Consider the following 57671-nt stretch of genomic DNA (forward strand, 5'->3'; position numbering starts at 1 on the left):
CACGGGGACTGCCGGGGTCACCATGTTGGACATTGCGGAGAAGGCGCTGGTGCCGATGGCGTTCTCCGCCTGCACCTGGAACCGGAACGCCTGACCATTGGCCAGACCTGTCACCACCAGGCTGGTGGCGTCGGCGTCGGCGGTGCGGAGTGCACCCACCTGCGCTCCTGCGGCATCGACGACCCGGACGTTGAAGCCCGTGACCGCCCCTGCCGCCGGGGTGAAGTTCACCGTTGCCTGGGTGTTGCCGGCGGTTGCCGCGCCAATGACGGGCGCTGCCGGAGCAACACTGTCGGAGAAGAGGAGGCGTTCGACGTTCCGCAGGGTGTCGGTGCCGTCGGTGCCGCCGTTGTGGACCACGGTGGTGACCGAGCCCGGCGAGCCGAGCTGGCCGTTGCCGCCGGTGGTGGTCACGGTGTAGTTGGCTTCGACGTCAGAGAACACCGCCGAGTCCGTTCCGCCAGTGCCCGTGAGGATCTCGCGGACCGCCACGATGTTGCCCGGGTTCACGGTTCCTGCGAAGACAGCCTCCTGGAGCGTCGGTCCCGTGAGGTTGCCGTTGGCGTCCTTCTGGTACCGGCTGGTCATCGCGCTCTGGCCCGGTGCGTCGGCAGCAGCGCTGCCGATCTCGGTGGCCGGATCATTGGGGTTGGTGCGGACACTGAGCCGGACCGAGAGGTACCGGTCACCGTCAATGATGTCGTCAGCCCCGCGTCCCTCCAGGACGTCAGAGCCACCGCCGCCGAGGAGGATGTTGCCACCGCCCCAGACGTTCGAACCGGGAGTCAGGAGCGGGCAGTCCTTCGACGCCGATGCTCCAATGACCGTGTCCGCCGGGGTGCTGAGCGTCGGCACCAGATCGTCCAAGCCAGCAATGCGGTCAAGGCCCTCCTGGTTCAGCACGTTGCAGCCGATGAAGCCGCCACCGCCAACGCCACTGGGAACTACGTCGTCTCCGCGGATCTTGTCATCGAATTTCCAGCCTGAGGCCGCCTCAACTTCGTTGAACTTGTCACGGACATCAGCAGTAAGGATGTCAAGCGGAACAAGCGGCAGGTCAAGATCCAGGTTCTGCGGCTGGGGGTCCCCAAGGCCGATCTCCCAGTCGTAGCCGGACGCTCCAGCAACCTTTTCGATGCCGGGGCCGCCGAGGCCGATGTCGTCGCCGCCCTCCATGTCGTAATCGTCGTCACCGCCCTGGCCGATCAGGATGTCGTGTCCGGGCTTCTGAGAGTCGTCCAGGAAGAACAGGTTGCCGCTGTCCCCCTGCATGAGGTCCGGCTGGTCGCCGCCTTCTTCCCAGTCATCGCCACTGTCGCCGAATGCGGCGTCAAGGCTTTGACCAAGCATGACGAAGTCGTCACCGGCTCCGGCGAAGGTCTCGTTGGCGTTGGCTCCGCCGTTAGTGAAGTCCTTGCCATCGCCGCCCATGACGATGTCCAGGCCGGGGCCGGCGTCGATCGCGTCATTGCCCGGGCCGCCCTTCGGGACGTCGTCACCGGCGAGGTCAGTGATGATGTCGTCACCGTCACCGCCGAGTGCGACGTCGGCGCCGTCACCACCTTCGATGATGTCATTGCCTTCGCCACCCCAGAAGGTGTCGCTGTCGTTGCCGCCGAAGATACGGTCCACGCCGGCGGTGCCGGTGTAGACGCTTTGTCCGTTGATGCCGGAGGGATCGACTGTGTTTCTTGCACGGTACTTGATCGTGCCGTCGGGCATACGGATCAGCAGGTCTGGCTCACTGCATTCTGAATCCGGGTCATTCGCCACTGTGTTGCCGTCGGCAGCAAAGCCAGCAGGGGTGCCTGCCAGTTTCTTGAGGTCAAACTTGCAGTCCGAGGTGGCGAACACGTCGGCCTTCAGGCTGTGAACGTTGGTGTTGCGCATCATCATTTCGGCGAAGGAGTTGCCTTCCAGCTGCGCCCTCAGGTTCATGCCCGGGGTGCGCGCCAGGTAGTACAGGCGGTCGCCGTTCTGCAGGTCCGTCAACTGGTTCTCAAACACGTAGTTGAACGTGCTGCCCAGCAGGCCACCAAATACCACCGTCTGCTCCGCGAGGCCGCCCACCCAGAGGTCGACGTTGTCGAGGCCGGTCTTCGAGTTGACGCCGTCGTTGCTCCAGTTAAGACCCGTGCTGTTCATGAATTCCGCTGCATCAGCCGGAGCGACTTCCCCGGCGGCGGGGCTGACGATGAGCCGTGCGGCCTCCCGCTTGGCTGCCAGCGTCGTGGCGCCCGTGATGGACGGGTGCTGGCCGTACGCTGCGACGAAGTTCACCAGGGACTCCGGGTGCTTCAGGTTCTCTCCGAAGTCGACCCAGCTGATGTAGGGCTTGAGCTGGCTGTCATTCGTGGAGTTGAACAGCTCCCGCCGAAGGACGTTCAACCGCGGAATGCCTTCAGAACGTGCACGCGTCATGTTGATCGCGGCAAGGTCCAGGGGCAGGCCCAGCAGGTTGCTGCGGAGCGTGTCCGTCACGAACTCGTCCAGCTCGTTGCCTGCCTGGTCCGACATTCCCATGATGATGCTACCGGCAGCCTCTTCCGAGGTCAGCGGACCGGCAGTGCCGCCATTGGTGTACTCCGGCGGGTTAAGGAAGCCCTCGAGCAGCGAGATGTCGTTCTGGCTGCCTTTGGTGTCGTCGGACGTGCCGTATGCGGCGTCTGCGCCGGGCCCGTCCTCATTCCTGCGCGAGATTGTTTCCGTCAGCATGGAGTGGCCGAAGCGGTACACGGCGTGCGCGAACTCCGCCTTGACGGCGGGGTTGAGCTCGGTCTGCGTGAACGCAAACGGTTCAAAGGGGTTGATGGCAGGCTGGACCTTCCGGGCAAATTCCTCGAAGACCAGGTGCTGGTATTCCATCTCGGTGATGAACCGTGCCGCCTGGAAAAGCCGCTCACCGTTCCAGCCGTCGGCGCCGGCGGCCAGCTTCCACTCGGCCAGGGCCTTGACGCCGCTGGCAGATGTGTCGGTTGTCAGGACGTTTTCAATGTCGTCGACGAGCCTGTCGTGCTCTGAGTGGAAGATCTGATGGATCGCGGTCAGGCCGATGTTCTCATTGACACGGCCATCACCGGCGATGAAGTGTGCATTCAGCATCTCGTCGTCGTAGGTGCCGGGTGCCTGGCTGGCGAAGTCGGCCGAGGCCGTGGTGTCCGCATCCGGAGTTGGAGAAACCGGCGGGGTTACGGGGTTGTGATCGGCGTCCTGCGGGGACGGATCCGCGTTGTGCGCGATGTCCGTCAGGAACGGGGTGTCAAAGTACTTGACGTTCGCTGGCACCAGGGTGCCGGCGCCGCCGTTGTCGGCGCGGTTGGCTTCAACAAGTCCGGTTGCCGTCACGAACTGCGGCAGCCCGCGTGCCGGACCGGGAATGAATTTGCCGTAAGCGTCTGCGGCGATCATTGGAACGTTCAGGACGTCCTTGTCCCTCAACTGGATACCGAGAAGCGCCGCAGCCTGTGCCTTGGTGGTGGTCCAGGTTGCCATGCCGCCGGCGGTGGGGCCGTCAGGTCCGCCGAGCAGCTTGCCAGTCGCAACCGGCCTGCCGTCGGCGTTGTTGACGTATTCCCGCAGGAAAACCTGGTGTGACGAGTGCGAGGTGTAGGTCTGGCTCTGGTCGACCCAGGGCGAGTCCGTGTTGTTCGCGTCCTGGACATCATCCGCGGTGCCCATGATTCCGTCCGTACCGGGCTGGTTCTGGCCGCGGGTCAGGACCATGAAGGCCTGGCTCGCCGGAACTTCGTCGCCCGTGTTTGCTTTGCGGTCGGGGCCAACGGTGCGCAGCGGGTCGTCGGCCTTCAGAGGCACGAAGACGGTGCCGCCGCCCTTGACCGTCTGGTCAACGCCGTGGTCGAAGAACTGGCCAAAGAGGGTGAACATCGAGTTGTAGGGCGGGGAGAGACCGACGTCAGTGGTCACGTTCTCGATGAACAGCGTGCTGTGGGACGGCACGCAGTCTGCGGGAACGCCGGCGACAGGCGGCGTGGCCAGGGGATCCGGGTCGCTGGTGCAGGGAACAAGGCCTTCGTTGCCCTGCGTCCTGACCGGGTTGCCGGCCGCGGCCACCGCGGCCGGGTTGGTGGAGGTCTGGTCCACGATGAGGTTGCTGATCACCCGCGGCTCAGAGTCCACGACAGTCCCGGACTTCTGGCTGTACGACGAGGCGGCCGGGCCGCCGAAGGTCGTTGCGTTCTCTGCACCCTTAAACACCGGAGTGGTCAGGCGCGGGAACTTCTGATCAGCTGCTCCGAAGGTCTCCTGGCCGGGCTGCAGGTTGTTGCAGGACCCGTCGACCGTCCGCAGCCCGGCTGACACCAGGGGGCTCGGGATCTGGTTGGGGCCCGTGCCGACCAGCGCGCCACAGGGGCCGGTAGCCGAGGTCGTGTTGGCCACGTGGGCTTCGGCGATCTTGATCTGCTTCAGGATGTAGGAGAGGTCGGAAGCGGTGATGGTAAAGCCTTCCCCCACCGGCGCCTGAACGGCGTTTGCCGCGACCACGGGCAGCCCCATCGCTGCCGGCATGGCCAAGGTGGTGGCTGCCGCAATCAGGCGGAATGACATTGATTGCTTGCGTTTTTTGCTGCGTCGTTGACGCCGGTTTGTTGGTGGATCCACGGGGGCCCCGGATCGACTCTGATCCGGGTCCCCCTCTGACTTCAAGGCTGAGTTGTTCATGGCACACCTGCCGCTAGGAGGAATGTAACGGTGCCATCGTCCGGTGGAGTGCCCGTGAAAACCTTGGGGGTGTGGCTGGTCGGCCCGCTGAGCCACCCAAATTGGGGGTTCCCAATCGCGGTTTGAATATGCAAAGCCCGGACGAAGCCCCTTAGTTGGGGCCCCCGTCCGGGCGTAACAATTTGGAGTTTTGCTGGGCAAAGCTTGTCTACACGGGCCAGTCCATGAGCGTGGAGCGGATCAAGAAGCGTTTGCCTTCCGGCGCCTCGACGGAAAACCCGCTCCCCCGGCCCTCCACCACATCCACCGTCAGGTGGGTGTGGCTCCAGTAGCCGAACTGTTCCCGGGACATCCAGAACTCCAGCGGCTGCGCGCCGTCGTCCGCGGAGAGATCAAACCGCCCCAGCAGCACGTCGGAATCCCCCGTGAGGAACTCGCCCGCCGGGTAGCACATGGGCGCCGAGCCGTCGCAGCAGCCGCCGGACTGGTGGAACATGAGCGGTCCGTGCTGCGCCCAGAGCTTCCGCAGCAGCCCCACCGCCTCGGCGGTGAGCGCCACCCGGGAGAAGTCCTCCCCGGGCAGCGTCACCGCGGCGTCCAGCCTCGTCGTCATCAGTTCGCCCGGTCTAGAAGAAGCCGAGCTTGTTTTCGCTGTAGCTGACCAGCAGGTTTTTGGTCTGCTGGTAGTGGTCCAACATCATGGCGTGGTTCTCGCGTCCGATGCCGGAGGACTTGTAGCCGCCGAACGCGGCACCGGCAGGGTAGGCGTGGTAGTTGTTGACCCAGACACGGCCGGCCTGGATTTCGCGGCCCGCCCGGTATGCGACGTTGCCGTTGCGGGACCAGACGCCGGCGCCGAGTCCGTAAAGGGTGTCGTTGGCGATGCCCATGGCGTCGTTGTAGTCGCTGAAACGGGTCACGGACACCACAGGGCCGAAGATTTCCTCCTGGAAGATGCGCATCCGGTTATGGCCCTCAAAGATCGTCGGCTGGACGTAGTAGCCGCCGGCCAGGTCCCCTTCGAGCTGGGCGCGGGCTCCACCGGTGAGTACCTTGGCACCCTCCTGCTTTCCGATGTCGATGTAGGAAAGAATCTTCTCCAGCTGGTCGTTCGAGGCCTGCGCTCCGATCTGGGTTTCGGTGTCCAGCGGGTTGCCCTGGATGATCTTCTCGGTCCGGGCCAGGGCGTCGGCCATGAAGGAGTCATAGATGTCTTCCTGGACCAGGGCGCGGGACGGGCAGGTGCAGACTTCGCCCTGGTTGAAGGCGAACAATGCGAAGCCTTCCAGTGCCTTGTCGTAGAACGCATCGTTGGACTGGGCGACGTCGTTGAAGAAGATGTTCGGGCTCTTGCCGCCGAGTTCCAGCGTCACGGGGATCAGGTTGTTGGAGGCGTACTGGCTGATCAGGCGGCCGGTGGTTGTCTCGCCGGTAAAGGCGATCTTGCGGATCCGCGGGCTGGAGGCCAGCGGCTTCCCCGCCTCGACGCCGAAGCCGTTGACCACGTTGACCACGCCGGCCGGCAGCAGGTCGCTGATCAGTTCCATCAGCACCAGAATGGACGTCGGCGTCTGTTCCGCGGGCTTGAGGACGACGGCGTTGCCTGCCGCGAGCGCCGGGGCCAGCTTCCAGACGGCCATCAGGATGGGGAAGTTCCACGGGATGATCTGGCCGACGACGCCCAGCGGCTCGTGGAAGTGGTACGCGGTGGTGTCGTCGTCGAGCTGCGACAGCCGGCCCTCCTGGGCGCGCACGGCGGAGGCGAAGTAGCGGAAGTGGTCGGCGGCCAACGGGATGTCCGCGTTGAGGGTCTCGCGGACCGGCTTGCCGTTGTCCCAGGTTTCAGCGACGGCGAGCAGTTCGACGTTCTCGTCGATGCGGTCGGCGATCTTGTTCAGGATCGCCGCGCGCTCTGCAACGGAGGTCTTGCCCCAGGAAGGGGCCACCTTATGCGCGGCGTCGAGGGCGAGTTCGATGTCCTCGGCGGTTCCGCGGGCCACCTCGCAGAAGGGTTTGCCGGTCACCGGCGTGATGTTCTCGAAGTACTGGCCCTTCACGGGTGCAACCCACTCGCCACCGATCCAGTTCTCGTAGCGGTCCTGGAACGTGACCTTCGAACCTTCGGTGCCGGGCTGTGCGTAAACGGTCATTGCTAGCTCCTTTGCTGTGCAACACGGTGGCGATATGTCATGGGGATCGCCGATGCATCGAGCCTAGGAGCGGGCAGGTTGCAGCGAGGTTGCAACCCTGTCCTCACCTGCCCCCTAACCTCCCCACCCGCCCCCTAACCTCGCAAGCTCGGCCAGGAAACCCGGCAGTCGTGGGCCCAGCTCGGTCAGGGAACCCGGCAGGCGTGGGCCCAAAGTCGGACGTTAGCCGAGTTCGGCTTCCAGCCGCTCCAGATCGGCGACGACGGCGGCCCGCTTGGGTGAGCGCGGCGGCAGGAGCTTCAGGGCGGCGCGGCGGACGTCGACGTCGTCCGCCGCCTCCGGCAGTTCCGCATAGGTGAGCAGCGACTCCGCGCTGCCGTCCGTCAGGACGGCCTCCCGCAGCAGCGCTGACACGCGGTTCCGGAGCTCGACGACGCCGGGCGCCTCCGACCGGGGCAGGACAGCACCGCGGTAGATGTCGAGGGCGATCCGGTGGGCGCCGCGCTGCAGGCAGGTGAGAACCTGGCTGCTGTCCGGCAGGAGATCCAGCGCCAGCCTGTACGGCCGCGATTCCGGCACTGCGGCGGGGTTTAGCTGCTGCAGGACCTTCCGGAGGCGCACCATCTCGGCCCGCAAGGTGATCGTGGACCCGTCCCCCGGATACAAAAGGACGCTCAGTTCCTCGGCACTGAGCCCGTCCGGACGGGCGCTGAGCAGGGCCAGGATCTCGCTGTGCCGGGCGGACAGCACCACGCTGCGGCCCTCGACGCTGAGCAGTGCCTGGTCTCGGCCCAGCAGCTGCAGGCTGTTGCGGTACAGGCTGCCTTCGCGCGCAGGACCGCCGCCTGCCCCGGCACCCGCGTGCCGCCGTCGTGCCTTAACGCGTTCCTGGGCGGCCGCGAGCTGCAGGCGTTCCACGCGCAACTGGGCCTGGGCGGCCGCCACGGTGGCCTCCACGAGGGAGAGCGTGTGCGGCGCGACGGCCGCCTCGGTGCCCGTGATGTCCACGACCCCCAGCAGCGCGCCGGAATCGGGGTCCTGGAACGGCACCGCTGTGCAGCTCCAGGGGTGGACTGATCGTTTGTAGTGCTCGGCGCCGGAAATTTGGATGCCGCGGCCTAGGGCGAGCGCCGTTCCGGGGGCGCTGGTCCCCACTGTCGCCTCCGACCAGTCGGCGCCGGGAACGAACATCATGCCCTCGGCCCGGCTGCGCGCGCCGGCATCGCCCTCCACCCAGAGAAGGCGACCCACTTCGTCGCCGACGGCAACCAGCAGGCCGCTGTCATGGCTGGGCCGGATGAGGAGCTTCTGGATGACGGGCATGATGGCGGCCAGGGGGTGTTGGCGGCGGTACTCGTCAAGCTCGTCCGCAGCAATGGCCAGCGGGGCTTCGGGGTGATCTGGGTTGGCCCGCAGCTTGGCCGACCGCTGCCAGGATTCACGGATGAGGCGGCGCAGCCCTGGGATTTCTTCGGCATCGGGGAACGCGTCGCTCTGCGCGTGGCTGTCCAGGAGTTCATGGCCGGCCAGGGCGCGGCGCTGCAGCAGCACCGGATCCTCCGTTCCGGGTGCCGCCAGTTGGATCAGGTTCTTCATCGAACTCCCACTCGCCCAAACGCTTGCCCGCGACAGTCTAGTTCAACCGCGCGACGCTCGGCTCAGGCGCGGGAGATCTGGATCATCTCCTCGCGCGGCACCACCTTGATGCGTTCTCGCACGACGCCGTCGGACGCGACGGATTCCGTCCAGGATGCGCCGAGGGCAGCCTCGTGGGCGTTCAGCTTGTTCCAGCCCTCCCACGTGGTGTACTCGATGCCGCGCTCCTCGAGCAGGTCGATGATCGCCTGCGGGTCCGGGTTCTGCGCCGGCGGAAGGGTGAGCCGGTCCTCGAGGAGGAAGCCAATGGTCTCCAGGGCGTCGCCCTTGGTGTGCCCGATCAGGCCGACCGGGCCCCGCTTGATCCAGCCGGTGGTGTAGATGCCGGGGACGGGGTTCCCATCGGCGTCGAGGACTCGCCCGCCCTCATTGGGGATGACCCCGCGCTTGGCGTCGTATTCCAGTTCGTCCAGCGCGGAGCCGTGGTACCCGATGGCGCGGTAGACGGCCTGCACCGGGTAGTCGATGAACTCCCCCGTGCCCTTGACGTTGCCGGTGCCGTCCAGCTGCATTCGCTCGAACTTGATGCCGGCAACCTTGCCCTGCCCGCCGTCGTCGCTATCGCTCCCATAGATCTCGACCGGGCTGTGCAGGAAGTGCAGGTGCAGACGGCGCGAAGACGGCTGCTCGGCCTCTGCGTGCTCCTCGACGAGCCAGTTGGTCATGGTGTTGACCATGGTCTTGGTCTGGTTGTTGCTCCGGATCGCGTCGTCGGAGGCCTCGTCGAATTCGAAGTCCTCCGGGTACAGCACAATGTCGACGTCGCGGGCGTGGCTGAGTTCGCGCAGCTCCAGCGGGGTGAACTTCACCTGGGCGGGGCCACGGCGGCCGAAGACGTGGACGTCTGTCACCGGCGAATTCTTCAGGCCCTGGTAGACGTTGTCCGGGATCTCGGTGACCAGCAGTTCGTCGGCATGCTTCACCAGCATTCGGGCTACGTCCAGAGCCACGTTGCCGTTGCCGATCACGGCGATTTCCTTGGCATCCAGCGGCCAGTCCCGCGGAACGTCGGGGTGGCCGTCGTACCAGGACACGAAATCGGCGGCACCGAAGGAGCCCTCGAGATCAATGCCGGGGATGTCCATATCGGCGTCCTTGATGGCGCCGGTGGAGAAGATGACGGCGTCGTAGAAGGCGCGGAAGTCGTGCAGGGTCAGGTCCCGGCCGTAGGTGACGTTGCCCAGGAACCGGATGTCTCCGCGGTCCAGGACTTTGTGCAGGGCGTTGACGATGCCCTTGATGCGCGGGTGGTCCGGGGCCACGCCGTAGCGGATCAGGCCGTATGGTGCCGGGTAGGCCTCGAAGAGGTCGATGCTCACCTCAAAGTCGCCGTCCTTGACCTCGTTGGACTTGGTCAGGATGTCCGCGGCATAGACGCCTGCGGGCCCTGCGCCGACGATCGCGACGCGGAGCGGGCGCTTGGCCGTGGATTCAGCTGTGTTGGACACCGTAAGCCCTTCCGGAACGGGAGACCGCGCCCCATCGGCGCGCAGTTTTCAATTCTAATTGTCCGCCCGGCCCCCGCCCGCATCAGCCGCTCTTGCGCAGGTCCACCACGTCGCCCTCGCGGTACAGCAATGCCCGCAGCTCCGACTCCGCCGAGGCCAGGCGCTTGGGGTCTATGGTCTCCCCGGCTGCGAAGTGGTCCAGCAGGCGGGGGTCCACGTAGCTCTTGCGGGCGATCGACGGCGTGTTGCCCAGCACCGCTGCCGCCTCCATCATGGCGACGCTGATGGCACGCTTCCGCTTCCCCTCCGTTTTCTGCGGGCCGCTCTGGGCCAGGCTGACGGCGGCCGCGACGGTGCCGCGCAGGGTGCGGAAGTCCTTTGCGGTGAAGTCGTCGCCAGTGCGTTCCTTGACGTAGCCGTTGATGTCGGCGCTGGTCACGGGGTGCCACGTCCTGCCGTTCTTGTAGGCCAGCAGCCGCGCGTTGCCGCCACGCCGTTTGAGCGCCTGGGCGAGAGGCGCCAGGTCCGGGTCATCGATGCGGGACTCCCAGGTTTTGCCGCTCTTGGCCGGGAAACTGAGGTGCAGGCATTCCTTGCGGACACGGACGTGGGCGCAGAGCAGCGTGGCGAGCCCGTGGCTGCCGTTTTCGTTCGTGTACCGCTCTGACCCCACCCGCAGGGAGCCGCTGTCCAGCAGCCTGAAGGCGGCGGCCAAAACCCGCTCGCGGGTGAAGCCGTCGGACCTCAGATCCAGGGTGACCAGCCGGCGGGCGGTGGGCAACGACTCGGCGAGCTGGAGCGCGCGGTCGAATTTCAAGCGGTCCTTCCGCTCGCGCCACTCCGGATGGTAGATGTACTGCCGGCGGCCCACGGCATCCAGCCCCGTGGCCTGGATATGCCCGTTCTCGAAGGGCGCTATCCACACGTCCGTCCAGGCGGGCGGAATGCCGATGCTTTCCAGCCGGTCCCGGACCGGACCGGGCGGCAGCGTGGAGCCGTCCAGGTCCCTGTAACTGAACCCGGCGCCGGCCCGCACCCTCCGGTAACCGTGGCCGGAGGCGTTGCTGTGGCGGAGCCTCATCGGACCGGTGCCCTGCGGTGAGTCGTACTCATAATGGCAAGCCTACTGACTAATTCGTTTCCGTAGGCAGCTTTTGGCTCGGCTCAGGCGGAATACCGCTCCTTAGGATGGTGTTATGGGACTTGTGCCTAACCCCGACGGATCCGTCTCCTCCGCTGTTCCGACTGCCCCAACACCCGGCGCCGCGCCCCCGGGCGCGAGCGGCTCCGGCATGACCGGCTCCGGTAAGGCCGGGTCAGCCGGTTTGCCCGGCGCACCGAAGCTGCCCGGCGCACCCAAGTTGCCCGGCGCACCCAAGGCGGTGGACAAGGAGACGACGGCGGGAATCCTGTTCGGCATCGGCGCCTACGGCCTGTGGGGGCTGCTTCCGCTGTATTTCTACGTTCTGCAGCCCGCCGGTGCGGTGGAAATCGTGGCCAACCGGGTGGTTTGGTCCCTGATTTTCTGCGCCCTCCTGATCACGGTGACAAGGGCGTGGCGCGTCCTGGGGGCTGCCCTGCGGAACCGCGCCATCCTCGGAACCTTGGCGCTTGCCGCCGGCCTCATCGCGGTGAACTGGCTGACGTACACCTACGGAGTCACCACCGGGCAGGCGGTTGAGGCCTCACTTGGCTACTTCATCAACCCGCTCGTTTCCGTCCTCCTCGGCGTCTTCGTCCTTAAGGAAACGCTCCGGCCCCTGCAGTGGGCCGCCGTCGGAATCGGTTTCATCGCCGTCGGGGTGCTGACCGTGTCCTACGGAAAACTGCCGTGGATCGCCCTGACCCTGGCCGTCAGCTTCGGCCTGTACGGCTTCGTGAAGAAGCGGGTGGGTCCGCGTGCCGACGCCGTCACCAGCCTCACGGTGGAGACCATCGTCCTCACTCCCCTGGCCGCGGCCACCATGATTTTCCTCGCGGCGAGCGGCAGTGCCTCGCTGACCACCCACGGACCGGGGCACTTCTGGCTGCTCCTGGCGTCCGGCGTCATCACGGCCGTGCCGCTGGTGTTCTTCGGCGCCTCCGCCCGCCGGCTGCCCATGACCACCATCGGGCTGCTGCAGTACTTCGCGCCGGTGCTGCAGTTCATCGTTGCCCTGGTGGTGTTCCGGGAGGCCATGACGCTGGACCGCTGGATCGGCTTCGGCGTCGTGTGGCTCGCCCTGCTGGTGCTCACGGCGGACATGCTGGCCGCCACGCGGAAGAGCTCAGCGGCCAAGCGCCTCGCCCGCAGGGAAGCGCGAACGGACAGTTAAGGCCCCGGGCAAGGGGCCACAACTGTCCGTTCGCGCTCGGAAGGGCTGCACCGGTCAGGGGGCCGAGTCCTCCCGGTCGTAGTCGCGCGGAACAACCACCATGGGAACCGGCAGGGCCCGCAGCACCTTGTTGGCCGTGCTGCCCAGGAACATGCGGTTCTTCCCGGCCAGGCGTGAGGAGCCCACGATGAGGATCTCGCCGTCGTCCCATTCGAGTCCGTCGATGGCTTCCTCGATGGTGCGGCCGTGGGCCACGGCGACGCCGACCTCGTGACCGGCGGGTACCTTCCCCGACGCGGCCGTCAGGACGGTGTTCGCGTGGATGTGCGCGGCGTTGATGGCCTCCCCTGCGTCACCGGCGGCGTCGAGCTCCACCAGTGACACCAAGCGAAGCGGCACACCGCGCCGCCTGGCCGCCCTGATGGCGGTCTCGATTGCGGTCTCGGCCCCGGCACGTTGCCCCACGGCCAGCGTCAGGCGGGTAACGGGTGCCGTCCGCTGGTAGCCGCGCGGCGCGAGTGCCACCGGGACCGTTGAGGCGTGCAGCAGCGCGTTGGCCACGCTGCCCACGGTGTGCCGCTTGAACAGGCCTGCGCTGGCGGCGCCCACGGCGATGAGTCCGGCCTCGAACTCCACCGCCGCGTCGATGAGTCCCCCGGCGAAGGAATCCGCCTCCCGCACATGGAATCTTGCGGGCAACCCCTGCGGCACGAGGGCCAGGCCCTGCCGTTCTGCGGTCAGCACCTCCTGCTCCGCGGCGCTGACCCGGCTGCCCTCCGGGTTGAGTGCCACGTACGGCGTGCCCGGCTTCACCACGTAGACCAGATCCAGTTCGGCGCCCTGGGCCAGGGCCAGTGACGTGGCCAGGGCGACGGCGTCCGCGCCGCGCTCGGTGGGTGTGTAGCCGACTACGTATCGCATGCGAAACCCCTCTTTGGGTAGTGCAGACCGGCGCCCGGATCGCGGCGGTGCCCACCGGCCTGCGGCGTGAAGTGCAGTGGTGAGGATGACTCTACCGCGGCGCCCGTGCCGGTGGGCGGCAACGCAACGGGAGTTCGACGGCGGCGAGAACGACGGCGGGCCGGGCACCTTTCGGTACCCGGCCCGCCGTCGTCGTCCGTCCCCGCGCGCGAACTGGCAGCTAATGCCCTGTTGCGAGGACTTAGGGGGCATTACCTGCCAGTTCGCGCTAAAGGAAGGAGGGAACTATGCGTTGGCCTTGATGGCCGCGGCGAGGACCTCCAGGCCGTCCAGCAGCAGCTCGTCGCTGATCACCAGCGGCGGCAGCAGGCGGATGACGTTGCCGTAGGTTCCGCAGGTCAGGATGATGACGCCTTCCTTGAGGCAGGCGGCGGCAACGGCCTTGGTGAGCTCCGGGTTGGGCTCCTTCGAACCGGCCTGGACCAGCTCGATGGCCAGCATGGCGCCGCGGCCACGAATGTCGCCGATCACGGAAACTTCTTCGGCGAGCTCGCGCAGCTTGCCGAAGGACAGGTCCTCGATGTGCTTGGCGCGGGCGTTGAGGTCGTACTCCTGCATGGAGCCGATGGAGGCCAGTGCGGCGGCGCAGGCCACCGGGTTGCCGCCGTAGGTGCCCCCGAGGCCGCCCGGGTGGACGGCGTCGAGCAGGTCGGCCCGGCCGGTGATGGCGGAAAGCGGCATGCCGCCGGCAATGCCCTTGGCCATGGTGATGATGTCCGGAACGATGCCCTCGTGGTCCACCGCGAACCATTCACCGGTGCGGCAGAAACCGGACTGGACCTCGTCGGCGATGAAGACGATGCCCTTTTCCTTGGCCCAGGCGGACAAAGCCGGCAGGAAGCCTTCGGCCGGGACGATGAAGCCGCCCTCACCCTGGATCGGCTCGATGATGATCGCGGCCACCTGGTCGCCGCCGATCTGCTTCTCGATCGCCGTGATGGCGCGCTTGGCGGCCTCGGCACCGGTGATCTCCGGGTTCTCCTCGCGGAACGGGTAGCTCATGGGCATGCGGTAGACCTCGGGCGCGAACGGGCCGAAGTTGGTCTTGTACGGCATGGCCTTCGCGGTCAGCGCCATGGTCAGGTTGGTGCGGCCGTGGTAGGCGTGGTCAAAGGCGACGACGGCATCCCGGCCGGTGGCCAGGCGCGCCACCTTGATGGCGTTTTCCACGGCTTCGGCGCCGGAGTTGAAGAGGACGGTGCGCTTCTCGTGGCTGCCCGGGGTGAGCTTGTTCAGCTGCTCGGCAACCGCGACGTAGCCCTCGTACGGGGTGACCATGAAGCAGGTGTGGGTGAAGTGCTCCACGGCCTCCTTGACGGCACCGACGACGGCGGGATCGGACGCGCCGACGCTGGTCACCGCGATGCCCGAGCCGAGGTCGATGAAGGAGTTGCCATCGACGTCATGGATGATGCCGCCGTCGGCGTCTGCGACGTAAACGGGAACGCTGGAGGCGACGCCGGCGGCGACCACTGCCTTGCGGCGTTCGGTCAGGGCCACGGACTTGGGGCCCGGGAAGTCGGCCTGGACGCGGCGCTTCTGCTCGAGGCGGTAAGTGATTTCTGATGCTGTTGCGGTCATCGTGTTTCTTTCTTTACTGAATGAGGGCCGGTCAGGCGTCGAGGGCGGACATGACGTGCTTGATCCGCGTGTAGTCCTCGACGCCGTACATGGAGAGGTCCTTGCCGTAACCGGACTGCTTGAAGCCGCCGTGGGGCATTTCGGCGGTGAGGAGAATGTGCGTGTTGATCCAAACCGCACCGAAGTCCAGATCGCGGCTGAGCCGCATGGCCGTGCCGTGGTCGCTGGTCCAGACGCTGGAGGCCAGGGCGTATTCGACGTCGTTGGCCAGTTCGACGGCTTCGGCCTCCGTGCTGAACTTCTGGACCGTGATGACCGGGCCGAAGGTTTCCTTCTGTACGATGTCGTCCGTCTGCTTGGCGCCGGTGATGATGGTGGGCTCGAAGAAGAACCCCTTCTCGCCGGCGCGGTGGCCGCCGGTTTCGATCCGGCAGTGCACCGGCAGCGAATCGACGACGGAGCTGACCGCCTTGAAGTGGTTGACGTTGTTCAGCGGACCGAAGTAGTTGTCCTCGTCGTTCTGGGAGCCGGTGTGCAGGGTCTTGGTGTGCTCCACCATGGCGGCCACGACGTCGTCGTGCACTGAGTCCTCCACCAGTACACGGGTGATGGCCGTGCAGTCCTGGCCTGCGTTGAAGAACGCGAACTCGGCGATGGCCGCGGCGCTCTTCTTGATGTCGGCGTCCTTGAAGACAATGGCCGGGGCCTTGCCGCCGAGCTCCAGGTGGGCGCGCTTGAGGCCCTTCGCGGCGCCCGAGGCGACGGCGATGCCGGCACGCACGGATCCGGTGATGGACACCAGGCCCGGGACCTTGTGCTCCACCATCAGCGCGCCGGTTTCCCCGGTGCCGAGGATGACGTTCAGGACGCCAGCGGGCAGGATGTCCGCGGCCAGCCGCGCCAAGACCAGGGTGGACTCGGGCGTCGTGTCGGACGGCTTCAGGACCACCGTGTTACCGGCTGCGAGCGCGGGGCCGATCTTCCAGATGGCCATCAGGAACGGGTAGTTCCACGGCGCCACCTGGGCCACGACGCCGATCGGCTCGCGGCGGACGAAGGAGGTGTGGCCCTCAAAGTACTCGCCGGCGGACTTGCCTTCGAGGATGCGAGCGGCGCCGGCGAAGAAGCGGAGCTGATCGGCGCCGGCGGCGACTTCCTCTGACGCGATCAGGGAACGGACCTGCCCGGTGTTGCGGTGCTGCGCGTCGACGAGCTCGTCGCTGTTGGCCTCGATGGCGTCGGCGAGCTTGAGCAGCATGAGCTGCCGCTGCCCGGGGGTCACGTGCTTCCAGGACTTGAAGGCGTCCTTGGCGGCGGCCATGGCGGCGTCGACGTCGGCCTCCACGGAAACGGGCGACTTGGCCACGACGTCGCCGGTCACGGGGTTCACGATGTCGATCAGGCCCGTGCCCGCAGGCGTGACGAACTCTCCGTTGATGAAGTTCTGCAAGGTTTGAACCACGGTGTACAACCTCTTTCGTCCTGAATAGTGTGATGCGGCTGACTCGAGCCTATTCCAGCCCGATACCGGGGGGAATAGCCACCTGCACACCGTCGAAGCGGCGCTTTAGTGCGATCGGCCAGCCTCCGGCTACCCTTGATCCATGGCAATTTCCCTCGCGGCGCTGCTGGCCGTGCAGTCTCTGGGACTCAAGAAATCCAGCCTCGCGGAGACCACCTCGCACCAGGACATCCGCTGGGTGGCGGTCACCGAACTGGAGGACCCGCAGCGCTTCCTCAACGGCGGCGAGCTGGTGCTGACCACCGGGCTGCGGATGAAAAGCGCGCCCGAACAGCGCCGCTTTGTCCGCCAGGTCCAGCGCGCCGGCGCCGTCGGGATCGGGTTCGGCGTGGGGCTCTCGCACGACGCCGTTCCCCCGGCGCTGGTCGCCGAGGCGAACCGCTGGGGACTGCCCGTGGTCGAAGTGCCGTATGGCACCCCGTTTATTGCCATCAGCAAGCTGGTGGCGGACGCACAGTCGGCGGACCACTACTCCAAGCTTGAGCGGCTCATCGCCGGGCACCAGATCCTTGCCCGCGCGCTGCTCACCGGCGGCGGGCTGGCTGAGCTCCTGCGCCACCTAGGCGGCATGCTCCGCACCGAGATCGCACTGACGCAGTTCACCGCCCAGCTGTACAACAGCGCCAGTGAGCCGCCGTCCGCGGACTCCTGGACCACGTACCCCATTCCCACCGGACGCCGCGATGCCTGCACGCTGTGGGTGAAGCAGCCGTTCGAGGATTCCGGCATCATCGGCTACGCGCAGAACCTCATCAGCGTGGAGCTCAACAACATGGTCAAGCAACGCCAGGCCGAGCGGGCGCTCTGCGGGCAGGTGCTCGAGGACGTGATCCACGGGACCCTGGACCCCAGCGAGGCACAGCGCCGTCTCGCCGGGACGGGCATCAACAGCACGCGCAAGAATGTGGTGATTCTGGCCGGCTCTGAGGCGCACCACAAGCAACTGGTCAGCTCCTCGCTGCCGCAGGCGTTGGAGACGGCGGTGACCGCCGTCGTCGGAAAGGATCTTGTCACCGTGGTGCCCGACGACGGACGCGGCGCCACGGTCATGGCCAGGAGCCTCAGCGACCACCTTGCCGAGGCCGGGATCCACGCCACCATCGGGATCGGCGGCGCCTACACCAAGCCGAACGGCCTGCGGTGGAGCTACTTCGAGGCGCGCGACGCAGCCAGCCACGGGCTGCCGGTGAATGAACCCGAGCGGCTCAGCCTGACCTCCCTGCTCCTGGCGAGCGAGGACGTGCCGCTGGCGGACATGGCCAACGAGTCGCTGGATCCGCTCCGGAGCTTCGATGCCGCCCATGGCGCCGAGCTGATGGCCACGCTGGAGAGCTACCTGAACAGCAACGGCTCCGTTGCCGCCGTCGCCGAGGCCCTCACCCTCCACCGCAACACGGTCCGCTACCGGCTGGCGCAGATCACCGAACTCACCGGGTACGACCCCTCCGTCACCGCGGACCGGGTCCAGCTGTGGCTGGCCCTGGCGGTTGCCAGGCTCGGGGCGCGGCACGCCGGCTGAGCGGGGTGCCTTGGCCGCGGGGTCAGCGGGCGTAGTTGTCCAGCCGGCGTGCGAGTTCAACCGGGTTGCTCAGGGCGACCAGGTGTCCGCCGGGGATTTCGTCAATTCCCAGGCCCAGCCGGGTCCGGACCACCCGCCGCTGGAACTCCACGGGAAAGAACCGGTCATCGCGCCCAACCAGGACCCTGGTGGGCACGTCAGGCCAGCGTTCGATCTCGCAGGGCTGCCCGAACGGCGTCCCGGACGGGCCTCGTTGCTCGCCGGCGCCCGCGGCGATCACCTCCGGGGGAACGTCGTGCAGAAAGTGCACGCGTTCATCAAAGTCACCCCTGCGCCCGTTCAGCCTGTCATTGACTTCCAGTGCCTGTGGCTGATCGGTGGCCTCCCACCACTCTCCGGGTGTCTCACCCGGCAGAGGCACCATCGGATTCAGCAGGACGATGAGGTCCACCGGCACCCGGGCAGCGGCAACCGGGACCGTGAAGGCGCCCAGGGACTGGCCCACGAGAACCACGTTGCGGTGTTCACCAATCGCCGCGACGACGGTGTCGGCGTAGTCCGGCAGCCCCAAGCGTGGGTCGTCCTCGCGGATATCCACGGCAATGGCCTGGTGCCCCAGCCGTTCCAGCTCCGGCACCAGCCGGTGCCAGTACCAGCCCACTCCTCCGGCGCCCGGGACAAGAACGAAGGTGGTCACGTGGCCTCCATGACTTAGATCGCTGGGCCGGGCGTTACTCGAAACGCACGGCGTCCCAGTCGAGAATGCGCGGGTCTGCAAGGCCCTCGGTGACGAAGGGGTCGTCGGCGATGAAGCGTTCAGCGTCCTCGCGCGATGTGAAGATTCCCATGGAGGAGCCGGCCGGGTCCGGGGCCTGGAACGGGCCGAGAGCGACGAGCCCGCCGCCGGCGGCGCGGAATTCCTCGTAGTAGGCCTTGTGGCGGGGGAACGTTTCCATGACGCGTGAACGGTCGGCGCCCTCACGCAGGCTGTACAGCACGACGAATTCCATGGACGCCATCCTACCGGCCGCCACCGGAAACACCGGAGAGGTCGAGCACAACCGTCCCCGCCGCTCCGTCCACGGTGACGGTGTCCCCGGTTCGAATCCGCAGGGTTGCGTCGGGGACACCGACGACGGCGGGAATCCCGTATTCGCGTGCCACCACAGCTCCGTGCGAAATGGGTCCGCCCATTTCCATGACCAGCGCCCCGGCGGTCATGAACAGCGGCGTCCAGCCCGGATCTGTCGACGGTGCGACGAGGATTTCACCCGGCTCCAGGTGGGCGCCGGCCGGGTCCAGGATGACCCTCGCTTTGCCTGTCACGGTACCGGCCGACGCCGGCGCCCCGGCCAAAGCTCCAGGCTCTGCGGCCGAAGACGCCCGGGACTGCGCGGCCATGGCCGTCTCAACGTCGGTACCGTCCGAAAGCAGCAGGCGGGGGATGTGCCGGCGCCGCATTTCGCGCTGGTAGCTCCGGCGCCGTTCGGCGGCGAGGCCGCGCAGGTCAGCGCCGCGCAGACCCACGCGGGCTTCGGTGAGGTCCAGGAAGAAGACGTCGTCCGGTACCTGGGCTCGGCCCGCGTCCGCGAGTTCCTCACCCACCAGCTGGAGCTGGTGGCGGAGGACGGCGAACGCCACGATGAGCCGGAACTTGGGATACTCGCGCATGCCGGCGGTTTCCCGTGCGCGCCGCAGGCTGTGGGCAACGATCCTGCCGAACAGCCTGCCCCTGGACCGGGCGGCTCGTGCGGCCAGCTCGGCTGCCTTGGCTTCGGCGTTGTCTGCGGCCCGCCGGAATGCCCGGTCCGGTGCGAGTTCCGGGTCCGCCAGCCTCAGGTAGTTGGCCAGGGCGTTGATGAGGTGGGCGGGGTTCTCACTCCAGCGGGGAACGCCGAGGTCTATTTCTGCCACGGTGCGGTGACCGTACCTGGCGAGGAAGGCGCGCAGCCCGCCCTGGCAGGCGGCAGGTAACGTCCCGTCCGCGTAGCGGCCGGCAAGTATCTGGGGTTCTTCCCCGGTCAGCGTGCGGACCGACTCCGGGTCCTCCCGGATTAGGGTGGCGGTCCGCCAGAGCTCCAGATCCATCTCTGTGGTCACGTTGTGCGGCAAGCCCCGCAGCACGGCCTGCAGCTCGCCGGCCTGCGCAAGCCGGCCCAGCAGCAGCCGGGCCAGTCCCAGCCAGACATACCCGGCGGCGGCAGGCGGCAGTACCCGCATCACGGCGGGGGTGATCTCCTTGGTGAGGAGGCGTTCCACGAAATCCAGCCGCTGGGCGCCGGCGACCGGCTCCGGCAACACCAGCATCCGGTCCAGCTCATGGTCCGCTTCCCTGACCCGCTCCAGCGCGGCGGCGGGATTGACCATCGCTCGCAGGACCTGCCCAACCAGGCCAAAGGGCGGCGAGGCCCCGAGCCCCGCCTTCAGCGACGCCAGCTTGGATGCCTTGGTGAGGGCGAAGCGGGGGTCGGCCGCCAAATAGGCCAGCACATCCACTGACCTGGCATCGGCCACTTTCATGGCCCGCAGCAGGCCGCGCCTCCCGCCCTTGCTCCGCAGCAGGGGAGTGACATCCACATACATGCGCATCCCGATCTGGGCGGAACGGTAAGCCGCCGGTCCGTTGCCTGCCGACCGGGAGCTGTCGCTCATCAGGGTGAAGGATGCCAAGCCCATGGGCGTCAGCGGCCGGGTCAGCCCCTGCAGCAGGCTGGCGCACAGGTAGGCGCGGGTGCCGCCGTCGCGGATGTCAGGCTCGGGCAGGGGAAACAGCGTAGTGATCGGACGGGATTGCACCACCCGGATCCCGCCATCCGCCGCGATGGCCCACTCCACGTCCTGCGGCTCGCCGTAGAGTTCTTCCACACGGCCCCCTGCCCTGGCCAGCGAGCGGACCTGCTCATCCGTCAGGCACGCCTGCTGTCCGTCCTGCTGTCCGTCCTGCCGTGCACCGTCCTGCCGGCGCAGCTGCCGTGTCCCGCCGCCCGGCACGGGCCGGATTTCGGCCCGTTTGTCACCCAGGCTCCGCTGAAGAATCGCTCCGGTGGCCGCGTCAACCGTGAACTGGTCCGGGTTCACAGCCCCGCTGACCAGGGCCTCGCCGAGTCCGGGCGCAGCGTCGATGACCGTTTCCCTCCTCCGGCCGGTCAGCGGGTTCGCCGTGAACATCACGCCGGCCACGTCGGCGTCCACCATTTCCTGGACAACGACGGCAATGCTGATCGGGTGCTGGCCGATCCCGTGGTCTGCCCGGTAGGCCACCGCCCGGTCCGTCCACAGGGAGGCCCAGCAGCGGCGGACCGCGTCCAGCAGCGAGTCGGGGCCGACGACGTTGAGGTACGTGTCCAGCTGGCCGGCGAAGCTCGCTTCGGGAAGATCCTCGGCGGTGGCGGAGGAGCGGACGGCCACCGGGATGTCCTCCCCCAGGCCGGCGTAGGCGGCAAGGATGTCTTCGGCAAGGTCCCCGGGTATGGGAGCGGACTCCAGCCTCCCGCGTGTCTGCTCCGCCGGCTCGGAAGGTTGCACTCCTGCCGCGGCCGCCGCCCGCCCATAGGCCGCGGTGGTGACGCAGAAGCCGTGCGGGACCGGCATTCCGGCGGCCAGAAGGACACCGAGGTTGGCGGCCTTGCCGCCCACCTCAGGCACCATGTGCGCGTCCACGCCGGCCAGGCTGATGACAGTCCCCACCGGGCGTGGTGCGCGCCGTTCTGCCCGCTCAGCCACCGGCCGCCGCTATCCCACTCCGCGCCGGACCAGCTTCCGGGACTTCCGGTGCGCCTTGCGGTACTTGGCTTCGGCCTTGGCCGCGCTCTTCTGCTCCCGCTTCAGCAGCGAGCCGTAGGCCGCCACCACGGGCTCCGGCAGGTCCGGGCCGCCGGCGAGCTTTCCCAGGAAGATCCGCGCCATCACGCTGTCGTGGTGGTCGCCAAGGATCTTCTGCTGTTTGTGCGCCACTTTGGCGAGCTTCGCCGCGCGCTTGCCGAAGACGGGGTCGACGGTCTCGGCGGCGTGCCGCAGCCGTTTGGCGTCCTTCCGCACCTGGTGCAGCGCGGTTTCGTGCCCGGTAGCGTCTTTGAGCTCCATTCCGGGCTTTTCGCCGGCGTCCGCGTTGATCCGCAGGGCCGCCTTGTGGGCGCGGCGCAGCCGTTTTGCCGACTTGCCCACCAGCTTGCGGGCGGCCTTGCGTGCAGGTGCTGCAGCAGCCGGGCGTACGGGCGGGTGGTCACGGAAGTCTTCGAGGTCGTCGAGGAGGCGGAAGTAACGGTCGGTCAGGAGCACCTCCTGCGTCTTGCGGTAACCGGCCTCCAACCTGGTGACCAGTTCCCGCTCGATGCGCCGCTTCACGTCGTCTGCCGCTTCCCCCGGCGGGAGCTTCTCCGCATGGGTCCGCAGCCGGTCCAGCATGACTTCAGCGTCACGCGGCGTGCCGAGGATCCGGCCCAGCCACTTGAGCTCGTCGCGCAGCCTGCCCACCGCTGCCCTGCCGTAGAGCTTCCGGTAAGCCGCCAGGGCAGACCGCACGCGGCGCGTGGCCGAGCGCATCGCATGGACCGCGTCCGGCTCCTCCAGCCGCACCCGGGGGTCGTTGGCCAGGATTTCGCTGATCTGCCCGTCCAGGTACGCGGTGACGACGGCGGATGCCGGCCACTTCTTGCCCGGTTTCCTGCCGCCGGGCTGCTTTACGCCGCCTTCGGCTGCCGCCGTGCGGTCAGTTTCGGCAGTCCCTTCACGTTCCTTGCCTTGAGCTTTCGGCGTCGCCTCCCCCAATGCGCGCCGCAGCTTGGACCGGTGCGCGGACGGCCGGGCACCTGCCGCGGCCAAGACCGCTGCGGCTGCCTTGAACACCCCCGGCTGGCCGTGGACCAGCTCAAGTTCCCATTCGCGCCACTGCTGCTCCCGGCCGGCGGACTCACCTGCCGGTTTCTGGTCCGCGCCCAGAAGAAGCTTGGCGACCACGGTGTCGTCTGCAAAGTCGGCGAGGTGCACGCCGTCGTCCCCGTACAGGGCAAGTATGGTGCGCCGCGTGCTGAGGCGGGCCACGGGCACGGGATCCGATCCGCGGAGGTAAGCGTGCAGGTGGGCCAGCAGTTTCCCTGGAACGACGTCGGCCTGGCCCAGCGGGGCGTGGATCTCCCGGCGGGCTTCGGGTAGCTCTTCCGATGCCGGTCCGGGGCCAGCCGCGGGCTCCGGTGGCAGCTTTACATGCCAGCCGGCGTCGGCTCCGCCGTTCCTGCGCCGCAGCGTGATGCGGCGGGAGGCGAGAACCAGATCCTCCGTGTCGAAGTAGACGGCTTCCAGTTCAGTGTCGTGCGGCTCGCCCACGCGGCCCACACCGGGGATGGCGGCGAGGTCGGGCAGCTCCGTGCCGGAGTCGACGTCATACTTCTTCTCCGTTTCAAGGCCTTCGGCGGTCATGGCCGGACGGCGTCCTTTCCCCTTGCCGGGTTTGCTGCGTGTGATGCGCCTGCTGGCCTGAGTCTATGCCGGGCCCGATCGGCCCGCGAGAGTTTCCCCACAAAACTCTAGACATCAAACGTCAAACGTCTAACGTTAAGGAATGGCGACCACTTCCTCAGCACCCCCGACCACGGCCAGTTATACAAGCAAGCCGCGTGCCGCCGTCGTCGCCGCCGTTATCGCCCTGGTCCTCATCGGCCTGAACCTGAGAGCCGGCATCACCGGCGCCTCGGCGCTGCTGCACGATCTGCAGCAGGTGCTGGGCTACGGGCCGCTGGTCGCCTCGCTCATCCCCTCCATTCCCACGCTGTGCTTCGCCGTGGCCGGTGCCGCGACGTCGTGGCTGACGGGGAAGCTGGGCGTCGAGAAGGCCATCCTGCTCTCGCTCGGCATGCTGGCAGGCGGGCTGCTGCTCCGGGGTATCCCAACGACCGGGATGCTGGTGGCGGGCACGGTGGTTGGGATGTCCGGCCTTGCTGTCTGCAACGTGTCCATGCCGTCCTTCATCCGGGAGCACTTCGCCGCGCGCACCTCGCTCATGACGGGCGTCTACACGGTGACCATGACCAGCGGCGCCACCGCCATGGCCGTAGCCGTGGTTCCGTTGTCGCAGGCGCTGGGGTCGCCGTCGGCCGGGCTGGGCACCATCGGGGTCCTCGCCCTGTCAGCATTCCTCGGCTTCCTGCCCGTGACGCTGCACGCCCACCGCAACACGGCCCGCAAAACAGCCGGACACATCTCCCCGTGGCCGCTGCTGCGGACCAAGACCGGGCGGCTGCTCACCGGCATCTTCACCCTGCAGGCGCTGCTGGCCTACGCGCTGCTCAGCTGGTTCCCGTACATGCTCACCACCATGGGCCTCAGCCCGGCGGACAGCGCCCTCATGTTCGGCGTCATGCAGCTGGTCTCGGTCCCTGCCGGAATGGTGCTGATCGCCATCGGATCCCGGCCGCGGATGCTCCGCCCCGCCGTCTACCTGGCCACCCTCACTATGACGGCCGGCATCACCGCGCTGCTCTTCCTTCCCGTGTCACTGGCCGTCATCCCGGCGGTGCTGCTGGGCTTCGGGCTGGGCATCTTCCCCCTGGTGATGGTGATCATCAGCCGCAGCGGGCGGAGCACCGCCGAGACCACGGCACTGTCCACGCTGGCCCAGTCCACCGGCTACCTCCTCGCCACCGTCGGGCCGTTCGGCATGGGCCTGCTGCACAGCGCGACGGGCAGCTGGACATTGCCGCTGGCGCTACTGCTGGTCATCGCCGTGGTGCAGATCGTCGTGGCCCACCTGCTCAGCAGCCGGCGGGCTGCCGGAGTGAGCGCCACCGGCACGGGCGCTGCCGGAACCGGCGCTGCCGGAATGAAAGAATAGGACGCCATGACCCTGAGCACGTCGCACCGCCAGCCGCTGGCGGACGAAGTCACTGCCAAACTCCGAGAAATGATCCAGACGGGCGAGTGGCCGCTGCAGCAGCGCATCCCGTCCGAAACCGAACTCATGACCGGACTAGGCGTGTCCCGCGGGACACTCCGGGAGGCGGTCAAGGCGCTGGCCCACAGCGGGATGCTCGAAGTCCGCCGCGGCGACGGAACCTATGTCCGTGCCACCAGCGAAATCTCGGGGGCCGCGCGACGGCTGTACAAGGAGCACACGGACGAACACGTCCTCGAGGTCCGCGTGGGGCTGGACACGCAAGCGGCGCGCCTTGCCGCCCGGCATGCAACGGCCGACGACGTCGCCGCCATGCGCGTGCTGCTCACAGAGGGCGAGGAGGCCTGGCGCGCCGAGGACTTCGCGCGCTGGGCCCGCGCGGACTGGGGCTTCCACGAGCGGGTGGCACAGGCCTCCGGCAATCCCCTCCTGCACGAGCTGTACGTCAGCTTCGGCGACGTGTTCCACGCCGACCTGCTGAAGCAGCACCGGCGCCCCGGCTTCAACGGTCTGCCGCAGGCGGGCCACGGTGAGCTCGTGGATGCCATCGAAGCACACGACAGCGAGGCGGCCGTGGCCAGCGTGCACCGGAACCTCAATTCCTGCGCAGAGTGGCTCCGGGAGTAAGGGGCTTTCACCCCCACGGGGAACATCAGTAGGCTTACTAATCAAGCCGGTTGGCTGATTGCCCTGATGAGTAGGAGTTCCAATGGCCCGAACAGCCCGACTGTCCGAGCAAGATCCACCCCAAGAGCTCACGTCCGGTCCGCTCCTGCGCCGTAAGGCACCCGGGCAGCCGGACCACAAACCGCCCCGGGAGCTGTGGTCTGACAGCCTCGGCAGGGTGGGGATCCGGTGCGCCCAGATCCTGCTGATCCTGGCCGTGGCAGCCGTCTCCGTGTACGGACTCCTGCAGGTCCGGCTGCTGGTCATTCCCGTGCTGATCGCATTGATCCTTGCCGCCGCCATCGGGCCGTTCGTCAACCTTCTGCGGCGCCGGGGACTGCCCGGCGGGGCCGCCACAGCCGTGGCCTTTGTGGCCCTGCTGATCCTGCTGGCCGGGGTCGGCACCGTGATCTACTTCTCCGTCCGCAGCCAGTGGGGCGACCTGGTCCAGCAGGCCTCCGGGGGGCTCGACGAACTCGAAAGCTTCCTCCTCTCCGGCCCGGTCCCCATTGACCGCGAGCAGCTGAACCAGGCCCGGGAAGGCGCCGTCCAGTTCGCCACGAGCAGCCAGGTGCGGTCAGGAGCCATCACCGGCCTGTCGGTGGTGACGGAGTTCCTGGCCGGCGCGAGCCTCATGGTGGTGATCCTCTTCTTCTTCCTCAAGGACGGCGCGAAGATCTGGAACTTCCTCCTGCGGCCCTTCTCCGGGGACCGGGAAGCCAGGCTGCGGCGTGTGGGCAAGCGGACCCTCGAGGTTCTGGGCGGCTACGTCCGAGGCACGGCCATTGTGGCACTGGTGGACACCGTGGCCATCGGCGCAGCGCTGCTCATCATGCAGGTGCCGCTGGCCATTCCCCTCGCCATCATCGTCTTCATCGGCGCCTTTGTTCCGCTCGTCGGAGCCACCGTGGCCGGCATCCTGGCAGCTCTGGTGGCCCTCGTCGCCAACGGCCCGGTGGTGGCGCTGGTGGTGGTGGCAGTGGTCATCGCCGTCAACCAGCTCGAAGGCGACCTGCTGCAGCCGGTCGTCATGGGCAAGTCCCTGCAGCTCCACGCCCTCGTCATCCTCATGGCCCTGACAGCGGGCACCATCCTGGCCGGCATCATCGGCGCCGTCCTGTCCGTGCCGCTGGCGGCCGTGGCGTGGGCGATCATCCAGGTGTGGACGGCCGAGGACCCCCACCTCCAGGACATGAACCCGGACCTCCCGCCGGCGGACAGCCAGCCTACGTAGGACAACCCTCTTCAGCGGAGGTGCTCTGCGCACGACCGCGGCCGGGCACGTTGGGTGCCCGGCCGCCGTCGTGCGTTATTGACTTAGAGTCCGTTGTCGCCTGAAGCGGACGCCGTCAGCGCAGCCCCTTGAACACATTCTTGGGCCGCTGCATCTCGCCATGCTTGGCGCCAAGGACGATGACGGAGGCGGCGAAGGCGGGGATGGTCCACTGCAGCACCTTCAGCTGCTTCTGCGCCGCCTGCAGTTTCTCGGAAGAGCCGGGCCGTGGCTCTGTGGCACCCTCGGCCCCCTCATCGGCCAGCTTGTCCACCTTCTTCCCCAGCACACCCGCATACAGGGTGACCGCGGCCCCCGCCACCGTGACGGCCGTCTTGTAGATGGTGTCCCGGGCCACGCCCTCCTGGCTTGCGATCCTGTCCTTGTTTTCCAGCGCAATGAACAGGTCTGCCAGCAGGTGGGTTGCGAATGCGGCCGTCTGGACCGGGGCCCATTTCATCCAGCCGCGGCTCGAGAGGCGCGTGCGCTCAGCGGGGTCCTTCGCCTCTGCAGTGGCTCCGTTGAGGCCGACCGCCCCCATCAGGGAGCCGCCAAACCAGGCCGCTGCCGTGAGGTCATGAACAGACCGTGCAAAGAGATTTCCAGCCATGATGTCCTTCCTAATACGAGAGGTTCAATCCGGAACAGTGGCTGCGGCAGGCCCTGGGTCCAGGTGCCCGGCAGCCGTACCAAAGACATGGTCCCCACATGGTAAGCACACTTACTAACGTTACGATAGCCCGTAATATCGATGGTTCTGTGCGTAAAATCAACGCCATGGGATCAACAGGAACACTGTTCGGCTGGGCATTCGGCGACTCCGAACGCGAGGACGACCAGGCTTACGTGGACGGGCTGAAGGGCGAGGCGCTGGCGAACGCGACGCAGGCCGCCAAAAGCAAGGGCTTCGATGTCCAGGCGGGCTCGGAAGTATTCACCGTCCTCAGCGCCGGTGACGCTCTCGTCGACATCGACACGGCGCCCGACGACCTCGTGGTGCGCTGCACCGTGAAACTCGTGGGTGAGGGCGCGGAGCGCATCCACGCGGAAGGGCCAATGAACGGCTGAACGCCGTAAGGCAAATGCAGCACGGCTGAACGCCGGACAAACGCGGGACGGCTAAGCGGGAACGGCTACCGGAGGGCACTACGGACAACGACTCGACGATCAGCGAGGCGGCCGACGCCGCGGAAGCTGCATCGAACACCAAGGCGCTCGACGTCGTCGCGCGTTCCGGCTTCGCTGTGATGGCCCTGCTGCACATCATTCTCGGCGCCATCGCGATTGCCCTGGCCTTCGGTCATCCCGGGGAGGCCGAGCCCACCGGCGCCATCGAACAGCTGGCCGCCAATCCCTGGGGCCCGGCAGTCATGTGGGCGTGCCTGATCGGGTGCTGGGGGCTCTCCCTCTGGCAGCTGAGCGAGGCCACTCTCCGGGCCCGCCATCTGCCGCGCAAGGAACGGATCGGGAAGCTGATCTCCTCCGGCTTCCTCGCGATCGCTTATGGCAGCGTGGGGCTCAGCTTCGGCGGTTTCGCTGTGGGGCTTCGCGGCGACTCCGGCGAATCAACACGGGACGTGAGCGCGGCTCTCCTCAGCAACCCCTTTGGCGGCGTGATCCTCAGCGCCCTGGGCCTGACCGTCATCGGCGTGGGCATCTACTTCGTGGCGAAGGGCTTCCGACGCGGCTTCAAGGAGGAGCTCTTCCACTTTGACGGCACCCGCCGGGGCAAACTCATCGACACCCTGGGTGTGACCGGACACGTGGCAAAAGGCATCGCGCTGTTCCTTGCCGGGCTGCTTTTCGCCATCGCAGCCGCCAAACACACCCCCGAAGAATCCACCGGCCTCGACGGCAGCCTGAAGGCCTTGCGCGACCATCCGTACGGGCCCTACCTGCTGTTTGCCATCGGTGCAGGCTTCATTTGCTACGGAATCTTCGCCCTGGTCCGGTCAAAGTTCGGCAGGATGTAGCGATGGGAAGGGTCTAGCCTTGGGAGGACGACGCATGAGTAGACGGTTCAGCGGTGATCCGGGCGGAGCGCCCAATCGGTCATCCAACCGGGCGGCAGACCTCGCCGGCCGCGGTTTCGCTGCCGTGTTCCGGGGCCTGAAGGCAGTCCGTCCCGGACGCCCCATTCATCCGCGGGGCATCAGCCTGGTCGGGGAGCTGACCCTCACCGGCTCCGCGGGCCGGGCAGCGGCAGGTCTTCCGGCGGCCAGCGGAGTCGCCTGGCTCGACGACGCCGGGACCCGCCAGGTGCGCGGGCGTTTCTCCCGCTCGGTGGGCCTTCCCGAGGCCCTGCCGGACATACTGGGTTTGGCGCTGCGGACTTCGGGCGCATCCGGAGATCCCGGGGTTTCCGGCGCCCGTGACCTTGACGCCTTCGGTGACAGTGCCGACGTCGGAGATGTCCTGTTCGCCTCGACCGGCTGGGGCCTGCCGGGCCGGTTTATGCTGGTGCCCAAGCTGGATGTCGGGACCGCCAAATTCACCACGCTAATGCCCTACAAGGGGTCCAACGGTCCCGTGCTTCTGGGGCTGCGCACGCTGTCCCTGCCCGGGCGTGCGACCGGCCGGGCGGACACTGGGGGTAACTTCAGGGAGTCGTTGGCCACGGGTGACTGGACCCTGGCCCTGTCATATACCACCCCGGCCGGCCGGTGGGTGCAGGCCGGCGTGCTGCACCTGCGGGCCGCCGTTCCCGACGCCGGGCACACGGACAGCGCGGACACCGACCGTGCTGGCACAGGCGGCGGGGACAGAGCTAGCGGAGACACCGTCATCCGCTTCGATCCGCTGAAGCACCCGCTCCCCGGCGCCGGAACGTATGCCTGGACGCGCCGGCTCCGGGAGCGCTCCTACCGTGCCGCCCGGCGCCCCGCCGCGCGCATCATCGGCGCGCCGGACCCCACCGGACTCACAGCTGCAAACGCGAACGCCGCCACCCGGCGTCGGGCTTCGGCCGACGAAAGGAACACCATGTCAACCGTCACGCAGGTCTTCAATTCACCGGCATCAGCAGTCTGGAAAGTGATAGCGGACGGCTGGCTCTATTCCGGCTGGGTGGTCGGTGCCTCGAGAATTCGGGACGTGGATGCCCGCTGGCCGGAGGTTGGCGCACTGCTCCACCACTCGGTGGGCGCCTGGCCGCTGCTCATCAACGACTCAACGAAGGTGACGGCGGTGGAACCGGAGCGGCGGCTGGAGCTGATCGCCCGCGGCTGGCCCGTTGGCGAGGCCAAGGTGGTCATTACCCTCGAGGACCTCGGCGAGCAGTGCCGGGTGACGATCATCGAGGACGCGGTCCGCGGCCCGGGCCTGGCCGTTCCCAAGGCGCTGCGGGATCCGGTCATCACCGTCCGCAACCGCGAAACCCTGAACCGGCTGGAGCTCATGGCCGCCGGCGGCGCGGGGAGTTAAATACAACGCGCGCTTAAACCAACGCGAATTAAACCAACGCGGGGTCACTTGGCGCCCAATATTCCGTAGGGAATGGGCGCTAAGTGACCCCGCGTTGTTTTAGGTTTTAGACGCTGGCGGCAATACCGTCGCGGGAGATGGAGACCATGTCCTCGCGCGGCACCACCTTGATGCGCTCACGCACAACCTCAACACCGTGCGAGCCGCCGGCCGCGGTGGCCTCGGCGCCCAGGGCGAGCTCGTGCGCGTCCAGGGCCAGCCAGCCTTCCCAGGTGGTGTATTCCACGCCGCGGCTTTCGAGCAGGTCGACGACGGCGCTGGCAGCGGGTGCCTCGGCAACCGGCAGGTTCTCGCGGTCTTCCAGCAGGAAGGTCACGGTCTCGAGGGCATCACCCTTGGTGTGGCCGATCAGGCCGACCGGTCCGCGCTTGATCCAGCCGGTGGCGTAGATGCCCGGGACGTGCTCGCCGGAGGCGTCCAGGACGCGGCCGCCGGCGTTCGGGACAACACCCTTCGTGTGGTCGAACTCGATCTCCGGCAGCGCGGAACCGAAGTAGCCGATGGCCCGGTAGACAGCCTGGACCGGGTAATCGACAAATTCGCCGGTGCCGCGGGCGTTGCCCGTGCCGTCGAGTTCGGTGCGTTCAAACTTCATGCCGCTGACGCGCCCGGGGTTCTCGGCGTCGTCGTAAATTTCCACCGGGCTGTGCAGGAAGTGCAGGTGCAGGCGGCGGGAGGCCTTGAGCTCGGAGAGGTCCTCGGGCTGCTCGGCGATCCAGTTGGTGAGCGTTCCAACCATGGTCTTGATCTGGTTGTTGCTCTGGATCTGGCGGTCTGATTCCTCGTCGAACTCGAAGTCCTCCGGGTACAGGATGATGTCCACGTCCTTGGAGTGGGACAGCTCGCGCAGCTCCAGCGGGGTGAACTTGACCTGGGCCGGGCCGCGGCGGCCGAAGACGTGGACGTCCGTGACCGGCGATGCCTTCAGGCCGGCGTAGACGTTGTCCGGGATTTCGGAGACCAGCAGGTCGTCGGCGTGCTTGGACAGGACACGGGCCACGTCGAGGGCCACGTTGCCGTTGCCGATCACGGCGATTTCCTTGGCGTCCAGCGGCCATTCGCGGGACACGTCAGGGTGGCCGTCGTACCAGGACACGAAGTCGGCGCCGCCGAAGGAGCCCTCGAGTTCGATGCCGGGGATGTTCAGGTCGGCGTCCTTGATGGCGCCGGTGGCGAAGATGACGGCGTCGTAGTGCGCCTTCAGGTCCTCAATCGAAAGGTCCGTGCCGTAGTCCACGTTGCCGAAGAAGCGGATGTCACCGCGGTCCAGGACCTTGTGCAGGGCGTTGACGATGCCCTTGATGCGCGGGTGATCCGGGGCCACACCGTAGCGGATCAGGCCGTAGGGTGCCGGGTAGCGGTCAAAGAGGTCGATGCTCACGGTCAGCTCGCCGCTCTTGACGGCCTCGCTCTTTGTGAGGATGTCCGCTGCGTAGACGCCGGCCGGGCCGGATCCGATGACGGCCACGCGCAACGGGCGGGCGGCGGTTCCTACGGGGGTGCTGGTTGACACGGCTGTGTTCCTTTTCTTCGGTCCCACCCAACTAGCTCGCACTTGTTGTCGTTTTGAGGGCTCATAACGACAACAACTGCCAGCTAGTTGGGATTCGGGGGCTAGGGGGTGAGAACGCGGGTGGTGCTGGTGCGGGGCTTGTTGGGGCTGGTGGTGCTGTAGTCAGCGGTTTTGAAGGGCGACGGCGCGAAGGGGCTGACGCGGACAACGTCACCGATGACGATCACTGCAGGATTGGCGACGCCGGCGGCCTCGGCCTGGTCGGCGATGGTGCCGAGGGTGCCGATGGTGACGCGCTGGTCCGGCAGGTAGCCGTTTTCAACAATACCAACTGGTGTGTCACCGGGCAGGCCGGCTTTGCCGAGAGCGGACGCTGATTCGCGCAGCTGGCCGACGCCCATGAGCAGGACGACCGTGTGGTCGGGGCGGGCCGGGACCTCTGACAGTTCCTCGTGGCCTGTGACAACGCTGAAGCCCTTCGCCAGGCCGCGGTGTGTGACGGGGATGCCGGCGGCGGCGGGTACGGAGATCGCGGAGGTCACACCGGAAACCACTTCGACTTCGACGCCGTGCCGGCGGCAGAATTCTGCTTCCTCGCCGCCGCGGCCCAGGACGTACGGGTCGCCGCCCTTGAGGCGCACCACGCGGTGGCCTTGGAGGGCCTCGTCGACGAGGATGCGGTTGATCTCGGCCTGCGGCACGGGGTGGTGGCCGGGGGTCTTGCCGACCTCGATAACGCGCACGTCCGGGGCAAGTTCGTTGAGCAGTTCACGCGGGCCGAGGCGGTCGGCGACGACGACGTCGGCCTGACCGAGCAGCCGGCGGCCGCGGACGGTGATGAGGCCGGTGTCGCCGGGGCCTCCGCCGACGAGGGCGACGGATCCGCGGTGGGCACGCCGGCGGCGCAGCGGCAGGTCGCCGGATTCCAAAGCGGTGGCGACGGCGTCCCGGAGCGCCATGGCGCGGCGCGGGTCTCCCCCGGCGTTGACGGCGATCTTGACGTCGTCCACTTCGGCGACGGCGGGCGTCCAGGCGGCTGAGGATTCGTGGTCGGAGGCGTTGACGCACCAGACGCGCTGCGCCTCGGCGTCGGCTGCCACGCGGGTGTCGACGGCGGGATCGCCGGTGGCGGTCTGAACGAACCAGACGCCGTCGACGTCGTCCGAGCGGTAGATGCGCGGCTCCCAGGTGAGAAGGCCCGCGTCGGTGAGTTCGCGGAGCGCGGGGGTGACTTCGGGGGCAACCACGGTGACGCGGGCACCGGCGTCGAGCAGGCCCTTCGCGCGGCGCGCAGCAACGCGTCCGCCGCCCACCACCAGCACGGGGCGGCCGAGGAGGCGCAGCGCGGTGGGGTAAATGTCCTGAATTGCCATGGATCAACGGTAGGGCTGTGTTACGGGCCCGGCCAACGGCGCGGAAACACCAGTTCACGCAAGGTAATGCTGCGTCACATTGGAACAGGTTGTTAGCGTGCCGCCGTCGCCGGACTACCGGAACGGAAATGTCTGTGACCGGCCCTACAATAACTGGGATCGGGATCTCCGATCGGTCTCAAGTCGGTCTCAACATGGGGGAAGGGGACTCGTTGTCTCTGCATGAAAACGTCCGTTCGCGGACGCGCCCTGGTCTTTTGACCAGGAGCATTGCCACAGCCGGCAGCATCGCGCTGCTTGCCGGACTTCTGATGGCTCCGGCAGCACAGGCGCTGCCGATGGAAACAGGCGCAGTCACGGAGCCCGCACCGGCTCCGGTTGATTCGGCCCCGGCCGATTCCGTGCCGGAAGAAACAGTTCCGGCGGCCGAGGTAACACCGGCGGAAACCGTGCCGGTCGAGGTAACACCGGCGGAACCGCTGCCCACGGAAGTGACGCCGGCCGCTCCTGAAAACCTCAGCATTCCTGTTATTGAGGGGGACCCCGTCGTCGGCGGCACCCTTTCCTCCACAGGAGGTCAGTGGAGCGGGGATGCAGGCTGGATCCAGTACAGCTGGATCATCGACGGCGTTCCCGTCCAGACCGCCGGTCATCCGGTTGGCGAAGCGGATGTCCTGCACCTCGTCCCGGCGATGGCCGGCAAGAGCGTCCAGCTCACGGTTCTGGCGTCGTCGGAGGCCACAGCTCCCGGAACCGAAGCATCAGCAGCGGCCGTCACAGTGCGCACGGCCGCCTTCACGGGCGTTGCCTGGAGCACCCTCGTGACCGGCAGGCCGGCCGTCGGACAGGATCTGTCGTTGAGCGCCCCCCAGTGGGACAACTCAGCCGCCGACGGTGCCGTGACCTACCAGTGGTTCCGCGGCACCTTGGCTATCGAGTCGGCTACCTCCCCGCGCTACACAGTCACAGCCGCCGATGTTGGGGAGAAGCTGTGGGCGAAGATGACCCTGTCCGCCCCGGGCTTCACCTCGGTGGAGCTCTCCTCCGGTCAGGTCACCGGTGTCACTGCGACCTTCATAACCGCACCGGTGCCCACCGTCAGCGGAACCGCCCGCGTGGGCCAGGTGCAGACGGCCAACGCCGGCACGTGGGCTCCCGGCGGCGCGGTGCTGTCCTACCAGTGGTACCGCGGAACGGCCGCCATCACCGGCGCGGTCGCCCGCACTTACACCACCACAGCGGCCGACTACGGGAAGGCCGTCAAAGTGCGGGTCCGGGCAACCAAAGCCGGCTTCGTAACGCTGGACAAGGTCTCCGCCGCGCGCACTATTGCAGCCGGGACGATTGTTGCAACCAAGTCCCTGAGCGTAGTGGGAACCCACCGGTACGGCCAGACTGTGAAGGTATCCCAGGGTTGGCCTGCCGGCACCACCATCCGCTACCAGTGGTACCGGAACGGCGTGGCAGTCAGGGGCGGCACCGGGTATGCCCTCTACCTCAACACCAGCTACATCGGTGCACGGGTGAACGTGAAGGTCACGGTCTCCAAGCCCGGCTATGCAACACGGTCGGTCACCACGGCAACCCGCACAGCTGGCAAGGCACTTATCACCCTGAGGACGGCGCCCAGGGTCACCGGCGGAACGTCGCTGGGCTCCACCCTGACCGCCAACGTTGGCACCTACTCCCCCGCGCCGTCGGCCTACGCATACCAGTGGTACCGCAATGGCGCCACGATCTCGGGCGCGCGCTACCGCACGTACCGCCTCAACGCCGCCGACAATGGCAAGTCGCTCTCCGTGCGGGTCTGGGTAAGCAGGACCTACTACGAGACACGGGCAGTTGGCAGTGCCGCCGTGAGACTCCCGGTATGGGCTGTGACAGTGCTCCGCGGCGACGGCACGTACCGGGTCGGGACCCAGATCAAGCCGGGGCTGTACAAGGCGACTGGAACAGGCAACGGCTGCTATTGGGAACGGCTCAGCGGCTTCTCCGGCAGCTTCAGCCAGATCAAGGCCAACTACTTTGGCTCCGCCCGGACATACGTTCAAATCCTTCCCGGGGACGTCGGGTTCCGGTCAAGTGGTTGTGGCGCCTGGACGACGGTCCCTTCCACGGGGGCACGGGCAACGAGCATCACCAAAGACGGAATCTACCGGGTAGGCATCGACATACTGCCGGGCGACTATGACGGATACGGATCCGGCAGTTCCTGCTACATGGCGCTGCTGACGGGCTTCGGCGGAACCCTTGACGACATCTACGACAACTACTTCGGTTCAGCCTCGGTTATCGCGACCGTTCCGTCCTGGGCCAAGGGTTTCGAAGTCCGCGGCTGCGGCACGTTGATTCGGGAGTGACAGTGACCCGCCGCTGACTCATAGGACAGCAGAAAGCCCGACGGCGAGTATCGCCGTCGGGCTTTCTGGTTCAGTGCCGAGGTGGTTAGCGGGTGCTGCCTGCCAGGAGGCCGCGGCGCTGGAGCAGGCGCTTTTCGATCGGTGCGAACACCAGGAGTTCGATCAGGATGCCGACCGCCAGGATCAGGAGGATCGCGGACATCACGATGGTCATGTCGGCGAGGTCGCGGCCCTGGTTCAGCATGGAGCCTAGGCCGAAGCCGATGGTGCCGCCCACCGCGATGATCTCAGCGGCCATGAGCGAACGCCAGGAGAAGGCCCAACCCTGCTTCAGGCCGCTGAGGTAGCCCGGAAGTGCGGCGGGGAGGATGATCTGCACTGCCATCTGCAGCCGCGACGCGCCCAGGACGGTGCCCACGCTGCGGTACTGCGGCGGGATCTGGTCCACACCGGAGATCAGGCCGTTGATGATGGACGGGATGGCGCCCATGAACACCACGAAGTACACCGTGGCGTCGGTGAGGCCGAACCAGATGATGGCGGCCGGCACCCAGGCCACCGACGGCAGAACCTGCAGGCCGGAAATCAGCGGCCCGAACGCCCTGCGCAGCGGCGCCACCTGGGCCAGGAGCAGCCCGACCGGTGTGGCGATCGCGACGCTGATCAGGAACCCCAGAAGCCCGCGCTGCAACGATGTCCAAACGGCCTCCTGCAGCGACCCCTCGGCCCACAGCGTGCCGAACTGCTCCAGCACATCCATGGGACCGGGCACCTGGTCGCGGCGCTTGAGGCCCAGCGAGACATAGAACTGCCAGATGATGATCAACACCACGACCGCGGCGACCGGCAGCAGGATCCGGCTCCACTCGATGCGCGCCTTGCGAACCGCATCCGACTGCAGCGAGTCCAGCCCGGACTCGAGTTCTCGCAGGTCCGCCGAGCCGGTGGAGGACCGGGTCAGCGCCGCGTGGATTTTCTCACCGGTGGAGGACACAGCGCCGGATGCCGCCCAGGGAGTGGCATCTGAGGCATCGCCCGAGGGACCCGACGCGAGCTCGCGAGCGTTGGGAAGGCCGTTGCCGCTGTCGGAGCGGGACGCAATGCTGCCTGCAGCATCGCCGTCCCGCGAAGGGGCGGGGGCGGCATCCGGCGCGGAGTCAGAAAGAAACTTACTTGGCATGGCGGCGGATCTCCTCTCGCAGCCGGGCGGTGATGACCCCGGTCAGCTGCCCGGCAAGACCGGCGTCGGTACGGTGTTCTTCGGTGACTTCCCATTCCTGCACCACGCGGCCGGGGCGGGACGACAGCAGCAGGACGCGCTGGCCCAGGCGGACAGCCTCGCGGACGTTGTGGGTCACAAAGACGATGGTGCGCCCGGTTTCCTTCCAAATCCGCTCGAGTTCGTCGTGCAGCAGGTCGCGGGTGATGGCGTCCAGCGCCGCAAACGGCTCATCCATGAGCAGCAGCTGGCGGTCCTGTGCGAGCGAGCGGGCCAGCGCCACGCGTTGGCGCATGCCGCCGGACAGCTCGTGCGGACGCCGGTCCGCGGCCTCGGCCAAGTGGACCAGTTCCAGCAGTTCGGCCGCCTTGACGCGCCCCTCCGCCTTGCCCACGCCGCGCAGCTTCAGCGCCAGCTCCACGTTCTCGCGGGCAGTGAGCCACGGGAACAGGGCAGAGTCCTGGAACATGAAGGCGGCGCCGTCGCTGGGCACCTCCAGGGCGCCCGACGTCGGGAGCTCCAGTCCCGCCATGATGTTCAGCAGGGTGGACTTGCCACAGCCGGACGCACCGAGGAGGGCGACGAACTCGCCCTTGCCGATGGTGGCGTTGACGTCGTCCAGCACCGGGGCGCCTTCGCCGAAGCGCTTGCCCAGGTTCTCCAGTACGACTGGCATGGTCCCGTCCTTTGTTTTCGAGGTGCAGTAAATGCGGCGGTGCAGATGCGGGGCGGGCTAGTCCCGGCCCAGCCCTGCAGCCGAGGTTATTTCCGTGGACACTGCGTTCAGCGCCCGGAGGTCGAAGAGGCCGCTGAGGTCGGCCTGCTTGGTGGTGCCGGCATCCACACCGTCCTGCAGAAGCTTCTTGTAGGTTCCCGCCAGCGGGTCCACGGTGAAGACGATGTTTTTCAGCGAGCGGTCAATGACATTCTGCGCCAGTGCCTTGCCGGCGTCCTGTTTGAGGGCGGCGTTGACGACGGCGGACTTCTCGGCGGACGGGGTGTCATGGAGCCACTTCACGGCTTCGACATGGCCTTTGAGCAGGGCCTCGACCGTCTGCGGGTGCTCGGCGGCGAACTTCTTGTTCACGATCAGGATGGTGGTGGGGAACTCGCCCGGCTTTCCGGTCAGCGACCCGTCCCACAGGTCCTTCTCGTCCACCAGGACCTTCGCCCCGGCCTGCAGCACCAGACGGGACGCCCACGGCTCGGGCAGCCACGCGCCGTCGAGCTTGCCGTCCTGGAACAGCTTCAAAGTCTGGGCGTTCTCGGTGGGGTTGATGGCAACGTCCCCGCCGCCGTCGGGAGTGGTCTTGTAACCCTGCTTGCCCAGCCAGGCGCGGAGCGCCACATCCTGGGTGCCGCCCAGCTGCGGGGAGGCCAGGGTCTTGCCCTTGAGGTCGGCCGCGGACCTGATCTCCGGCTTCACCACGAGCTGCGCGCCGCCGGAAGCCGCCCCGGCGATGACGCTGACGGACTCGCCCTTGCTCTTGACGAAGGAATTGATGGCCGGGTTCGGACCGATGTAGGTGGCGTCGATCGCGCCGGCGTTCAGCGCCTCGATGGCGGCCGGACCGGCGTTGAACACCTGGGTGCTGAGCTTGGTGCTGCCCAGGTTCTTGGCAATGAGGCCTTGCTTCACTCCGACGAGCGCCGGTGCGTGGGTGATGTTTCCGAAGTAGCCCAGCTTCAGCTCCGCCGCCGGGGTTCCGGCCCCGTCCGTGGCCGCCGAGGCATTCGAATCCCGGGCCACCGCCGACGCAACAACCGCTCCAACACTGATCAGCAGGACCAGGCCGACGGCCAGTGCGACTTCCAGGGCGCGGCGGCGCTTGGGCGTCTGGCTTTCGCCGGCCACAATGCGGGTCATGCCCGGCCTGGAAGTACTCATGGATTCACCATAGGGACTGGCATAAACACGGTTCAACGGAGCGGAAACCCGGGGTCACGCACGTTCATGCAGCGTCACATTCAGCCACAAAATCGGCTTGCCCGTGCGCCCTTAAGATTTCAGGGCTAATCCCCCTTGACATTAACAAGCTGGCGCAGCCGGTGCCGTACCTTCACGAGGTCCGCGGCGTCGTGCATGACCTGGTCGATGGGCTTGTAGGCGGCCGGGATCTCGTCGATGAACGCCTCGGTGGCCCGGAACTCGATGCCGTGCATGGCCTCCTTCAGCTGGGCCAGCGAGAACGTCTTGCGCGCCGCGTTACGGGAATACTCCCTTCCGGCACCGTGAGGCGAGGAGTTCAGGGAAGCGGTGTTGCCGAGTCCCTCCACCACGTAGGAGGCTGTCCCCATGGACCCCGGGATCAGGCCGGGGTCACCGGCTTCGGCCTTGATGGCGCCCTTGCGCGACACCCAGACCGACTTTCCGTAATGCGTTTCCTGCTGGGTGAAGTTGTGGTGGCAGTTGATCCGCTCCGTCTCCTTGACCGTTCCGCCGACCCAGTCACCGAACTGCCGGATCACGCGGTCCATCATCTCCTCGCGGTTCAGCAGGGCGAAGTGCTGGGCCCAGCGCAGCTCCTTGATGTACCGCGTGAATTCCGGTGTGCCCTCCTCCAGGTACGCGAGGTCCGGGTCCTCCAGGGTGATGCGCTTGTCCCTTGCGACTCCCTGCGCCACCCTGATGTGGTGCTGGGCGATCTTGTTGCCGATCCCCCGGGAGCCGGAGTGCAGGAACAGCCAGACGGCGTCCGTCTCGTCGGTGCACACCTCAATGAAGTGGTTGCCGGAGCCGAGTGAGCCAAGCTGCAGGTCCCACTTCGCCACATACTGCGCCGGGTTGAACCCCGCCTTTTCGGCGCGCCTGTGCAGGTCGGCGATGCGCGGCTCCGCGGTGGCCGTCACTTTGCGGTTGTTGTGACCGGCGGACAGCGGAACGGCACGCTCGATGTTCTCGCGCAGCGGCTTCCGGTCCCGAGGCAGGTCTTTGAGGGAGTATTGGGTCCGTACCGCGATCATGCCGCAGCCGATGTCCACGCCGACGGCGGCCGGAATGATCGCGCCGAGCGTCGGGATGACGGACCCCACCGTTGCGCCCTTGCCCAGGTGCGCGTCCGGCATCAGTGCCAGGTGCGGGTAGATGAAGGGCAGCCGGGAGGTGGTGAGGGCCTGCTCGCGGGTCTTGTCGTCCAGGATCGATGCCCAGTTGATGAGCCGGCTGGTGATGGATTCCATGCTTCGCCTCCCACTGACGATCATGGTGGGCGGGATGCCGGGTGGCAAGGGCAGGCGGCTGACCCGGCTGAACCCTGAACTCGCCGGAACGCAGCGAGGCCGCCGTATCTCTACGGCGGCCTCGCAGGTTTCCGGCGAATTCGGCGGGATCAGATCGAGTAGCGCTCGTCCTCGTGGTCGCCCGGGTGGTCCTTGACCAGGCCGGCGGCGAGGGTGTTGCCGTCGAGCGGGTCGATCACCAGGAACGCGCCCGTGCGGCGGTGGTGCAGGTAGTTCTCGAGCGGCAGCGGGGCGGCGAGCCGGAGCTGCGCGTGCCCGATGTCGTTGAGCTCCAGGCTGGAGGCACCCTCGAGGTTGAAGGTGGCCAGGTCCAGCTTGCCGTTGACGCTGCGGACCAGGGCCTGCACGGTGCGGGTGCCGTGCTTGACCAGGACCTTGGCGCCCTCGCGGAGCGGCTTCGGGGACAGCCAGCACAGCTGCGCGTACAGGTCGGCGGTGCTTTCGCGGACAGTGCCGGCGGCGGCGATGGTGTCACCGCGGGCGACGTCGAACTCCTCGGCCAGCCGGATCGCTACCGACTGCGGGGCGGTGGCTTCTTCCAGCGAGGCGCCGGCGAAGTCGATGCCGGTCACGGTGGTGGTCCGCGGGTCCTGGCCGGGGGTCAGCACACTGACCTTGTCCCCCACCTTCACAGAGCCCTCGGTGATCTGCCCAGCGTAGGCGCGGTAGTCGCGGTACTCTTCGACGTCGAGCCCGCCGGCAACAGCGTCCGGTGCCAGTGCGCCCTGCGGCCGGATCACCAGCTGCACCGGGAAGCGGAAGCTCTCCAGGTGGCTCTCGAGCTCGTCGGCGGCGGGCAGAGTCTCGAGCACCTCGAGCAGCGCCGGGCCGGTGTACCACGGGGTGCGCTCCGAGCGCTCCACCACGTTGTCGCCGTCGAGCGCCGAAACGGGAACCACCAGCAGGTCGGCGATCCCATCGGAGCCCAGGCCCAGCTCACGGCCAACCTTTTGAACGTCGGCCTCGATCTCACGGAACACGGACTCGCTGAAGTCCACCAGGTCGATCTTGTTCACGGCCACGATCACGTGCGCAACGCGCAGCAGCTGCAGCACGGACAGGTGCCGGCGGGTCTGCTCCAGGACACCCTTGCGGGCGTCAATGAGTACGACGACGGCATCCGCAGTGGACGCGCCGGTCACCGTGTTCTTGGTGTACTGAACGTGCCCGGGGCAGTCCGCGAGGATGAAGCTGCGGCGGTCCGTGGCGAAGTAGCGGTAGGCCACGTCGATGGTGATGCCCTGCTCGCGCTCGGCACGCAGGCCGTCGGTCAGCAGCGCCAGGTCGATGCCGCCAGCCGAACCGCCGAAGCCGCGGTCCGAGGACGTGCGGGCAACAGCCTCGAGCTGGTCAGCGAGGATGGCCTTGGAGTCGTGCAGGAGGCGGCCCACCAAAGTGGACTTCCCGTCGTCGACCGATCCGGCGGTGGCGAAGCGGAACAGCGAAGCGGACGCGAGCGGGGCCTCGTCCAGGAGCGCCGCGGCGCGGGCGGTGTCAATGTCGGTAGTCATTAGAAGTAGCCGTCCTTCTTGCGGTCTTCCATGGCGGCCTCAGAGATGCGGTCATCCGCACGGGTGGCGCCACGTTCGGTGATGGTGGAGGCGGCAACTTCGATCACGACGTCGCGCACGGTGGCGGCGGCCGATTCGACGGCGCCGGTGCAGGACATGTCACCGACGGTCCGGTAGCGGACGGTCTTGGTGATGACTTCCTCGTGCGGCAGCGGCTGGGACACCTCGCCCACCGCACGCCACATGCCGTCACGGGCGAAGACCTCGCGGTCGTGGGCGTAGTACAGGCCCGGAAGTTCGATGTTTTCGCGCTCGATGTAGCGCCACACGTCCAGCTCGGTCCAGTTGCTGATGGGGAAGGCACGGACGTGCTGGCCCACGGTGTGCCGGCCGTTGTACAGGTTCCACAGTTCGGGGCGCTGGTTGCGCGGGTCCCACTGGCCGAACTCGTCGCGCAGGCTCAGGATGCGCTCCTTGGCGCGGGCCTTGTCCTCGTCGCGGCGGCCGCCGCCGAAGACGGCGTCGAACTTGTTGGACTGAATGGCGTCCAGCAGCGGGACGGTCTGCAACGGGTTGCGGGTGCCGTCGGCACGCTCGGCCAGCTCGCCGCGGTCGATGAACTCCTGCACGGAGCCGACGACGAGCTTCAGGCCCAGCCGCTCAACGGTCCGGTCGCGGAAGTCGATGACCTCGGGGAAGTTGTGGCCGGTGTCCACGTGCAGCACCGGGAAGGGGACCTTGCCCGGCCAGAACGCCTTGGTGGCCAGGTGCAGCATGACTACGGAGTCCTTGCCGCCGGAGAACAGCAGCGCCGGCTTCTCGAACTCGGCCACAACCTCGCGGATGATGTGGATCGCTTCGGATTCGAGGGTGTCCAGGCTGGAGAGGCGCGTGGATTCAGCGGCGTCGGTCACCAGGGTGGGCTCCTCAGTAATGAAAGTGCTCATACGTGTAGTCCGCATTCTGTCTTGTTGGTTCCTGCCCAGCGGCCGGCGCGGGGGTCCTCGCCGGCGGCCACCTTGCGGGTGCAGGGCTGGCAACCGATGGAGGGGTAGCCCTGGGACAGGAGCGGGTTGACGGGCAGGAGGTTGTCGTCGGAGTACTGGACCAGCTGGTCGAACGTCCAGGCGGCCATCGGGTTGACCTTGACCAGGCCGTTGGCTTCGTCCCAGGTCACCAGCGGCGTGTTGGTGCGGGTGGGGGCCTCGTCGCGGCGGACGCCGGTGAACCAGAGTTCGTAGCCGGCGAGCGTGCGGCGGAGCGGGGCCACCTTGCGGAGGGCGCAGCACTGCGCGGCGTCACGGGCGAACAGGTCCTTGCCCAGGAGCCGGTCCTGCTGCTCCACGGTGTTCTCCGGGAGTACCTCAACCACGTTGACGCGGAGGTTCGCGGCCACCTCATCGCGCGTGGCGTAGGTCTCCGGGAAGTGGTAGCCGGTCTCGAGGAACAGGACGTCGACGCCGGGAAGCTGGTCGGCAACCAGCGCCGGCAGGACGGCGTCGGCCATGGAGCAGGCGACGGCGACGGCGGGCATGTCGAAGTTGCGCTCCACCCAGGCGATGACGTCGCGGGCCGGGGCGTCCCAGCCGAGCTCGGCGGCGCCGGCCTCGGCCAGAGCCTTCAGCTCTTCGGCGGAGCGGAGTGCGGTGGTCACTGGAGTGCCTCCTCGTCAGCTGCGTGGGCCCACTCGGCGAAGGTCTGGCCTTCGGCACGGTCGGCGACGAACTTGCGGACAACACGCTCGACGTAGTCGGGCAGGTCGGCGACGTAAACCTTCAGGCCGCGGACGGTGCGTCCCAGGCCGGCCTCGTCGCGTTCAACGGAAGCCAGCCCGCCGCCCAGGTGGACCTGGAAACCCGGGGTGGGGTCGCCGTCGGGCGTGGGAAGCATCATGCCCTTGAGCCCGATGTCCGCGGTCTGGATGCGGGCGCAGGAGTTGGGGCAGCCGTTGATGTGCAGCGACAGTGCTTGCGGGAGCTGGCCGCTGTCCGCGAGGTCGGCGAGGCGGCGTTCCAGCTCGGCGACGGCGGTGGCCGCGGTGACCTTGGTTTCCACGATGGCCAGCTTGCAGTATTCGATGCCGGTGCAGGCGATGGTGCCACGGCGGAACACGGACGGGCGGGCAGACAGGCCCAGGGCGTCGAGTTCGGCCACAAGCGGCTCCACCTCGTCCTTGGGAACGTCCAGCACCACGAGCTTCTGGTGCGGGGTGGTGCGCAGGCGGTAGGAGCCGCGGGCCTCGAGGGTGTCGGCGAGCTTGACCAGCTGCGCTCCGGAGAGGCGGCCGGCAATGGGGGTGGCACCGATGAAGAACTTGCCGTCCTTCTGCTCGTGCACGCCCACGTGGTCGCCCGGGGTGGAGGGCTTGGGCGCGGCAGGGCCATCAGCCAGCTTGTAGCCGAGGTATTCGTCCTCAAGGATTTGGCGGAACTTCTCCGGACCCCAGTCGGCCATGAGGAACTTCAGGCGGGCCTTGGTGCGCATGCGGCGGTAGCCGTAGTCACGGAAGATGCTGGTGACGCCGAGCCACACGTCCGCGGCCTGCTCCGGCTTGACGAAGGCGCCCAGGCGCTTGCCCAGCATCGGGTTGGTGGAGAGGGCGCCGCCGGCCCAGAGGTCGTAGCCGATGCCGAGTTCGGGGTGCTTGACGCCAACGAGGGCGAAGTCGTTGATCTCGTGCACCACGTCCTGGCTGGGGTGGCCGGTGATGGCGGTCTTGTACTTGCGCGGCAGGTTGGACAGCAGCGGGTTGCCGATGAACCGCTCACCCAGCTCTTCGATGAGCGGGGTGGGGTCAATGATCTCGTCCTTGGCGATGCCGGCCACGGGCGAGCCGAGGATGACGCGCGGAACGTCGCCGCAGGCTTCGGTGGTGGACAGGCCGTTGCTCTCGAGGCGGCGCCAGATCTCCGGAATGTCCTCGACGCGGATCCAGTGCAGCTGGATGTTCTGGCGGTCCGTGAGGTCCGCGGAATCGCGTGCGAAGTCCACGGAAATCTGGCCGATGACGCGCAGCTGCTCGGTGGTCAGCGCGCCGCCGTCGATGCGGACGCGGAGCATGAAGTACTTGTCCTCAAGCTCGTGCGGCTCCAGGGTTGCGGTCTTGCCGCCGTCGATCCCGGGCTTGCGTTGGGTGTACAGGCCCCACCAGCGGAAGCGGCCGTGCAGGTCCTGGCCGGGGATGGCGTCGAAGCCTTCCTTGGCATAGATGGACTCGATACGCTCGCGGACGTTGAGGCCGTCGTCTTCCTGCTTCCAGGTTTCGTTGGCGTTCAGCGGGGTGGTTCCGTCCACCTTCCACTGGCCGTGAGGCTTGGCGGCGGGTCGGGAGGCACGGGCTGGGCGCGCGGGCTTGTCCGTGGCCGCTCCGGCTAGAGCTGTATCAGTCATGCATCGACTGTAGGGCCGCCCCGAAATACGTCACAAAGGCCCGGAAATGCTAAGTCACCTAAGGAAACATTTCGTCATGACTCGCCGGGAGGCCTTGAACGGCGCCGTCGGCTGTGCTTCGGACGGCTGTGGCTCCCCCGCTTTTCAGGACCTGACGGCGTGGGCCGCCAGCGCGGCGTCGTACCGTTCCAGCGCGATCTCCGCGAGCACCGGCGAGGGCAGCAGCGGCTCGGTCACCAGGTCCGCCCCGGCCTTGGCGAGCTGGTCGTGGAAGAAGCCCGGCGCAAGGAGGTACGAGGCCACCACCACGCGGCCGCCAACGCTCACGCCCCCGGCCGACTCCCCCGCCCCGGCGCCGCCCGCGGCTTCCTCGCGGAGCATGGCGACGGCTTCCGGCACGGACGGCTTGGCCGAGGCACCGTACGCCGGGACGATCCGGTTGGAGCGCAGGGCCCTCAGCTGGTCAGCCAGTTCCTCGACGCTGACCGCGGCGTTCGGGTTGGACGATCCGGCGGCGGCGAGCACGATCGCGTCGTTGTCCGTAACCCCGGATTCCCGCAGCCGCTGGTCCAGCAGGGCGGCGAGGCGCGGGTCGGGTCCCAGCGGACCCGCGGCCGCGGTGCCCGGCCGGCTCTTGACGGCCTTCGCGATATCCACCTTGACGTGGTAGCCCACGCTGAGCAGCAAGGGCACGACGACGGCGGAAATACCGGCGGCCGGCTCGCCGGCGGCAGCACCGCCGTCGGCCGCTGCAACAGAGCCGGGGTCCGCCGGGAGCCCGGCCACCACGTCCACCAGATCGGGCTGCTGGACGTCCACATAAGCTTCGCGGACGTCGAGCCCCGGACGCAGCGCGGCGATGGCGTCGCGGAGGGCGTTGACCTCGGCGGCTCCTTGCGCGTTGGAGGTCCCATGGGCACAGGCGATCAGGATCGGGCTATTCATAGGGGCTAGCGTAACGTTGGAGCTGCACTGTCCGCCCCTTGAAATATGCCGGGACGCTCCATGACATTCTCTTTTGACATCGCCCTGGCATGGCTGGACCTGGCCGGCATCTTCTTTTTCGCGGTGTCCGGATCGCTGCTCGCCGCGCGGAAGCAGTTCGACCTCCTCGGGTCCCTGCTGCTCGCCTCCCTGGTCTCGTTGGGCGGCGGTGTGATCCGCGACATCATCCTCAACTCCGGCCCGCCCGCCGCGTTCAGCAACCCGGCCTACCTGGTGCCGCCGCTGCTGGCCACCGGGCTGGTGTACTTCCTGTTCTCCAGCGTGCAGCGCTACACCTCGCTCCTCACCCTGTTCGACGCCGCCGGCCTGGCCCTGTTCTGCATCACGGGGACACTCAAGGCGCTTTCCTTTGGCATGAATCCCACTGCGGCCGTCCTGCTTGGGGTCACAACCGCGGTGGGCGGCGGCCTGCTGCGCGACATCACCGCCAATGTGGTGCCCCAGCTATTCGATGCCCGGGATCTGTACGCGCTGCCCGCCTTCCTGGGCGCCGGACTCACCACAGTCCTCTGGCTGCTGGGTGCGTTCAACGCCCTCTCGGCATTCGCCGTGGCGGCCCTGGTCTTCGCGTTCCGGGTGGTGGCCTGGCGCCGGTCATGGCGCATCCCGCTGGCTGTCCGCGGGTGGCACCGGCTGGGCTTGGAACCCGGCAATTCGAGGGGCCGGGATTAGCTAGGATAAGAGCCATGACTGACATGTTCCTCGAGAAGTTCCGTGCGCTTGTTCCGAAGTATCTCGAAGACGAATGGCAGGAAGAGGACGGGCTGTCCGCCGAGGAACTGGACGCGGAGCTCGCCGACCACAAATTCACCATCCCCCTGGTACTGCGCGAGTTCTACCTTGCATTGGGCGGGTGCGAGGACCTCATGGAGGCCTACCACTACTTCTGGGACCCCGAGGAACTCGAGGTGGACGACGAAGGCTTCCTTATGTTCCTTGAGGACGAGGAAGAAAACTTCACCTGGGGCTTCCGCACGGGCGACCTGAGCGTCCCCGACCCCATCGTCTACCGCCGGAACAACGCCCGCGGCCAGTGGAAGAGCGAGGAAGGCACCTTCTCGGAATTCGTCTTCGACATGTTCGAGTGGGCCTTCACCGACGAGGACTAGTTCCTGCTGGGCCGTCGTGACCCTGTTTGACCCCGTCCGGGCCGCGACTCGCCGCTTTCGTCGGCGTGTCGCGGGGCTCCCGGCCGCAAAGTAGGTCACGACGGCGTCACTCTGGAGCAAACCTGCCCAGTGCCCGCAGCTGGAGTACCGCACGGACCTCTTCCACCATCGCCTCGGGGTGATACACCACGTCGTCGTAGTAATAGCGGAGCGTGAGAAAGCCCCCGCGCATGCCGGAGTTGTTCCTCCGGTGATCCTTCTTAACCTGGCGGGGTTCAAAGTGCGTAGACCCGTCCAACTCCACCACGAGGCATTCCTCAACCAGGCAGTCAACCTCGCCCACCCCGGGCAGGGGAACATGCATTCGGACTTTGAGTCCGGCCCGGACAAAGTGCGCATGGGCCAGCACCTCCAACACGGAGTCTGATCGCGGAATCAGCAGACCCAGCACCGCGCGGGCGCGGCCATTCCTGTTCCCAATGAGTTTGTCCCTCAGGAAGTCGGCGGATATCTCGCCCCGACCGGTGGCTTACTGTACCAGCGCGAGCGCTTCAAGCTCCGGGAGGCACCTCAGCGCATGCAGTAGCACGTCGGCCAAACCCGCCACCGGAAAGCCGGGTGGGGTTGGGTGCCCACATGGTGCGTGGTCAATGATCCCGGGCTTGGGCACCCCGTTGCCGCAACTCAGGTGAACCTCGCCGGGCGGGTGAAGGGCCCACAGGCTGTAGAAGGGGGCCGCCGACACGCACGTGAGCCTGCCGTTCGCCCTAAAGGCGGCCAGGACGCCGTCGTCCGCGGTGTGCAGTGCGTAGACTCCCCGCAGCGGCCGGTACAGTTGCCCGGAATCCACGGCAGCCTCAATGGCGGGACGGCGGAACCCGGCACGCAGCAGATCGCCCCTTTTGGCCGCTCCCCCGCGGCGAACCAGATATTTCTCAAGGTCCATCGCTCCACGGTGCGCGCGCCCGGGGCCGTTGGGGAGCCGCAGGTTTGCCTATGTGCACAAAGCAGACACGGTCCGTCATGACCCGTTTTCACAGCGGGCTCCTAAGTACGCCGCATGTTGACGGCGTGTCTTCCAGGGCGGGTGACCAAACAGGGTCAGGACGGCGGGCCTCGAAGGAGTGAGCGCTGTGACACGCCGCTTAACAAGAGATTTGTGGATGTGACAAACCTGTCATAGAGTGTTTCTCGGATCCACTGAATGCCTCCGGTGGATCTGATGCGAACGGAGAGACGGCCCCGGTTCCGCGCAGCGTTTGACTCATTTACGCTGCAGGGAAACGGGGCCGTTCCGTTTAAGCCGGATAAGCCAGAAGGGCCCGGCACCTCACGGATACCGGGCCCAAAGCGATGCCAAGTTAGCTGGCGCGGTCCACCACGGCATGCGCGAAGCTGGACAGCGAGGCCTTCACAACACCCTCGGGCAGCGGGGCCAGCGCGGCGATGGCCTCGGCCGCCCACGCGCGGGCCACTACCCAGGACTCCGCCGCGACGGGGTGCTCGCGCAGCCCGGCGACGGCTTCGGCGAGGGCCTCATCCGAGGAGAGGTCGCCGTCGATCAGCTTGAGAAGTTCGACGGCGGACTGGTCACCTTCCGCCGCGGCCTTACGGAGCAGCAGCACAGGCAAGGTGGGAACGCCTTCACGCAGATCCGTGCCCGGGGATTTGCCGGATTTGACCTTGACACCCGTGACGTCGATAACGTCGTCGGCAAGCTGGAAGGCGACGCCCACCTTCTCGCCGTACTCCACCAGGATGTTCTCGTAGGCCTCGTCGGCGCCGGAGAAGATAGCGCCGAACTGGCCTGAGGCCGCCACCAGTGAACCGGTCTTGTCCGCGATCACGGACAGGTAGTGCTCCACCGGGTCCTCGTCCGGGCGCGGCCCCACGGTTTCGTGCAGCTGGCCGAGGCACAGCCGCTCGAAGGTGCGGGCCTGGATGCCGAGCGCGCGGCCGCCCAGCTCGGACACGAGGATGGACGCGCGGGCGAAGATCAGGTCGCCGGTGAGGACGGCCACTGAGTTGCCCCAGACTTCGTGGGCCGTGGGGGCGCCCCGGCGGAACGGCGCTGAGTCCATCACGTCGTCGTGGTACAGCGTGGCCAGGTGAGTCAGCTCAACGACGACGGCGGCCTGCACCACGGAGGGCAGCGACGCGTCACCCAGGTGGGCGCAGAGCAGAGTCAGCAGGGGGCGGATGCGCTTGCCGCCGGCTTCCACGAGGTGACGCGACGTTGCGTCAGCCAGGGGGTCGGAGTTGGCGATGGCTTCGCGGAGTTTCTTCTCCACCCGGGCCAGATTGGTGGTGAGGGCAGGACCCAGGTCGGGGTCTTCCGCGATGGCCGCGAAACCTGCCGGCAGCTGCAGTCCGGTGGCGATGGCAGTGGTGTTGAGGCTGGGTTCGGAGTCCGGCAGGCCATGCCCGGCGTGCGTCCAGCTGTGGTTCGCGGAGTTGGTCACGGGTTAACCCTAACTTTTTGTTGCGGAAACCGCTGATTTGGAGCCGGAGGGGGCAAGGACGGAGGTGTTGGAGGTGGCCGGGACCAGCAGTTCGAGGAGGCGGATCACGCGGTCTTCGAAGCCCTTGGCCGACGGGTCGGTCAGGTTGGCCAGCAGCCGGACCACGAAGCGCATCAGCACCGGAATGGGCATCCCGGTCCGCAGCGCCAGCTTCATGACAGCGGGCTTGCCGATCAGCGCGGCGAAGGCACGCCCCAGCGTGAAGTGGGATCCCCACTGTTCACGCACATAGTCCGCGTACCCCGAGAGGCGGGCGTCGGCGTCGGACGCGTTCCAGCCCCCGGAGGCGGGCCGGCTGCAAGCAGACCCACTGGCGTCAATGATGAACTCGGCCGCGAAGCGGGCGGACTCCATGGCGTAGGAGATACCCTCGCCGTTGAACGGGGACACCATCCCGCCGGCGTCGCCGAGGAGCAGCAGGCCGGGCGAGTAGTGCGGGGTGCGGTTGAAGCCCATGGGCAGGGCGGCGCCGCGGATCTCCCCCACCTGGTTCTCCGGGGTGAAGCCCCACTCGGCGGGCATGCCGGCGGTCCACTCGCGGAGCACCTGCTTGTAGTCCAGCTTGCCGAATTCCTTGGAGGAGTTGAGGATGCCGAGGCCCACGTTGGAGGTGCCGTCGCCGACGCCGAATACCCAGCCGTAGCCGGGCAGGAGCTTGCCGTCGCGGCCGGGAAGTTCCAGCCAGCCTTCCATCCAGTCGTCGTCGTGCCGCGGCGAGGTGAAGTAGGTGCGGACGGCGACGCCCAGGGGCCGGTCGTCGCGCTTCTGGATGCCGAGGGAGACGGCGGTGCGGGTGGAGTTGCCGTCGGCAGCAAGCACGACGTCGGCGCTGAAGTCGAGCGTCTCCCCCGTCTTCCGTCCGGACTCGTCCAGGATCGCTGCGCGCGCACCGGTCACCCGGCCGTCACCGTTGCGGAGCGCCTCCGTCACGCTGTGGCGTTCCAGAACAGTGGCGCCGGCCGCCTGCGCGTGCCGGGCGAGTTCCTCGTCAAAACCCAGGCGGGTGCGGATCAGGCCGTACTGCGGGAAATCGGACACCTCGGGCCACGGAAGTTCGATGCTGCGGCCGCCGGCGAGCAGGCGCAGCCCCTTGTTCCGGCGCCAGCCGTCCTGTTCAGGGTGCGGCAGGCCCAGCTTCTGGATCTCGCGGACAGCCCGCGGAGTGAGGCCGTCGCCGCACACTTTTTCGCGCGGAAAACTGGTTTTCTCCAGGACCGTGACCTCGATGCCGGCTTTGGCGAGGTAATACGCGGCGGTGGATCCGGCGGGACCCGCGCCAACAATCAGTACTTTCACAGTGTCAGCGGGCGGTCCGCGGGAGGTTGCGGCGCAGTTTGGCCACCGGGCCGGTGTGGGCTGCGATGGCTTCCGCCGAGCCGTTGCCCGTGCGGGGCTTGTGGGCACGGTGGACGGCCACGATGCCGCCGCTCAGGTTGCGGTAGGTGACATCTTCCCAGCCGGCGTCCTGCAGCCATGCGGCGAGGTTGTCCTGGTCCGGCCAGGCCCGGATGGACTCGGCGAGGTAGACGTACGCATCCGGGTTGGAGGACACCTTGGTGGCAATGGCCGGCAGGGCGCGCATGAGGTACTCGGTGTACATGGTGCGCCACAGCGGAACGACGGGCTGGGAGAACTCGGCGATGACCAACTTGCCGCCCGGCTTGGTCACCCGGAGCATCTCGGCCAGGGCCTTCTTGGGCTCGTTGACGTTGCGCAGGCCGAAGGAGATGGTGCTCGCATCGAAGACGTTGTCGGCGAAGGGCAGGTTGGTGGCGTCACCGGCGATGAAGTCGATGTCGGGGCGGCGGCGCTTTCCGACCTTGAGCATGCCGAGGGAGAAATCGCAGGCCACCACGTCTATGCCTGCATCGGCATATGGCTCGCTGGAGGTTCCTGTTCCGGCGGCCAGGTCCAGTACCCGCTGGCCGGCCCGCACGTCCATGGCTTCGACCACAACCTTGCGCCACCGGCGCGTCTGCCCCATCGAGAGGACATCGTTGACGACGTCGTATTTGGGTGCGACGTCGTCAAACATCGTGGCTACTTCGTCCGGACGCTTATCCAAGGATGCTCGGTTCACCATGTCATTGTCTCAAAAGTTCCGCAGGCTCCGTGACACGGCCGCCGCCGGGCGTGGTGGCCCGGCTGGGTTACTGCGAATCACCGTGGGGCCCAAGTGATTCAGAGTAGTGTTGACCCATCATGACCAGCACGCTCCGCACCCTGACAGTCCCTTTGGATGGAGACTCGGCTCCCGAGGGGCTGCCGTCGTATCTGGTCCGCGATGACGTTCTGTGCTGGACCCGGCGCGAGGCCGGCCTGGTGGGCTTCGGCGAGGCGGCGCGCTTCACCGCCACGGGCCCCGAGCGGTTCCTCGAGGCGGACATCTGGTGGCGCCACCTGGTCATCGAGGCAGACATCACCGACCATGTGGAATGCCCCGGCACCGGCCCGGTGGCGTTCGGGTCCTTCGCATTCTCCAAGGCTTCAGACCACCAATCCCGCCTGATCGTGCCGGAGATCGTGGTGGGCGTCCGGGACGGCCGCGCCTGGCTCACCCAGATAAAGGCCGACGACGGCGAACTCACCGAGGCGGGCGCGTTCGCCGCCCTGAAGGGGTGGCTGGAGTCGGACCCGGCCGACGCCGTCGTACTTCCGGACCCGCCCGCGCGTCCGGATCAGACCACGCTGAAAACCGGATCCCTCAGCGAAGAGGACTGGATGGCCGCCGTCACCGCCGGCGTCGCCGAGATCCGCACCGGGAAACTGGAGAAGCTGGTGCTGGCCCGGGACGTCGTAGCGACGGTCCCCGAGGGCGTGAACGCCGCCGAGGTACTGCGACAGCTGGCCGGCCGGTACCGGGAATGCTGGACCTACGGCGTGGACGGCCTCGTGGGGGCGACGCCAGAAATGCTGATCCAGGTGGAGGGCCGCACGGCCCAGGCCCGGGTGCTCGCCGGGACGCTGGACCGCCGGGACGCCGTGGGCGAGGCCGGGCTGCCGCTGGAGTATGCCGAGCGGGTCCTGGCCGGCTCGGAGAAGCAGCGGCACGAGCACGAGATCGCCATCCAGTCGCTGACCACCCAGCTCGCACCCTTCTCCGAGGCCATGAATGCGCACGACGAGCCGTTCATCCTGGAGCTGCCCAACGTGTGGCATCTCGCATCCGACGTTAAGGCCGAGCTCGCCGAGGTTGAGGGCCACGTCCCCACCTGCCTGGCGCTGATCAATGCGCTCCACCCCACTGCCGCCGTGTGCGGCACGCCAACGCAGGTTGCGGGGGCACTGATCCGGAAACTCGAGCACCTGGACCGGGGACCATATGCCGGGCCGGTGGGCTGGCTTGACGCGGCGGGCAACGGCGAGTGGGGCATCGCGCTGCGCGGCGCCGTGATCGAGACCCCCACTACCGTTCGGCTATATGCCGGGTGCGGCATCGTCGAGGGATCGCAGCCGGAGGCGGAGCTGGCGGAGACGTGGGCCAAATTCCGGCCGATGCTGGAGTCGCTGGGGATCAGCAGCTGATTCGCTCCGGGCGGACATCTGCGCACCCTTTGACCGAGCCCAGCGCGTCCGGGATCCCGGACAGGCCTAAGATTAAAGCCCTTGAAAAACGCTGTAGTTTAGTTATCAAATAGTGAAACTTAGTTTTCTGTGATGCACATCTCCTCTTCGGCGATACACTATGAACCGATTTAGTTCCGCATACCCCTGCAACAAAAGGTAATCAAATGCAGCTCATGTCCCGTGCCACGGCCAAATTCAGCGCCAAGGCAGCCGCAATCCTCGCCGTCGGGGCCATCAGTCTCACCGCTTGCGGCGGCGGAAGCTCCACCCCGGCTGCCACCAGCAGCAGCGGCGTGCAGCTCATCAATGCCGGAAAGCTCACCATCTGCTCCGACGTCCCCTACGAGCCCTTCGAATTCCAGAAGGATGGCAAGATCGTGGGCTTCGACATGGACATCGCCGGCGAACTGGCGAAGGACATGAAGGCCGAAGTCAACGTGGTGGACAGCTCCTTCGAGGCCATCGAGACCGGCACCGCACTCACCGGCTGCGACGTCTCCATCTCCTCCGTTTCCATCACGGATACCCGCAAGGCCCTCATGGACTTCTCCGACCCCTACCTGAACGACGACCTGACCCTCGTGGCATCCGAGGCCTCCGGCATCACGAACATCGACGGCGCCAAGGGCAAGAAGGTTGGCGTCCAGCAGGCCACCACGGGGGCCAAGTACGCCAAGGACAAGGGCCTCGACGCGCAGCAGTTTGAGGACACCGGCCTCCTGGTCCAGGCCCTCAAGGCGGGCACCATCGATGCCGCCCTGGGCAACCAGTCGGTCCTCGGGTACGCCATCAAGGATGACTCCAAGTTCAAGCGGGTCGAGAACTACGCCACCGGGGAAAAGCTCGGCATCGCGGTCAAGAAGGGCAACACCGCCATGCTCGACCAGGTCAACACGACGCTGAAGCGCCTGACCGACGACGGAAGCCTCAAGAAGTTCGAGACCAGCTGGTTCGGCGAAGCCACCAAGTAGCCGGCGCGCCTGACACCTACGCGGCAGGGGCCTCGTCCGGGATCTGTTCAACAGTCCGTGCGAGGCCTCCACTGCGCAAAACGAATGTGAGTACACCATGGCAATGACCGCACGACAGCGGGCCAGAGTAAGTCTGTACGTCCAGGCAGGGATTTTTGTTGTGGCCGTGGCCGCACTGATCCTGGCCACCGACTGGAAGACCCTCACCACCAACGTCTTCAACTTCGGCAAGATCGGCCCGATGTTCCCGGACATCTTCTTCTCGGGCCTGAAAAACACCCTGATCTACACGTTCCTGGGGTTCGTCGTGGGCCTGTCCGGGGGCCTGCTGCTGGCCCTCATGAAGCTCTCCAGCTTCCCGTTGTACCGCTGGATCGCCACCGGTTACATCGAATTCTTCCGCGGCATCCCGGCGCTGCTGGTCTTCATCGCCTTCGGCTACGGCGTTCCCCTGGCGTTCGGTGTCCAGTGGAACGTGGCCGTCGTGGTGATGGTTTCGCTGGGCATGGTGGCGGCCGCCTACATCGCCGAGACACTTCGTGCCGGGCTGCAGGCCGTGCCCAAGGGCCAGACGGAAGCCGCGCGGTCGCTGGGCATGCCGCAGTGGCGCGCCATGGTCACGATCGTCATCCCGCAGGCCTTCAGGATTGTCCTGCCGCCGCTGACCAACGAGGTCATCCTGCTGACCAAGGACTCCTCGCTGATCTACGTGCTGGGCCTGACGGCGGCACAGTACGAACTCACCAAGTTCGGCCGCGACGGCATTTCCAGCCTCGGTGCAGGGCTCACCCCGCTCCTCGTGGCGGGTGCGTTCTACCTCGTGGTCACCATCCCGCTGAGCCTCCTGGCCCGGAAGTTCGAAAGCCGCTCCGCGCGGACCAAGCGTTAGGCAGGGAAGTCATGAACGACGTCGAAATTCACTCCCGCACCCAAAGCGGGCGCGTCCACGCCGCCGGTGTGGCCATCAAGGGCCTGCGCAAGTCGTACGGCTCCAACGAGGTCCTCAAGGGCATCAGCCTGGACGTCGCACCGGGCGAAGTGGTGTGCCTCATCGGCCCGTCAGGTTCCGGCAAGTCCACCCTGCTGCGGTGCGTCAATCTGTTGGAGCAGCCGAATGAAGGCAGCGTCCACGTGGGCGGCTTCGATGCCACGGATGCCGACGTGGACATCGACAAGATGCGCCGCAAGGTGGGCATGGTGTTCCAGCAGTTCAACCTGTTTCCGCACCTGAACGCGCTGCGCAACTGCACGATCGCCCAGACCAAGGTGCTGAAGCGCCCGCAGGCAGAAGCCGACAAGATCGCCCGGGCCAATCTTGAGCGCGTGGGGCTCGGCCACCTCGCCGACCGGTTCCCGGACCAGCTCTCCGGCGGCCAGCAGCAGCGTGTGGCGATCGCCCGCGCGCTGAGCATGGACCCGGAGCTGATGCTTTTTGACGAGCCCACCTCCGCCCTCGACCCTGAGACGGTCGGCGACGTGCTCTCGGTCATGCGGAACCTGGCCAAGGAAGGCATGACCATGCTGGTGGTCACGCACGAGATGGGCTTCGCCCGCGAAGTCGCGGACCGCGTGGTGTTCATGGACGGCGGCGTAGTGGTCGAGGAGGGCGTGGCCGAGCAGGTCATCGGCTCCCCCACCCAAGGCCGCACCAAGGAATTCCTCCGCCGCGTGCTGGACCCGACCCACATCGAGATCGCCGAGTAGGCCACTCTTCGCTCCTGCGACGCGGGAACCGCCCTGCGACGCGCAAACGGTCCAGGGACGCTCATATCCGAGTGTCCCTGGGCCGTTTGCGCGTCCCAGCACCGTCTGCGCGTTACGCTGAGGAACGACGACGGCGCGGCACCCCGGCCGCCGACAGTTTCCGTTCAAGGTCACCAGGCAGCCAAAGGTCAGCCCACACCCATCGCACGACATTTCGGCCGGTGGCCCGGATTCGGTCCTCGCGTAGCTTCTCATCGACTACGACCTGCCCGGGCGTGCGACCGTTGAGATACTGAGGCTTCTGATACTTGGCAATGCCATCGAACTCTCCCACCGTCTGGCTACCCTCCCAGTAGAAGTCCGAGTAGCCCACGCGCCCTTTTGAATTTCGCACCTCATATTGCAGTGTCGGCGGGGCAAACCCGGACGTGTGAATGAGGCCGCGGCTATAGGACTCACCTGCGGAGTCTGCATTCTGGTCGGCGAATTCGATCGCCGTACGGACCCTTCGCTCCACTGCCGGGACGTATCGGCCGGGCAGCGCCGCGAGCAACTGCTCCTTGCAAACGGCCGGAAAACCCCGCTCGTTGTCTGGCTTGAGCACGTGATCCAATGGCACTAGTGCCTCAGCGAACGGAACGAACGCCGCGAGGTCCAGCACGGTGGTGATGCGAGAGGTGACCAGAAGCCCGTCCAGTTCCTCGACTTCAATCTTCCCGGGATCAACGAGATGCCGCCGCACGCCGGCCCGGGATCTGCCGCCGCCGTGGAACGTGGTGAGCGCATGAACCGGCTGTCCCCGCTGAATTGTAGGCACGCCCCACGGGGACGCGGCTGAGTGGTGGGAGAAGATGGTGGGCACCACGCACGTTTCTGCGGCAGCCTCGATCCGAAGCCTGTACCGCTCCGATCCTTGCAGCCCGTTCCAGTCCGCCGCATCGACGTAAACGCCCTGCCGGATGCGCACCAATCTGCCGGATTTGGCATCGGCGGACAGTGGGCGCGGGTTGGCACCGATCCGGGTCAGGTTCCTTGTCAAGATCAGCGGTGGAAGGGTCGTCATGCTGAGAGGATTCCACTGCACAGTGACCTGCTGAAAGTGCCGGCCGCCCCTATGTGCAAAAGTGTGGCTGGCGGACCATCTCCTGCCGGCCGAGGACACGGATCTGTCCTAGGGACGCCGACCCGGCTCGGGGACAGCGAAATTTGCGCGTCCCGGCACCGTATCCGCGTCGCCGGCCTAGCTGGCAAGCACCCCGGCCACGGCCGAACCCACCGCAGCCTTGATCCTGCCGTGCAGGGCACGGAGTTCATGCCGGTCCGTGCGCACCTCGATGATGGTGCGACCCGTGAACGGTGCCGCCAGCGCCTCGGCGAGTCCCGCCCTCGTACTCACCGAACAATGCCCGACGCCGTACGCCGCGGCGAGTGCCGCGATGTCCACCGAGTGCGGGGTGCCGAAGAGACGTTCGACGGCGTCCCCGTAGCCGCCGGACTCGGCGACGGCGCCGTGTTCCAGGAGGCTGAAGATGGCGCCGCCCGAGTCGTTGAGGACCACGATGCGCAGCTGCGGCTGTTCCTCGCCGGCGCCGAGGAAGAGACCGCCGGCGTCGTGCAGGAAGGTGACGTCGCCGAGCAGCAGGGTGGTTGCCTGGTGGCCGCCGAGGGCGATGCCGGTGGCGGTGGAAATGGTGCCGTCAATGCCGGCGAGGCCCCGGCTGGCGAAGACCGTGGCCGACGGCTCGGGTGCGGGCTGGCCGGCGAGGTCGACGTCGCGGATGCCGTTGGATGAACCGAGGACCAGCTGTCCGCGGGCGTGCTGCCAGACCAAGGAGCCGACGGCAGGACCGGTTGCGGCCTCTTCGGCGGAAAGTATGCCGTCGACGGCATGCTGGGCCGCGGCGCCCGCGAGCAGCCAGGCGTCGAGCCAGGCGGACGAGCCCCGGCCTGCGAACTCCGCAAGTTCGGCCAGGCTGGATATCGGCGTTTCCCGGCGCCGGCCCGGCTCGTACCAGGCGACCGGCACC

General features: G+C 67.3%; 47 protein-coding genes (2 of these 47 running past the window's edge). 15 read left to right on the forward strand and 32 right to left on the reverse strand.

From position 1 onward, the window contains the following. The 6 genes from ACTHQX_RS07690 to ACTHQX_RS07715 all read right to left on the reverse strand — a co-directional run. Window positions 1-4566, reverse strand: the 5' portion of a protein-coding gene (locus tag ACTHQX_RS07690) for a peroxidase family protein (RefSeq protein WP_440156493.1). It extends 1035 nt beyond the left edge of the window; the window shows 4566 of its 5601 coding nt (coding positions 1-4566); the start codon lies at window positions 4564-4566; the stop codon falls past the left edge of the window. 322 nt (window positions 4567-4888) lie between these two features. Then, window positions 4889-5293: a DUF779 domain-containing protein gene (locus ACTHQX_RS07695; protein WP_440156492.1), complete on the reverse strand. Its 405-nt coding sequence runs from the start codon at window positions 5291-5293 to the stop codon at window positions 4889-4891. Window positions 5294-5306: 13 nt separating this feature from the next. Continuing rightward, window positions 5307-6830, reverse strand: coding sequence for an acetaldehyde dehydrogenase ExaC (exaC, locus tag ACTHQX_RS07700; RefSeq protein WP_440156491.1), 1524 nt, complete (start codon window positions 6828-6830; stop codon window positions 5307-5309). Window positions 6831-7052: 222 nt separating this feature from the next. Next, window positions 7053-8426: a GAF domain-containing protein gene (locus ACTHQX_RS07705; protein ID WP_440156489.1), complete on the reverse strand. Its 1374-nt coding sequence runs from the start codon at window positions 8424-8426 to the stop codon at window positions 7053-7055. Between the two features lie 62 nt (window positions 8427-8488). Beyond that, a complete protein-coding gene (locus ACTHQX_RS07710; protein ID WP_440156488.1) occupies window positions 8489-9934 on the reverse strand; it encodes an FAD-dependent oxidoreductase in 1446 nt (481 codons plus the stop codon). Window positions 9935-10016: 82 nt separating this feature from the next. Beyond that, complete coding sequence (locus tag ACTHQX_RS07715; RefSeq protein ID WP_440156487.1) at window positions 10017-11015, reverse strand: DNA topoisomerase IB; 999 nt, start codon at window positions 11013-11015, stop codon at window positions 10017-10019. A gap of 115 nt (window positions 11016-11130) precedes the next feature. Between ACTHQX_RS07715 and rarD the strand changes: the two genes are divergently transcribed. Then, the gene (gene rarD, locus ACTHQX_RS07720) at window positions 11131-12249 is read left to right on the forward strand and encodes an EamA family transporter RarD (protein WP_440156485.1); all 1119 of its coding nucleotides are present in this window, start codon (window positions 11131-11133) and stop codon (window positions 12247-12249) included. A 54-nt stretch (window positions 12250-12303) separates the two neighbouring features. On the opposite strand, the gene ACTHQX_RS07725 is transcribed toward rarD, so the two are convergent. The 3 genes from ACTHQX_RS07725 to ACTHQX_RS07735 all read right to left on the reverse strand — a co-directional run bounded on the left by ACTHQX_RS07725 (window position 12304) and on the right by ACTHQX_RS07735 (window position 16273). After that, a complete protein-coding gene (locus tag ACTHQX_RS07725; protein WP_440156483.1) occupies window positions 12304-13170 on the reverse strand; it encodes a universal stress protein in 867 nt (288 codons plus the stop codon). 285 nt (window positions 13171-13455) lie between these two features. Continuing rightward, window positions 13456-14811, reverse strand: coding sequence for a 4-aminobutyrate--2-oxoglutarate transaminase (gene gabT / locus ACTHQX_RS07730; protein ID WP_236804650.1), 1356 nt, complete (start codon window positions 14809-14811; stop codon window positions 13456-13458). Between the two features lie 31 nt (window positions 14812-14842). Further along, entirely contained in the window at window positions 14843-16273 is a 1431-nt protein-coding gene (locus ACTHQX_RS07735; protein ID WP_236804651.1) for an aminobutyraldehyde dehydrogenase, read from the reverse strand. Between the two features lie 142 nt (window positions 16274-16415). Here ACTHQX_RS07735 and ACTHQX_RS07740 point away from each other — a divergent pair, with 142 nt between their 5' ends. Further along, window positions 16416-17852: a PucR family transcriptional regulator gene (locus tag ACTHQX_RS07740; protein ID WP_236804652.1), complete on the forward strand. Its 1437-nt coding sequence runs from the start codon at window positions 16416-16418 to the stop codon at window positions 17850-17852. A gap of 22 nt (window positions 17853-17874) precedes the next feature. Here ACTHQX_RS07740 and ACTHQX_RS07745 read toward each other — a convergent pair whose 3' ends face one another. From ACTHQX_RS07745 to ACTHQX_RS07760, 4 genes are read right to left on the reverse strand one after another with little or no spacing between them, the layout of a single operon-like run. Further along, entirely contained in the window at window positions 17875-18549 is a 675-nt protein-coding gene (locus tag ACTHQX_RS07745) for an alpha/beta fold hydrolase (RefSeq protein ID WP_440156481.1), read from the reverse strand. A gap of 34 nt (window positions 18550-18583) precedes the next feature. Further along, window positions 18584-18862 carry a YciI family protein gene (locus ACTHQX_RS07750; RefSeq protein WP_440156480.1) on the reverse strand — a complete coding sequence of 93 codons (279 nt, stop codon included), beginning with the start codon at window positions 18860-18862 and terminating at the stop codon, window positions 18584-18586. Between the two features lie 10 nt (window positions 18863-18872). Further along, window positions 18873-21575, reverse strand: coding sequence for a PEP/pyruvate-binding domain-containing protein (locus ACTHQX_RS07755; RefSeq protein ID WP_440156479.1), 2703 nt, complete (start codon window positions 21573-21575; stop codon window positions 18873-18875). Window positions 21576-21584: 9 nt separating this feature from the next. Next, the gene (locus ACTHQX_RS07760) at window positions 21585-23267 is read right to left on the reverse strand and encodes a CYTH and CHAD domain-containing protein (protein WP_440156477.1); all 1683 of its coding nucleotides are present in this window, start codon (window positions 23265-23267) and stop codon (window positions 21585-21587) included. A 142-nt stretch (window positions 23268-23409) separates the two neighbouring features. Here ACTHQX_RS07760 and ACTHQX_RS07765 point away from each other — a divergent pair, with 142 nt between their 5' ends. The 3 genes from ACTHQX_RS07765 (at window position 23410) to ACTHQX_RS07775 (ending at window position 26638) form a co-directional block, all read left to right on the forward strand. Next, window positions 23410-24678, forward strand: coding sequence for an MFS transporter (locus ACTHQX_RS07765; protein ID WP_440156476.1), 1269 nt, complete (start codon window positions 23410-23412; stop codon window positions 24676-24678). Between the two features lie 6 nt (window positions 24679-24684). Then, window positions 24685-25365, forward strand: coding sequence for a FadR/GntR family transcriptional regulator (locus tag ACTHQX_RS07770; RefSeq protein ID WP_440156475.1), 681 nt, complete (start codon window positions 24685-24687; stop codon window positions 25363-25365). Between the two features lie 82 nt (window positions 25366-25447). Then, a complete protein-coding gene (locus ACTHQX_RS07775; RefSeq protein ID WP_440156474.1) occupies window positions 25448-26638 on the forward strand; it encodes an AI-2E family transporter in 1191 nt (396 codons plus the stop codon). 115 nt (window positions 26639-26753) lie between these two features. On the opposite strand, the gene ACTHQX_RS07780 is transcribed toward ACTHQX_RS07775, so the two are convergent. Further along, window positions 26754-27287: a hypothetical protein gene (locus ACTHQX_RS07780; RefSeq protein WP_236804660.1), complete on the reverse strand. Its 534-nt coding sequence runs from the start codon at window positions 27285-27287 to the stop codon at window positions 26754-26756. A 167-nt stretch (window positions 27288-27454) separates the two neighbouring features. Between ACTHQX_RS07780 and ACTHQX_RS07785 the strand changes: the two genes are divergently transcribed. The 3 genes from ACTHQX_RS07785 to ACTHQX_RS07795 all read left to right on the forward strand — a co-directional run bounded on the left by ACTHQX_RS07785 (window position 27455) and on the right by ACTHQX_RS07795 (window position 30100). After that, on the forward strand, window positions 27455-27745 hold the full coding sequence (locus ACTHQX_RS07785) for a hypothetical protein (RefSeq protein WP_440156473.1): 291 nt from the start codon (window positions 27455-27457) through the stop codon (window positions 27743-27745). Between the two features lie 179 nt (window positions 27746-27924). Further along, window positions 27925-28650 carry a DUF1206 domain-containing protein gene (locus ACTHQX_RS07790; RefSeq protein ID WP_440156472.1) on the forward strand — a complete coding sequence of 242 codons (726 nt, stop codon included), beginning with the start codon at window positions 27925-27927 and terminating at the stop codon, window positions 28648-28650. 34 nt (window positions 28651-28684) lie between these two features. Then, complete coding sequence (locus tag ACTHQX_RS07795) at window positions 28685-30100, forward strand: SRPBCC family protein (protein WP_440156471.1); 1416 nt, start codon at window positions 28685-28687, stop codon at window positions 30098-30100. Window positions 30101-30206: 106 nt separating this feature from the next. On the opposite strand, the gene ACTHQX_RS07800 is transcribed toward ACTHQX_RS07795, so the two are convergent. After that, window positions 30207-31673 (reverse strand): FAD-dependent oxidoreductase, encoded by a 1467-nt coding sequence (locus tag ACTHQX_RS07800; protein ID WP_440156470.1) that lies wholly within the window; start codon window positions 31671-31673, stop codon window positions 30207-30209. Window positions 31674-31774: 101 nt separating this feature from the next. Continuing rightward, window positions 31775-33046, reverse strand: a complete 1272-nt coding sequence (gene cobA, locus ACTHQX_RS07805; protein WP_440156468.1) for a uroporphyrinogen-III C-methyltransferase — start codon at window positions 33044-33046, stop codon at window positions 31775-31777. Window positions 33047-33303: 257 nt separating this feature from the next. On the opposite strand from cobA, the gene ACTHQX_RS07810 reads away from it, so the two are divergent. Next, the gene (locus tag ACTHQX_RS07810) at window positions 33304-35406 is read left to right on the forward strand and encodes a hypothetical protein (protein WP_440156467.1); all 2103 of its coding nucleotides are present in this window, start codon (window positions 33304-33306) and stop codon (window positions 35404-35406) included. An 85-nt stretch (window positions 35407-35491) separates the two neighbouring features. On the opposite strand, the gene ACTHQX_RS07815 is transcribed toward ACTHQX_RS07810, so the two are convergent. From ACTHQX_RS07815 to ACTHQX_RS07855, 9 genes are all read right to left on the reverse strand, one after another. After that, window positions 35492-36586 carry an ABC transporter permease gene (locus tag ACTHQX_RS07815; RefSeq protein ID WP_440156465.1) on the reverse strand — a complete coding sequence of 365 codons (1095 nt, stop codon included), beginning with the start codon at window positions 36584-36586 and terminating at the stop codon, window positions 35492-35494. Then, window positions 36576-37301 carry an ABC transporter ATP-binding protein gene (locus ACTHQX_RS07820; protein ID WP_440156463.1) on the reverse strand — a complete coding sequence of 242 codons (726 nt, stop codon included), beginning with the start codon at window positions 37299-37301 and terminating at the stop codon, window positions 36576-36578. The genes ACTHQX_RS07815 and ACTHQX_RS07820 overlap by 11 nt, the downstream gene beginning before the upstream one ends. A 57-nt stretch (window positions 37302-37358) precedes the next feature. Next, window positions 37359-38492: an ABC transporter substrate-binding protein gene (locus ACTHQX_RS07825; protein ID WP_440156678.1), complete on the reverse strand. Its 1134-nt coding sequence runs from the start codon at window positions 38490-38492 to the stop codon at window positions 37359-37361. Window positions 38493-38638: 146 nt separating this feature from the next. Beyond that, window positions 38639-39805 (reverse strand): RtcB family protein, encoded by a 1167-nt coding sequence (locus tag ACTHQX_RS07830; RefSeq protein WP_440156461.1) that lies wholly within the window; start codon window positions 39803-39805, stop codon window positions 38639-38641. Between the two features lie 149 nt (window positions 39806-39954). Continuing rightward, window positions 39955-41376 carry a sulfate adenylyltransferase subunit 1 gene (locus ACTHQX_RS07835; protein WP_236804673.1) on the reverse strand — a complete coding sequence of 474 codons (1422 nt, stop codon included), beginning with the start codon at window positions 41374-41376 and terminating at the stop codon, window positions 39955-39957. Beyond that, window positions 41376-42323, reverse strand: coding sequence for a sulfate adenylyltransferase subunit CysD (gene cysD / locus ACTHQX_RS07840; protein WP_102971351.1), 948 nt, complete (start codon window positions 42321-42323; stop codon window positions 41376-41378). Before cysD ends, ACTHQX_RS07835 begins: the two co-directional genes overlap by 1 nt. Next, on the reverse strand, window positions 42320-43030 hold the full coding sequence (locus tag ACTHQX_RS07845; RefSeq protein WP_440156459.1) for a phosphoadenylyl-sulfate reductase: 711 nt from the start codon (window positions 43028-43030) through the stop codon (window positions 42320-42322). Before ACTHQX_RS07845 ends, cysD begins: the two co-directional genes overlap by 4 nt. Beyond that, window positions 43027-44766 carry a nitrite/sulfite reductase gene (locus tag ACTHQX_RS07850; protein ID WP_236804675.1) on the reverse strand — a complete coding sequence of 580 codons (1740 nt, stop codon included), beginning with the start codon at window positions 44764-44766 and terminating at the stop codon, window positions 43027-43029. Before ACTHQX_RS07850 ends, ACTHQX_RS07845 begins: the two co-directional genes overlap by 4 nt. A gap of 144 nt (window positions 44767-44910) precedes the next feature. After that, on the reverse strand, window positions 44911-45711 hold the full coding sequence (locus ACTHQX_RS07855) for a sirohydrochlorin chelatase (protein ID WP_440156458.1): 801 nt from the start codon (window positions 45709-45711) through the stop codon (window positions 44911-44913). Between the two features lie 60 nt (window positions 45712-45771). Here ACTHQX_RS07855 and ACTHQX_RS07860 point away from each other — a divergent pair, with 60 nt between their 5' ends. Together ACTHQX_RS07860 and ACTHQX_RS07865 are read left to right on the forward strand one after the other, a co-directional pair. Next, a complete protein-coding gene (locus ACTHQX_RS07860) occupies window positions 45772-46443 on the forward strand; it encodes a trimeric intracellular cation channel family protein (RefSeq protein WP_236804678.1) in 672 nt (223 codons plus the stop codon). A 14-nt stretch (window positions 46444-46457) separates the two neighbouring features. Then, a complete protein-coding gene (locus tag ACTHQX_RS07865; protein ID WP_440156456.1) occupies window positions 46458-46880 on the forward strand; it encodes a hypothetical protein in 423 nt (140 codons plus the stop codon). A 106-nt stretch (window positions 46881-46986) separates the two neighbouring features. Here the strand turns inward: ACTHQX_RS07865 and ACTHQX_RS07870 are convergent, their stop codons facing one another. The 5 genes from ACTHQX_RS07870 to ACTHQX_RS07890 form a co-directional block, all read right to left on the reverse strand. Further along, window positions 46987-47244, reverse strand: a complete 258-nt coding sequence (locus tag ACTHQX_RS07870; RefSeq protein ID WP_440156454.1) for an endonuclease domain-containing protein — start codon at window positions 47242-47244, stop codon at window positions 46987-46989. 165 nt (window positions 47245-47409) lie between these two features. Then, window positions 47410-47826, reverse strand: a complete 417-nt coding sequence (locus tag ACTHQX_RS07875; protein WP_440156452.1) for a type IV toxin-antitoxin system AbiEi family antitoxin domain-containing protein — start codon at window positions 47824-47826, stop codon at window positions 47410-47412. Between the two features lie 415 nt (window positions 47827-48241). Next, window positions 48242-49342, reverse strand: a complete 1101-nt coding sequence (locus tag ACTHQX_RS07880) for a polyprenyl synthetase family protein (protein WP_440156450.1) — start codon at window positions 49340-49342, stop codon at window positions 48242-48244. A 9-nt stretch (window positions 49343-49351) separates the two neighbouring features. Beyond that, window positions 49352-50698, reverse strand: coding sequence for a geranylgeranyl reductase family protein (locus tag ACTHQX_RS07885; RefSeq protein ID WP_440156448.1), 1347 nt, complete (start codon window positions 50696-50698; stop codon window positions 49352-49354). 4 nt (window positions 50699-50702) lie between these two features. Continuing rightward, on the reverse strand, window positions 50703-51482 hold the full coding sequence (locus ACTHQX_RS07890) for a demethylmenaquinone methyltransferase (protein ID WP_440156676.1): 780 nt from the start codon (window positions 51480-51482) through the stop codon (window positions 50703-50705). Window positions 51483-51604: 122 nt separating this feature from the next. On the opposite strand from ACTHQX_RS07890, the gene ACTHQX_RS07895 reads away from it, so the two are divergent. The 4 genes from ACTHQX_RS07895 (at window position 51605) to ACTHQX_RS07910 (ending at window position 55644) form a co-directional block, all read left to right on the forward strand. Further along, window positions 51605-52927 carry an isochorismate synthase gene (locus ACTHQX_RS07895; protein ID WP_440156447.1) on the forward strand — a complete coding sequence of 441 codons (1323 nt, stop codon included), beginning with the start codon at window positions 51605-51607 and terminating at the stop codon, window positions 52925-52927. Between the two features lie 206 nt (window positions 52928-53133). Beyond that, the gene (locus ACTHQX_RS07900; protein WP_440156446.1) at window positions 53134-53940 is read left to right on the forward strand and encodes an ABC transporter substrate-binding protein; all 807 of its coding nucleotides are present in this window, start codon (window positions 53134-53136) and stop codon (window positions 53938-53940) included. A 97-nt stretch (window positions 53941-54037) separates the two neighbouring features. After that, window positions 54038-54829 carry an amino acid ABC transporter permease gene (locus ACTHQX_RS07905; RefSeq protein ID WP_236804690.1) on the forward strand — a complete coding sequence of 264 codons (792 nt, stop codon included), beginning with the start codon at window positions 54038-54040 and terminating at the stop codon, window positions 54827-54829. A gap of 11 nt (window positions 54830-54840) precedes the next feature. Then, window positions 54841-55644, forward strand: a complete 804-nt coding sequence (locus ACTHQX_RS07910; RefSeq protein ID WP_236804692.1) for an amino acid ABC transporter ATP-binding protein — start codon at window positions 54841-54843, stop codon at window positions 55642-55644. A 112-nt stretch (window positions 55645-55756) separates the two neighbouring features. Here the strand turns inward: ACTHQX_RS07910 and ACTHQX_RS07915 are convergent, their stop codons facing one another. Together ACTHQX_RS07915 and menD are read right to left on the reverse strand one after the other, a co-directional pair. Then, window positions 55757-56707, reverse strand: coding sequence for a hypothetical protein (locus tag ACTHQX_RS07915; RefSeq protein WP_440156444.1), 951 nt, complete (start codon window positions 56705-56707; stop codon window positions 55757-55759). A gap of 177 nt (window positions 56708-56884) precedes the next feature. Then, window positions 56885-57671, reverse strand: partial view of a 2-succinyl-5-enolpyruvyl-6-hydroxy-3-cyclohexene-1-carboxylic-acid synthase gene (gene menD, locus ACTHQX_RS07920; RefSeq protein WP_440156673.1) — the final stretch only. It continues 893 nt past the right edge of the window; only the last 787 of its 1680 coding nucleotides appear in the window; its start codon lies beyond the right edge, outside the window; its stop codon occupies window positions 56885-56887.

Origin of the sequence: Arthrobacter sp. SAFR-023, from assembly GCF_051965295.1 — a bacterium.
In the GTDB taxonomy this organism is placed as follows: domain Bacteria; phylum Actinomycetota; class Actinomycetes; order Actinomycetales; family Micrococcaceae; genus Arthrobacter.

Bases quoted from the DNA above. Each gene is read 5' to 3' on its own strand.
- ACTHQX_RS07695 (WP_440156492.1), bottom strand. From the start codon at position 5,293: ATGACGACGAGGCTGGACGCCGCGGTGACGCTGCCCGGGGAGGACTTC.
- exaC (WP_440156491.1), bottom strand. From the start codon at position 6,830: ATGACCGTTTACGCACAGCCCGGCACCGAAGGTTCGAAGGTCACGTTC.
- ACTHQX_RS07705 (WP_440156489.1), bottom strand. From the start codon at position 8,426: ATGAAGAACCTGATCCAACTGGCGGCACCCGGAACGGAGGATCCGGTG.
- ACTHQX_RS07715 (WP_440156487.1), bottom strand. From the start codon at position 11,015: ATGAGGCTCCGCCACAGCAACGCCTCCGGCCACGGTTACCGGAGGGTG.
- rarD (WP_440156485.1), top strand. From the start codon at position 11,131: ATGGGACTTGTGCCTAACCCCGACGGATCCGTCTCCTCCGCTGTTCCG.
- ACTHQX_RS07725 (WP_440156483.1), bottom strand. From the start codon at position 13,170: ATGCGATACGTAGTCGGCTACACACCCACCGAGCGCGGCGCGGACGCC.
- gabT (WP_236804650.1), bottom strand. From the start codon at position 14,811: ATGACCGCAACAGCATCAGAAATCACTTACCGCCTCGAGCAGAAGCGC.
- ACTHQX_RS07740 (WP_236804652.1), top strand. From the start codon at position 16,416: ATGGCAATTTCCCTCGCGGCGCTGCTGGCCGTGCAGTCTCTGGGACTC.
- ACTHQX_RS07750 (WP_440156480.1), bottom strand. From the start codon at position 18,862: ATGGAATTCGTCGTGCTGTACAGCCTGCGTGAGGGCGCCGACCGTTCA.
- ACTHQX_RS07760 (WP_440156477.1), bottom strand. From the start codon at position 23,267: ATGACCGCCGAAGGCCTTGAAACGGAGAAGAAGTATGACGTCGACTCC.
- ACTHQX_RS07765 (WP_440156476.1), top strand. From the start codon at position 23,410: ATGGCGACCACTTCCTCAGCACCCCCGACCACGGCCAGTTATACAAGC.
- ACTHQX_RS07770 (WP_440156475.1), top strand. From the start codon at position 24,685: ATGACCCTGAGCACGTCGCACCGCCAGCCGCTGGCGGACGAAGTCACT.
- ACTHQX_RS07775 (WP_440156474.1), top strand. From the start codon at position 25,448: ATGGCCCGAACAGCCCGACTGTCCGAGCAAGATCCACCCCAAGAGCTC.
- ACTHQX_RS07780 (WP_236804660.1), bottom strand. From the start codon at position 27,287: ATGGCTGGAAATCTCTTTGCACGGTCTGTTCATGACCTCACGGCAGCG.
- ACTHQX_RS07785 (WP_440156473.1), top strand. From the start codon at position 27,455: ATGGGATCAACAGGAACACTGTTCGGCTGGGCATTCGGCGACTCCGAA.
- ACTHQX_RS07790 (WP_440156472.1), top strand. From the start codon at position 27,925: ATGGCCCTGCTGCACATCATTCTCGGCGCCATCGCGATTGCCCTGGCC.
- ACTHQX_RS07795 (WP_440156471.1), top strand. From the start codon at position 28,685: ATGAGTAGACGGTTCAGCGGTGATCCGGGCGGAGCGCCCAATCGGTCA.
- cobA (WP_440156468.1), bottom strand. From the start codon at position 33,046: ATGGCAATTCAGGACATTTACCCCACCGCGCTGCGCCTCCTCGGCCGC.
- ACTHQX_RS07815 (WP_440156465.1), bottom strand. From the start codon at position 36,586: ATGCCAAGTAAGTTTCTTTCTGACTCCGCGCCGGATGCCGCCCCCGCC.
- ACTHQX_RS07820 (WP_440156463.1), bottom strand. From the start codon at position 37,301: ATGCCAGTCGTACTGGAGAACCTGGGCAAGCGCTTCGGCGAAGGCGCC.
- ACTHQX_RS07825 (WP_440156678.1), bottom strand. From the start codon at position 38,492: ATGACCCGCATTGTGGCCGGCGAAAGCCAGACGCCCAAGCGCCGCCGC.
- ACTHQX_RS07830 (WP_440156461.1), bottom strand. From the start codon at position 39,805: ATGGAATCCATCACCAGCCGGCTCATCAACTGGGCATCGATCCTGGAC.
- ACTHQX_RS07835 (WP_236804673.1), bottom strand. From the start codon at position 41,376: ATGACTACCGACATTGACACCGCCCGCGCCGCGGCGCTCCTGGACGAG.
- cysD (WP_102971351.1), bottom strand. From the start codon at position 42,323: ATGAGCACTTTCATTACTGAGGAGCCCACCCTGGTGACCGACGCCGCT.
- ACTHQX_RS07850 (WP_236804675.1), bottom strand. From the start codon at position 44,766: ATGACTGATACAGCTCTAGCCGGAGCGGCCACGGACAAGCCCGCGCGC.
- ACTHQX_RS07855 (WP_440156458.1), bottom strand. From the start codon at position 45,711: ATGAATAGCCCGATCCTGATCGCCTGTGCCCATGGGACCTCCAACGCG.
- ACTHQX_RS07860 (WP_236804678.1), top strand. From the start codon at position 45,772: ATGACATTCTCTTTTGACATCGCCCTGGCATGGCTGGACCTGGCCGGC.
- ACTHQX_RS07865 (WP_440156456.1), top strand. From the start codon at position 46,458: ATGACTGACATGTTCCTCGAGAAGTTCCGTGCGCTTGTTCCGAAGTAT.
- ACTHQX_RS07870 (WP_440156454.1), bottom strand. From the start codon at position 47,244: ATGCATGTTCCCCTGCCCGGGGTGGGCGAGGTTGACTGCCTGGTTGAG.
- ACTHQX_RS07875 (WP_440156452.1), bottom strand. From the start codon at position 47,826: ATGGACCTTGAGAAATATCTGGTTCGCCGCGGGGGAGCGGCCAAAAGG.
- ACTHQX_RS07895 (WP_440156447.1), top strand. From the start codon at position 51,605: ATGACCAGCACGCTCCGCACCCTGACAGTCCCTTTGGATGGAGACTCG.
- ACTHQX_RS07900 (WP_440156446.1), top strand. From the start codon at position 53,134: ATGCAGCTCATGTCCCGTGCCACGGCCAAATTCAGCGCCAAGGCAGCC.
- ACTHQX_RS07905 (WP_236804690.1), top strand. From the start codon at position 54,038: ATGGCAATGACCGCACGACAGCGGGCCAGAGTAAGTCTGTACGTCCAG.
- ACTHQX_RS07910 (WP_236804692.1), top strand. From the start codon at position 54,841: ATGAACGACGTCGAAATTCACTCCCGCACCCAAAGCGGGCGCGTCCAC.
- ACTHQX_RS07915 (WP_440156444.1), bottom strand. From the start codon at position 56,707: ATGACGACCCTTCCACCGCTGATCTTGACAAGGAACCTGACCCGGATC.